Origin of the sequence: Vibrio barjaei, from assembly GCF_001639065.2 — a bacterium.
Taxonomy (GTDB): Bacteria; Pseudomonadota; Gammaproteobacteria; order Enterobacterales; family Vibrionaceae; genus Vibrio; species Vibrio barjaei.
Map to the genome: position 1 here is coordinate 1 of NZ_LQXO02000039.1, position 57,671 is coordinate 57,671.

Annotated in this window: 60 protein-coding genes and 1 tRNA gene (1 of these 61 running past the window's edge); 30 read left to right on the forward strand and 31 right to left on the reverse strand. The window is 44.0% G+C overall.

Annotated features, from left to right (window positions below; all coding sequences use genetic code 11):
- Positions 1-92: 92 nt before the first annotated feature.
- The 6 genes from AWH66_RS17920 to AWH66_RS17945 are packed head-to-tail and all read right to left on the reverse strand — an operon-like array spanning position 93 to position 5,357.
- Positions 93-839, reverse strand: a complete 747-nt coding sequence (locus AWH66_RS17920) for a phosphatase (RefSeq protein ID WP_063603867.1) — start codon at positions 837-839, stop codon at positions 93-95.
- 19 nt (positions 840-858) lie between these two features.
- Positions 859-1,590: a nucleoside/nucleotide kinase family protein gene (locus AWH66_RS17925; RefSeq protein WP_063603866.1), complete on the reverse strand. Its 732-nt coding sequence runs from the start codon at positions 1,588-1,590 to the stop codon at positions 859-861.
- A 9-nt stretch (positions 1,591-1,599) separates the two neighbouring features.
- Positions 1,600-2,118 (reverse strand): MltR family transcriptional regulator, encoded by a 519-nt coding sequence (locus AWH66_RS17930; RefSeq protein ID WP_006071819.1) that lies wholly within the window; start codon positions 2,116-2,118, stop codon positions 1,600-1,602.
- 58 nt (positions 2,119-2,176) lie between these two features.
- Positions 2,177-3,448 carry a zinc-binding dehydrogenase gene (locus tag AWH66_RS17935; protein WP_063603865.1) on the reverse strand — a complete coding sequence of 424 codons (1,272 nt, stop codon included), beginning with the start codon at positions 3,446-3,448 and terminating at the stop codon, positions 2,177-2,179.
- Positions 3,449-3,496: 48 nt separating this feature from the next.
- Positions 3,497-4,900, reverse strand: a complete 1,404-nt coding sequence (locus AWH66_RS17940; RefSeq protein WP_086027628.1) for a PTS mannitol transporter subunit IIBC — start codon at positions 4,898-4,900, stop codon at positions 3,497-3,499.
- Between the two features lie 13 nt (positions 4,901-4,913).
- A complete protein-coding gene (locus AWH66_RS17945; RefSeq protein WP_038222468.1) occupies positions 4,914-5,357 on the reverse strand; it encodes a PTS sugar transporter subunit IIA in 444 nt (147 codons plus the stop codon).
- 610 nt (positions 5,358-5,967) lie between these two features.
- Between AWH66_RS17945 and AWH66_RS17950 the strand changes: the two genes are divergently transcribed.
- Complete coding sequence (locus AWH66_RS17950) at positions 5,968-6,339, forward strand: c-type cytochrome (RefSeq protein WP_063603864.1); 372 nt, start codon at positions 5,968-5,970, stop codon at positions 6,337-6,339.
- A gap of 65 nt (positions 6,340-6,404) precedes the next feature.
- Here the strand turns inward: AWH66_RS17950 and cyoE are convergent, their stop codons facing one another.
- The 6 genes from cyoE to AWH66_RS17980 all read right to left on the reverse strand — a co-directional run bounded on the left by cyoE (position 6,405) and on the right by AWH66_RS17980 (position 12,442).
- Positions 6,405-7,271, reverse strand: coding sequence for a heme o synthase (gene cyoE, locus AWH66_RS17955; RefSeq protein WP_063603863.1), 867 nt, complete (start codon positions 7,269-7,271; stop codon positions 6,405-6,407).
- A 7-nt stretch (positions 7,272-7,278) separates the two neighbouring features.
- The gene (cyoD, locus tag AWH66_RS17960; protein WP_006071828.1) at positions 7,279-7,590 is read right to left on the reverse strand and encodes a cytochrome o ubiquinol oxidase subunit IV; all 312 of its coding nucleotides are present in this window, start codon (positions 7,588-7,590) and stop codon (positions 7,279-7,281) included.
- Complete coding sequence (gene cyoC, locus AWH66_RS17965; protein WP_063603862.1) at positions 7,587-8,186, reverse strand: cytochrome o ubiquinol oxidase subunit III; 600 nt, start codon at positions 8,184-8,186, stop codon at positions 7,587-7,589. The genes cyoD and cyoC overlap by 4 nt, the downstream gene beginning before the upstream one ends.
- Positions 8,176-10,212: a cytochrome o ubiquinol oxidase subunit I gene (gene cyoB / locus AWH66_RS17970; RefSeq protein WP_063603861.1), complete on the reverse strand. Its 2,037-nt coding sequence runs from the start codon at positions 10,210-10,212 to the stop codon at positions 8,176-8,178. The genes cyoC and cyoB overlap by 11 nt, the downstream gene beginning before the upstream one ends.
- Before the next feature lie 5 nt (positions 10,213-10,217).
- The gene (gene cyoA, locus AWH66_RS17975) at positions 10,218-11,099 is read right to left on the reverse strand and encodes a ubiquinol oxidase subunit II (RefSeq protein ID WP_063603860.1); all 882 of its coding nucleotides are present in this window, start codon (positions 11,097-11,099) and stop codon (positions 10,218-10,220) included.
- Positions 11,100-11,575: 476 nt separating this feature from the next.
- Positions 11,576-12,442 carry a LysR family transcriptional regulator gene (locus AWH66_RS17980; protein WP_006071838.1) on the reverse strand — a complete coding sequence of 289 codons (867 nt, stop codon included), beginning with the start codon at positions 12,440-12,442 and terminating at the stop codon, positions 11,576-11,578.
- A gap of 147 nt (positions 12,443-12,589) precedes the next feature.
- Here AWH66_RS17980 and AWH66_RS17985 point away from each other — a divergent pair, with 147 nt between their 5' ends.
- On the forward strand, positions 12,590-13,849 hold the full coding sequence (locus AWH66_RS17985) for an adenylosuccinate synthase (RefSeq protein ID WP_063603859.1): 1,260 nt from the start codon (positions 12,590-12,592) through the stop codon (positions 13,847-13,849).
- Positions 13,850-13,943: 94 nt separating this feature from the next.
- Here the strand turns inward: AWH66_RS17985 and AWH66_RS17990 are convergent, their stop codons facing one another.
- On the reverse strand, positions 13,944-15,014 hold the full coding sequence (locus AWH66_RS17990; RefSeq protein WP_063603858.1) for a class I SAM-dependent methyltransferase: 1,071 nt from the start codon (positions 15,012-15,014) through the stop codon (positions 13,944-13,946).
- 28 nt (positions 15,015-15,042) lie between these two features.
- Positions 15,043-15,435 carry a hypothetical protein gene (locus AWH66_RS17995; protein ID WP_063603857.1) on the reverse strand — a complete coding sequence of 131 codons (393 nt, stop codon included), beginning with the start codon at positions 15,433-15,435 and terminating at the stop codon, positions 15,043-15,045.
- 70 nt (positions 15,436-15,505) lie between these two features.
- On the opposite strand from AWH66_RS17995, the gene AWH66_RS18000 reads away from it, so the two are divergent.
- The 22 genes from AWH66_RS18000 to AWH66_RS18110 all read left to right on the forward strand — a co-directional run bounded on the left by AWH66_RS18000 (position 15,506) and on the right by AWH66_RS18110 (position 40,168).
- Complete coding sequence (locus AWH66_RS18000) at positions 15,506-16,174, forward strand: beta-ketoacyl synthase chain length factor (RefSeq protein WP_063603856.1); 669 nt, start codon at positions 15,506-15,508, stop codon at positions 16,172-16,174.
- Positions 16,175-16,189: 15 nt separating this feature from the next.
- Positions 16,190-16,978, forward strand: coding sequence for a lysophospholipid acyltransferase family protein (locus tag AWH66_RS18005; RefSeq protein ID WP_063603855.1), 789 nt, complete (start codon positions 16,190-16,192; stop codon positions 16,976-16,978).
- A 10-nt stretch (positions 16,979-16,988) separates the two neighbouring features.
- On the forward strand, positions 16,989-17,249 hold the full coding sequence (locus AWH66_RS18010; RefSeq protein WP_006071847.1) for a phosphopantetheine-binding protein: 261 nt from the start codon (positions 16,989-16,991) through the stop codon (positions 17,247-17,249).
- Positions 17,250-17,264: 15 nt separating this feature from the next.
- Positions 17,265-17,522: an acyl carrier protein gene (locus AWH66_RS18015; protein WP_063603854.1), complete on the forward strand. Its 258-nt coding sequence runs from the start codon at positions 17,265-17,267 to the stop codon at positions 17,520-17,522.
- Positions 17,522-18,079, forward strand: coding sequence for a COG4648 family protein (locus AWH66_RS18020; RefSeq protein ID WP_063603853.1), 558 nt, complete (start codon positions 17,522-17,524; stop codon positions 18,077-18,079). The genes AWH66_RS18015 and AWH66_RS18020 overlap by 1 nt, the downstream gene beginning before the upstream one ends.
- Before the next feature lie 24 nt (positions 18,080-18,103).
- Positions 18,104-19,483, forward strand: a complete 1,380-nt coding sequence (locus tag AWH66_RS18025) for an AMP-binding protein (protein ID WP_063603875.1) — start codon at positions 18,104-18,106, stop codon at positions 19,481-19,483.
- A 70-nt stretch (positions 19,484-19,553) separates the two neighbouring features.
- The gene (locus AWH66_RS18030; RefSeq protein WP_063603852.1) at positions 19,554-19,922 is read left to right on the forward strand and encodes an ApeI family dehydratase; all 369 of its coding nucleotides are present in this window, start codon (positions 19,554-19,556) and stop codon (positions 19,920-19,922) included.
- Positions 19,915-21,693, forward strand: coding sequence for a glycosyltransferase family 2 protein (locus AWH66_RS18035; RefSeq protein WP_063603851.1), 1,779 nt, complete (start codon positions 19,915-19,917; stop codon positions 21,691-21,693). The genes AWH66_RS18030 and AWH66_RS18035 overlap by 8 nt, the downstream gene beginning before the upstream one ends.
- Complete coding sequence (locus AWH66_RS18040) at positions 21,677-23,215, forward strand: HAL/PAL/TAL family ammonia-lyase (protein ID WP_063603850.1); 1,539 nt, start codon at positions 21,677-21,679, stop codon at positions 23,213-23,215. Before AWH66_RS18035 ends, AWH66_RS18040 begins: the two co-directional genes overlap by 17 nt.
- A gap of 85 nt (positions 23,216-23,300) precedes the next feature.
- On the forward strand, positions 23,301-23,753 hold the full coding sequence (locus AWH66_RS18045; RefSeq protein WP_038225683.1) for an acyl-CoA thioesterase: 453 nt from the start codon (positions 23,301-23,303) through the stop codon (positions 23,751-23,753).
- A 52-nt stretch (positions 23,754-23,805) separates the two neighbouring features.
- Positions 23,806-24,396, forward strand: a complete 591-nt coding sequence (locus AWH66_RS18050; RefSeq protein WP_063603873.1) for an outer membrane lipoprotein carrier protein LolA — start codon at positions 23,806-23,808, stop codon at positions 24,394-24,396.
- Positions 24,368-26,740 carry an MMPL family transporter gene (locus AWH66_RS18055; RefSeq protein WP_063603849.1) on the forward strand — a complete coding sequence of 791 codons (2,373 nt, stop codon included), beginning with the start codon at positions 24,368-24,370 and terminating at the stop codon, positions 26,738-26,740. Before AWH66_RS18050 ends, AWH66_RS18055 begins: the two co-directional genes overlap by 29 nt.
- Entirely contained in the window at positions 26,737-27,408 is a 672-nt protein-coding gene (locus AWH66_RS18060) for a DUF3261 domain-containing protein (RefSeq protein ID WP_143081533.1), read from the forward strand. The genes AWH66_RS18055 and AWH66_RS18060 overlap by 4 nt, the downstream gene beginning before the upstream one ends.
- A gap of 9 nt (positions 27,409-27,417) precedes the next feature.
- Positions 27,418-28,623 carry a beta-ketoacyl-[acyl-carrier-protein] synthase family protein gene (locus AWH66_RS18065; protein WP_063603848.1) on the forward strand — a complete coding sequence of 402 codons (1,206 nt, stop codon included), beginning with the start codon at positions 27,418-27,420 and terminating at the stop codon, positions 28,621-28,623.
- The gene (locus AWH66_RS18070) at positions 28,616-29,080 is read left to right on the forward strand and encodes a hotdog family protein (protein ID WP_063603847.1); all 465 of its coding nucleotides are present in this window, start codon (positions 28,616-28,618) and stop codon (positions 29,078-29,080) included. The genes AWH66_RS18065 and AWH66_RS18070 overlap by 8 nt, the downstream gene beginning before the upstream one ends.
- Positions 29,077-29,802: a 3-ketoacyl-ACP reductase FabG2 gene (locus tag AWH66_RS18075; RefSeq protein WP_063603846.1), complete on the forward strand. Its 726-nt coding sequence runs from the start codon at positions 29,077-29,079 to the stop codon at positions 29,800-29,802. The genes AWH66_RS18070 and AWH66_RS18075 overlap by 4 nt, the downstream gene beginning before the upstream one ends.
- Positions 29,799-31,025 carry a beta-ketoacyl-ACP synthase gene (locus AWH66_RS18080; RefSeq protein WP_063603845.1) on the forward strand — a complete coding sequence of 409 codons (1,227 nt, stop codon included), beginning with the start codon at positions 29,799-29,801 and terminating at the stop codon, positions 31,023-31,025. The genes AWH66_RS18075 and AWH66_RS18080 overlap by 4 nt, the downstream gene beginning before the upstream one ends.
- A gap of 215 nt (positions 31,026-31,240) precedes the next feature.
- Positions 31,241-33,277 carry an alkyl/aryl-sulfatase gene (locus AWH66_RS18090; RefSeq protein WP_420882869.1) on the forward strand — a complete coding sequence of 679 codons (2,037 nt, stop codon included), beginning with the start codon at positions 31,241-31,243 and terminating at the stop codon, positions 33,275-33,277.
- A gap of 236 nt (positions 33,278-33,513) precedes the next feature.
- Complete coding sequence (locus tag AWH66_RS18095) at positions 33,514-34,404, forward strand: LysR family transcriptional regulator (protein WP_063603842.1); 891 nt, start codon at positions 33,514-33,516, stop codon at positions 34,402-34,404.
- A gap of 87 nt (positions 34,405-34,491) precedes the next feature.
- Positions 34,492-35,574, forward strand: coding sequence for an efflux RND transporter periplasmic adaptor subunit (locus AWH66_RS18100; protein WP_063603841.1), 1,083 nt, complete (start codon positions 34,492-34,494; stop codon positions 35,572-35,574).
- Positions 35,575-35,584: 10 nt separating this feature from the next.
- Entirely contained in the window at positions 35,585-38,659 is a 3,075-nt protein-coding gene (locus AWH66_RS18105) for an efflux RND transporter permease subunit (RefSeq protein ID WP_063603840.1), read from the forward strand.
- Between the two features lie 3 nt (positions 38,660-38,662).
- The gene (locus tag AWH66_RS18110) at positions 38,663-40,168 is read left to right on the forward strand and encodes an efflux transporter outer membrane subunit (protein WP_063603839.1); all 1,506 of its coding nucleotides are present in this window, start codon (positions 38,663-38,665) and stop codon (positions 40,166-40,168) included.
- Positions 40,169-40,560: 392 nt separating this feature from the next.
- On the opposite strand, the gene AWH66_RS18115 is transcribed toward AWH66_RS18110, so the two are convergent.
- From AWH66_RS18115 to AWH66_RS18135, 6 genes are all read right to left on the reverse strand, one after another.
- Positions 40,561-40,944: a hypothetical protein gene (locus tag AWH66_RS18115; protein WP_006071882.1), complete on the reverse strand. Its 384-nt coding sequence runs from the start codon at positions 40,942-40,944 to the stop codon at positions 40,561-40,563.
- A complete protein-coding gene (locus tag AWH66_RS26305) occupies positions 40,941-41,114 on the reverse strand; it encodes an ANR family transcriptional regulator (RefSeq protein WP_006071884.1) in 174 nt (57 codons plus the stop codon). Before AWH66_RS26305 ends, AWH66_RS18115 begins: the two co-directional genes overlap by 4 nt.
- A gap of 14 nt (positions 41,115-41,128) precedes the next feature.
- On the reverse strand, positions 41,129-41,473 hold the full coding sequence (locus AWH66_RS25715) for a hypothetical protein (RefSeq protein ID WP_143081534.1): 345 nt from the start codon (positions 41,471-41,473) through the stop codon (positions 41,129-41,131).
- Positions 41,474-41,828: 355 nt separating this feature from the next.
- Entirely contained in the window at positions 41,829-42,197 is a 369-nt protein-coding gene (locus tag AWH66_RS26310; RefSeq protein ID WP_006071887.1) for a winged helix-turn-helix domain-containing protein, read from the reverse strand.
- A gap of 633 nt (positions 42,198-42,830) precedes the next feature.
- Positions 42,831-42,907 (reverse strand) — tRNA-Val (locus AWH66_RS18130).
- Positions 42,908-43,078: 171 nt separating this feature from the next.
- Positions 43,079-43,738 (reverse strand): DUF2726 domain-containing protein, encoded by a 660-nt coding sequence (locus tag AWH66_RS18135; protein WP_063603838.1) that lies wholly within the window; start codon positions 43,736-43,738, stop codon positions 43,079-43,081.
- A 147-nt stretch (positions 43,739-43,885) separates the two neighbouring features.
- Between AWH66_RS18135 and AWH66_RS18140 the strand changes: the two genes are divergently transcribed.
- Positions 43,886-44,425 (forward strand): lipocalin family protein, encoded by a 540-nt coding sequence (locus AWH66_RS18140; RefSeq protein WP_063603837.1) that lies wholly within the window; start codon positions 43,886-43,888, stop codon positions 44,423-44,425.
- On the opposite strand, the gene AWH66_RS18145 is transcribed toward AWH66_RS18140, so the two are convergent.
- Complete coding sequence (locus AWH66_RS18145; protein WP_063603836.1) at positions 44,422-45,183, reverse strand: MBL fold metallo-hydrolase; 762 nt, start codon at positions 45,181-45,183, stop codon at positions 44,422-44,424. The two genes, AWH66_RS18140 and AWH66_RS18145, sit on opposite strands and share 4 nt — an antisense overlap.
- 109 nt (positions 45,184-45,292) lie before the next feature.
- Here AWH66_RS18145 and AWH66_RS18150 point away from each other — a divergent pair, with 109 nt between their 5' ends.
- Positions 45,293-46,009: a glycerophosphodiester phosphodiesterase family protein gene (locus tag AWH66_RS18150; RefSeq protein WP_063603835.1), complete on the forward strand. Its 717-nt coding sequence runs from the start codon at positions 45,293-45,295 to the stop codon at positions 46,007-46,009.
- Here the strand turns inward: AWH66_RS18150 and AWH66_RS18155 are convergent.
- Positions 45,993-46,919: a LysR family transcriptional regulator gene (locus AWH66_RS18155; RefSeq protein WP_063603834.1), complete on the reverse strand. Its 927-nt coding sequence runs from the start codon at positions 46,917-46,919 to the stop codon at positions 45,993-45,995. The two genes, AWH66_RS18150 and AWH66_RS18155, sit on opposite strands and share 17 nt — an antisense overlap.
- A gap of 102 nt (positions 46,920-47,021) precedes the next feature.
- Between AWH66_RS18155 and AWH66_RS18160 the strand changes: the two genes are divergently transcribed.
- Positions 47,022-47,954, forward strand: a complete 933-nt coding sequence (locus AWH66_RS18160) for a DMT family transporter (protein WP_063603833.1) — start codon at positions 47,022-47,024, stop codon at positions 47,952-47,954.
- 110 nt (positions 47,955-48,064) lie between these two features.
- The gene (locus AWH66_RS18165) at positions 48,065-49,171 is read left to right on the forward strand and encodes a M20/M25/M40 family metallo-hydrolase (protein ID WP_063603832.1); all 1,107 of its coding nucleotides are present in this window, start codon (positions 48,065-48,067) and stop codon (positions 49,169-49,171) included.
- Positions 49,172-49,224: 53 nt separating this feature from the next.
- On the opposite strand, the gene AWH66_RS18170 is transcribed toward AWH66_RS18165, so the two are convergent.
- From AWH66_RS18170 to AWH66_RS18180, 3 genes are all read right to left on the reverse strand, one after another.
- A complete protein-coding gene (locus AWH66_RS18170) occupies positions 49,225-49,578 on the reverse strand; it encodes a ribosome recycling factor family protein (RefSeq protein WP_063603831.1) in 354 nt (117 codons plus the stop codon).
- Positions 49,557-49,994 (reverse strand): DUF3859 domain-containing protein, encoded by a 438-nt coding sequence (locus AWH66_RS18175; protein WP_063603830.1) that lies wholly within the window; start codon positions 49,992-49,994, stop codon positions 49,557-49,559. The genes AWH66_RS18170 and AWH66_RS18175 overlap by 22 nt, the downstream gene beginning before the upstream one ends.
- Positions 49,995-50,070: 76 nt before the next feature.
- Positions 50,071-50,439 carry an ATP-binding protein gene (locus tag AWH66_RS18180; protein ID WP_063603829.1) on the reverse strand — a complete coding sequence of 123 codons (369 nt, stop codon included), beginning with the start codon at positions 50,437-50,439 and terminating at the stop codon, positions 50,071-50,073.
- Between the two features lie 182 nt (positions 50,440-50,621).
- Here AWH66_RS18180 and metA point away from each other — a divergent pair, with 182 nt between their 5' ends.
- A complete protein-coding gene (gene metA / locus AWH66_RS18185) occupies positions 50,622-51,563 on the forward strand; it encodes a homoserine O-acetyltransferase MetA (protein WP_038225793.1) in 942 nt (313 codons plus the stop codon).
- Positions 51,564-51,656: 93 nt separating this feature from the next.
- On the opposite strand, the gene AWH66_RS18190 is transcribed toward metA, so the two are convergent.
- Positions 51,657-51,908 (reverse strand): DUF3081 domain-containing protein, encoded by a 252-nt coding sequence (locus AWH66_RS18190; protein ID WP_063603828.1) that lies wholly within the window; start codon positions 51,906-51,908, stop codon positions 51,657-51,659.
- Between the two features lie 94 nt (positions 51,909-52,002).
- Entirely contained in the window at positions 52,003-53,670 is a 1,668-nt protein-coding gene (locus AWH66_RS18195; protein WP_063603827.1) for an AMP-binding protein, read from the reverse strand.
- A gap of 249 nt (positions 53,671-53,919) precedes the next feature.
- Here AWH66_RS18195 and pilW point away from each other — a divergent pair, with 249 nt between their 5' ends.
- The gene (gene pilW / locus AWH66_RS18200) at positions 53,920-54,645 is read left to right on the forward strand and encodes a type IV pilus biogenesis/stability protein PilW (protein WP_063603826.1); all 726 of its coding nucleotides are present in this window, start codon (positions 53,920-53,922) and stop codon (positions 54,643-54,645) included.
- Here the strand turns inward: pilW and rlmF are convergent.
- The 4 genes from rlmF to AWH66_RS18220 form a co-directional block, all read right to left on the reverse strand.
- Positions 54,637-55,695, reverse strand: coding sequence for a 23S rRNA (adenine(1618)-N(6))-methyltransferase RlmF (rlmF, locus tag AWH66_RS18205; protein WP_063603825.1), 1,059 nt, complete (start codon positions 55,693-55,695; stop codon positions 54,637-54,639). The genes pilW and rlmF overlap by 9 nt on opposite strands.
- Entirely contained in the window at positions 55,679-56,188 is a 510-nt protein-coding gene (locus AWH66_RS18210; protein ID WP_063603824.1) for a M48 metallopeptidase family protein, read from the reverse strand. The genes rlmF and AWH66_RS18210 overlap by 17 nt, the downstream gene beginning before the upstream one ends.
- A 155-nt stretch (positions 56,189-56,343) precedes the next feature.
- Complete coding sequence (ribB, locus tag AWH66_RS18215; RefSeq protein WP_063603823.1) at positions 56,344-57,456, reverse strand: 3,4-dihydroxy-2-butanone-4-phosphate synthase; 1,113 nt, start codon at positions 57,454-57,456, stop codon at positions 56,344-56,346.
- A 13-nt stretch (positions 57,457-57,469) separates the two neighbouring features.
- A protein-coding gene (locus AWH66_RS18220) for a sugar phosphate isomerase/epimerase family protein (RefSeq protein ID WP_063603822.1) crosses the window boundary here: on the reverse strand, positions 57,470-57,671 show its final stretch. It continues 641 nt past the right edge of the window; only the last 202 of its 843 coding nucleotides appear in the window; the start codon falls outside the window, past its right edge; it ends in the stop codon at positions 57,470-57,472.

Here is a 57,671-nt window from a genome sequence, read left to right on the forward strand (position 1 = left end):
TTAGCTTGTTGAACACCATCCATGCTTAGCGCGCGGATTGCATTAGCGAGTTTTTTTCTGTTGTTTGTATCAGTCATTTTAACGCTCGAAAGTTAATATAAATGTTCAAATTCTTGGATGGTCGCTTTGCCACGTAGACGCAGGAAATTTAGGAAGCGGCTCGACGATGTCGACACAATTCGTTCTTCCGGCACTTGGTGTTTAGTTAGCAGGTCTATGGCTTTGTCGAGTTTTGAAATTTCCTCACAAAAGTGCGCGTCTGACCCCGTGGTGAAGTACACACCTATTTCATTTCCTAGACGGACAATTTCGTCACAACGCGTGTCACTGCCCTTTCGGCTTTTACCAGTTAGTGATGTGTTGTTCACTTCGACAACAATGTTTAAGTCTTTCGCGCACTGTAAGACTTTGCGCATATCAAATGGGTAGTTGGGGTTTCCTGTGTGTCCTAACACGTCAATTCGGCCACTTTTCATAGCGTTGAGCAGCGCTTCAGTGTGCGCTTCTTCCGTCGATGGTGGAAAGACAGGCTCGTGAAAACTGGCGATAACCCAGTCCAAATGTTGGTCACTGGAGTTAGGAAGATCAATCTCTCCCTGAGTGTTTAGAATGTTGGCTTCGACACCACGCAAGATGCCGACATCGTGGAGAAATCGGGGCAGAATCCTTTGATTGTTAAAATACCAGTAATGGGGGGCGCCTGGCATTTCAGGAGCATGATCCGTAATACAAAGAAGCTCCAGCCCCTTATTTTTTGCTGCTAACGCATTCTCTAAGACAGTACTGTAAGCATGGCCGCTAGCAATAGTATGAGTATGGGTATCAATGACTATTTTCATGACTCTCGTCCTCTATCGCTTAAATCTTGAAAGAACCATCTTGGTTTAGATACAGGTTCAAGTCTGCTTTTTGAGAGTTATTCAGCACGTTATCGACGTTGATAGCATCTGACTTGTAATAGAAGTCCAAGGCATCTTCCTCGGATGTGCCACCGCGAATCTTACGGTTCACCAAACGGTCTTGTAAGAACTGAGGGTCGGTATCAATGAACACAGTGAAATCAGCAAAATTCTTTAACCCATTCCAAACCGGTTGATCTAGCAATAGATAGTTTCCTTCGATAACTACAATGTTCTTATCGACAACCAATGCATCGTCCACTGGATCGTGAAGATTTCGGTCGTAATACGGCCATTTAGGCGAAGGGTCTTTTAACTGTCTTAGTTTTCTGACCAGCTCAGTCAGATTGAAGGTCTCATAAGCACCCTTTATCGAGCGAAGTAATACTTCTTCACCATTTCGAGTCGTGCTATTGCTGTCTAAGATTTCATTTGGAAAGTGAAAGCCATCAAACGGTAATACTTGCAAGGTTTCTAGGGCTTCGTCTTGCTCTGACAGATGTTCCCAAAATGCTGCAAGTGTGGATTTTCCACTGCCTGGAGGCGCAGCAAGAAAGATAATGACTCGGTCTTGTTTTTCTTTGTAGAGTTTGGAGAATTTTTCGACTAGGGGTTTATGGATTTGTTCAACGTCGCTATTGGGAAATTCAGCTTGGGTTTCAAAGCCGCTAACGTTTAAATTCACTTTCATAGTGACACCTTACTGATGGATCTCCTCTTCTATTTTTTGAATGAGCATTTCACAAGACAGTTTAAGGACTGTGATGATTAGAGATTCGTATCTCATCTGTGAAAACGTCTCAAATGAAGAGAACTTAAGTTGTTTTAGAGATTCAATATAAAAGCTATCTTGTTGCGAAGATAAAATGGCTTGGTTCTCGATAAAGTCATAAATCATGTCATCGCTAAACGACACTTTTTCTGGCCTAGACAAGGCGTACTCCAGCACTTGGTCGTAAAGGCCTATATCCGAATAGGTTTCTAGCGAAATCTTACCCATTGCGAATACTAACTTTGACACCACATCTGTGGTCACGAGAGGCCCATCTTCTTTCAGCAACGGGTCCACAGCATACTCCTTCACTAGTTCGTCTTGTACGAATACCGATGGAAGTATGGCTTTTAATTTGAGGTTTATAATTTTGTTTGAAACTTGAAGAAAGGCGGTGGCGTTATCGCACTCATCCAATTTCTCCAATAAATCTTCAATTCGTGACAAAGTTTCTAACCTTTTGATTATGTGGTAACCGTGAGGCTACCACATAAATAAGCTTCGACTAAACCGTCAAACTCACGTCATAAAACTCCAGTAACGCTTTTTCTGCTTCTGCATTCCAAACATAGTTGTTTTGCTGCAAAATCGCGTCCAATTCCCCAAAGAATGGGTCACTGTCTTCTAGAGTCTTAAACTGGTCGATTGCAGTTAAAGGCAAGTCGATGTGAGGGTAAATCAGCTTCTTACCTCCCGGAATATCAAGCTGGTTCAGAATCGTATCTGGTGCAGCTTGTAGACCACCTACATGGGTAATCATGAACGATGGGTTAATCTTCCCTTTTGCAGAGAGGTCTAGAGACTCAACCATGTCTCCGGTAGAGCCCCCTGACGTGCCGACAATATGTGTCGCTTCATAGTGCACGTTGTAGAAGTTAAACGGTACTTTGAATTTCTTATCTGTAGGGCCAGCAAAGAAGTTTAAACAGCCGTCGTTACCTAGCAGCTCATCCGCTTGCTCTAATACTTGTGATACAGCTGCGTAGACCATAACGTCATCGTAACCTAATCCACCGTTCAGTGATTTAAGGTACTCAACGGGATCTTCCACATTCGCAGTATTCACATAGTGAAGCTCAACGCCATTCTCTGCCGCTGTGCTCACTGGAATTAAACTCTCAGCACGCGCGAGACGTTCTGCATCAATGTCAGTAACAACCAGTAGTTTTGGTTTTACTGGACCATTGATCGCGTAGTCGATAGCACCGATACCCATTGGACCAGCACAAGCGAGAAGCGCCAGCGCTCCGCCCTCTTTGATACCCATATCATGTTCATACACGTAAGGAGTTGTGTGGTAGCTCGCGTGATAGGCGCCAATAATGCACGACATTGGTTCTGCTAGCGAAGCGTCAGCAAAGTAGTTCCCTTCATAAGGAAGTACGCAACCAAGGTCGATAGCGATTTTCGGGATAATTGAATAAGTAGCGTTACCACCAAATGTCTCGTAGCTGTAGCCGGCAGAATAACCAGATGGTAAGCCCATTGCTGGTTGGAGTACAAAAGAGTCACCTGGCTTGAACTTGTCTTTTAGGTTGTCACCAACTTCAACAATAATACCGGCATACTCGTGACCCGTGATAACTGGTGTTTCTGCAATATCTTCTGGTACACGCTTATGTTTACTACCTAGAAGCGCCGCTTTATACGTTGATAAACAAACGCTGTTAGAAATGTTTTTGACCAGTAGTTCATCCGCCGAAATAGCTGGTAGGTCAAAAGTGCGAAGTTGAATGTTCTTTTCTCCGCAGATGACAGCTGCCGTAGTTTCAACCATGTTCTCTCTCCTCATAGGGGCGCTGAGACGCCCCCGAAATAATAGTTATTAAGCTTGTTGTTCGATAGTCACCAGCAGCTCATCTAGCGCTGGGTCATTAATAAAGTTCTTGATAGTAATTACAGGCAACCCTGTTGCTTTCACTGCTCGACTTTCTAGACTCTCATGAGTCACAACTATATCTGCGTCACTAGGTACTTTTTCGATAGCGAAGTTCTTCACTTCGACATCGTAGCCTGCTTGTGTCAGTTTTCTCTTGAAGGTCGACGCTCCCATAGCACTTGAGCCCATACCAGCATCACAAGCAAATGCAACGAACTTGATGTTTTTGCCTTCAGCCGTAGCTTGAGTTGCAGCCGCTGTGTTGATAGCACCTTCCGCTTTCATGTCCTTCATATTGGTGACTGATTGCTCGAAGTCCTCTTCAGACTCTGTGCTCTTGGACATTTTCAGAATGGCACTCGCTACCAAGAAAGAAACGATTGTTGCTGTCGTCACACCAGCGATAGTCGCTAGGAAGCTTCCTTTCGGCGTTAGCGCCAAGTAAGAGAAGATAGAACCTGGACTTGGACCCGCTACTAGACCTGCATCAAGTAGATTGAAGGTTGCGATACCTGTCGCTGCACCAGCAATCATTGCTACGATCATGATTGGCTTCATCAACACATATGGGAAGTAAAGCTCGTGGATGCCTCCGAAGAAGTGAATGATGATGGCACTTGGCGCTGAACGCTTCGACAAACCTTCACCAAATTTCGCATACGCAAGTAGCATACCTAGACCAGGGCCTGGGTTAGACGCCACCATAAAGAAGATGGATTTACCAGTTTCAGCCGCAGCTTGAAGACCTAGAGGGTAATAAATGCCTTGGTCGATTGCATTGTTTAGGAACAATACTTTTGCTGGTTCATTGATAATCGCAAGTAGAGGTAAGAAACCTGTTGCTACCAAAGCTTCAATGCCTGATTTAACAAACAAGTTTGCAGCAGTCACAGCAGGACCAACAATCTCGTAAGCAAATAGGCACAGAAGCATACCTACAATACCCAGTGAGAAGTTGTTCACGACCATCTCAAAGCCAGACGGGATACGGTGTTGGATTCGCTTATCCATTTGCACCACAACCCATGCACTCAGTGGGCCCATAATCATTGCACCAACAAACATTGGAATGTCAGCACCTACGATGACACCCATCGTTGCGATAGCACCCGCAACAGCACCACGCTTGTCACCAACAAGTTGACCACCGGTATAACCGATTAACAACGGTAACAAGTAAGTGATCATTGGACCAACAATGCTGCCAAACGCTTCGTTCGGCATCCAGCCTGTTGGGATAAATAGTGCAGTGATAAAACCCCACGCAATAAATGCGCCTATATTGGGCAATACCATAGCGGTAAGATGTCCGCCAAATGATTGCACTTTCGCTCTCATATTTGTAGTCACGTTACATTCCTTATTAGCAGGTTTTTATAATATCCAATACTTCTGTTTTCGATTTTGCTGCTGCGAGCTTCTCTATATTTGTCTCGTCGACGAGCATTTCACTTAAAGATTGGATTACTTGAATGTGAGTATCTGAGTCCTTGGCAGCTAAGGTTAGCAGTACGTTAGCGGGGCCAAGATCTGAACCAAAGTCTACTGGTTCAGGGAATATGTGAATGCCTAAACCAGTTTTTAGTACACCGGCCTCAGGGCGAGCATGCGGCATCGCGATGCCCGGGCACAAAACGTAATAAGGACCATTGTCGATCGTAGACTGAATAATGGCGTCAGCGTAATTCGACGTCACATAGCCCTTCTCTTCAAGGTATTGTGTTGTCGTTCTTACAGCCTGTTCCCATGATGTGTTATCATGTTCTACAACGTCTACTAGGTCATGGTCGATTAAGTCATACAGCATTGTCTTGTCCCATAATGAATTTCGTTGAGTTCATTATGAGTTCTTTTCCCGAAGAGATGCAATTCCGCGCAAATTGTGACACAAATCACTAAAAAACACGTGTCAATAGGCAAGTAATGCTCAAGTTAACAAATCATGACTGAAAGTTTAGGTAAATCTTTTATTTTAATTACAAGTCAATAGAGGAAAGTTGATAGAAACATCATTTTTAAACATTTCTTGAATTGGATAAATCTAGAAATAGATCACATTATGCATATTGACGATCGATATTATGTGATATATGAATCATTAATTTTAAGCATTTCAAAACCTCTTCCAGTCACCAGTAGCACGTTTTTCGCCAAATTAACAAAAGCAACAGTAATTTGTTGCTCAATTTCAGGTAGCTTTACTCTTCATTCTTATTCTTCCACGATAGTGTTTGTTGATTTCTTTATTCTTGGTGGTAATAAGCCACGCCTTTTAAACCCTTCTGCTTTTTGATTGCGAGTCTACTCACTGAGAACATTCACGTAACTAACTGATGAATATAAATATAACTTTATGTTCACCCACTATTCATTCTTATGCCGCTAGGATTCGAGAAAACACATAGGAAGTCCACAATATGAAGACCAAATTGAAATTACTCATCGCAACATTATTAGGTGCAATGGCGCTTTTCATTGGCAGTTTCACTTTCGTTTCAGCAGCAAAGCCACCTATTGAAGGCAACATTGCTAATGGAAAACAAAGATACCTAGCGTTGTGTGTCTCTTGTCATGGTGCTAAGGGGCATGGTGATGGTATAGCGGCTAACGCACTGCAAAATCAACCAGCCAATATCGCTCGCAAGATCAACAAACCATTCAAAACACCAACCCAAATTGCTAATAAAGTGTTAGCGGGAAAGCTCGACGAAGGTATGCCTGCTTTTAAAGGAGTACTTACCGAGAAAGATGCTCTTGATATCTTGGCGTATGTGCAGTCTATTCAATAAACAATCTGAACAGTTTAGAGGATAATAGGTTCACGAATCGTCAATCACAACTGTGAACCTGTCGATTAAAAATGAAGGGGGAGTAGTTCTAGTCCTAGCACTCCGCTGAAACTTGTCACCACCAGCAACGAAACTTTGAATACCGCCTTAGACCAATCAATATAATTGCTGCTATTCATATCGCGGAATGTGACTCTAGCCCAGAACGCACTCATCGCTCCTACCACAATCAGATATTCGTAGTTCGCCTCACCAACAAAGAAAAGTGCGGCGGCAACCGCACAAAATGCCAACACATAGTGTCGAATATGTTGATTCGCTTTGTTCAGACCTTCCTTAACGGGTAAAACAGGAATGCCTGCTTGACGGTAATCTTCCATTCTAAAAATAGCAATGGCATAAGAGTGCGGCATTTGCCAAAGACAGAACAGCAGGAACAATAAGACAGATTCAACGCTCAAATAATTGGTGACCGCTAGGTAACCGACAAGTGGAGGTACTGCTCCTGAGATACTTCCGATCAAGGTTCCATACACTGAATGTCGCTTATACCACATGGTGTAAAAGAACACGTAGAAGACATAGCCGATGAGCACAACAACCGCAGATAGTGGATTGGTCAGCTGATATAACAACGCCGTACCAACAAGCAAGAGGAATAGCGCGTAGACAAACGCGACATCCATATTGACACAACCCTGAACTAAATCACGATGTTTAGTTCGCTCCATCTTCTGGTCAATATCTCTATCGAAAATATTGTTTACAACACAACCTGACGCTATGACTAGCCCCACACCAACAAGTGCTGCAAAGAACAAGGTAATATCGACATGCTCACTTTTAGCGGCAAGGAAAAACCCTGCCGCCGTTGAGACCATGTTGCCAAAAATAATACCTGGTTTTGTAATCGTCAGATAATTTTTGAGCATACTGCCTCTACATCATCATGTTCATATTCATGTTGTACATTATCCACAGCGACCCGGCGATGAGGATAAACACCACAACGATGGTGAACAGCAACGAAACCAAATTCCACTGCCCATCAGAGGTCTTCGCTTCCATATGTAGGAAGTATTTGAAGTGAACAAACACCTGAACAATCGCGCAAGCAAATAAAACAAAATACGTTGTACTCGCTGGCAGAGATTGTGCCCAAACCAAATAGAACGGTACTACGGTCAGTACCAAAGCCGCACAAAACCCTTTGATGTAGTCTGATGCAGCTATATCTGTATTACTGCTCATGACATGACTCCCAGTAAATAAACGATGGTAAATACACAGATCCAAACAATATCTAAGAAGTGCCAGAACAGGCTTAAACAACTAAAACGCATCGTCATGTTGCTGTTTAACCCTTTCTTCGACAGCTGGTGATAACACACCGCCATCCAGATCAAGCCAAATGTCACATGAAGGCCGTGAGTCCCAACTAAAGTAAAGAATGCTGACAAGAAAGCATTAGTTTGAGGTCCATACCCTTCCACTATCAGGTGATGAAACTCATAGACTTCCATGCCAATAAACCCTAGCCCGAGCAGAAAGGTTACTTTCATCCACAACTTGAGGCTGGTAATGTCCTGACGCTTCATCGCGATCATGCCAAAACCAAACGTGATACTACTCAGTAGCAGCAACATGGTTTCTACGAAGACAAACGGCAACTCAAACAGTTCTCTCGCTAATGACCCCGTCATAGGGTTACTGGCAAGTACCGCATAAGTAGCGAACAACGTTGCGAAAAGCACGCAGTCACTCATCAAGTAAATCCAGAAACCAAACAGCTTGTTATCACTATGATCGTGGCTATCATGAACTGGTGTACTTACACTACCCTGCATAATTCACCTCCATATCGTCCTTCTTGTTCCCGTCGGCATGAGTGTGTTGCTTGGCTAGTTCAAGCTGCTGTCGTCTGGCGTTTTCGATGGCTTCAATTTCCTCAACCTCGACGTAATAATCCACATCATCGTTGTAACTATGTTTGATACAACTTACGACAATGCCAACGAAACTAATGGCCGCTAACCACCACATGTACCAAATCATTCCAAAGCCAAAGGCCAGTGCCCAAGCTGAAATATAGATACCTGTCGGCGTATTTTTCGGCATATGAATGCGTTGATATTCCACCTTCTTCATTGGATCAAACTCACCGCTTTCTTTCTGATACCAAAATGCATCAATTTGGTCGCCTTTTGGTAAATGTGCAAAGTTATAGAACGGTGGAGGTGACGAGGTTGCCCATTCAAAGGTACGGCCGCCCCATGGGTCTCCAGTAAGATCGAGATGCGCTTTTCTATCACGAACACTGACATAGATTTGAATAAACTGGCACACAACGCCGAGTGCAATTACGGCGGTTCCCGCTGCGGCAACAGCAAGTAATGGGAAGTACTCAGGGTTGATATCTTGGCTAAGACGTCGCGTCATCCCCATAAAACCCAGCGCATACAAAGGTAAGAACGCCATCAAGAAGCCAATAATCCAGAGATAGAATGCTCGTTTGCCCCACGTCTCATTCATCATGAAACCTGTTGCTTTCGGGAACCAGTAAGTGATAGCAGCAAAACAACCAAACACCACACCACCAATAATTACATTATGGAAGTGCGCAACTAGGAAGACCGAGTTGTGCAGCACAAAATCAGCACCCGGTACCGCCATCAATACACCAGTCATCCCGCCGACCGAGAAGGTAATCAAGAAACCTAGTGTCCATAACATTGGCGTGGTAAAGCGTACTCGTCCCTTGTACATAGTGAACAACCAGTTAAAGATCTTCACCCCTGTAGGGATAGAGATAATCATGGTCGCAATGCCGAAGAATGCATTGACGTTTGCACCAGATCCCATGGTAAAGAAGTGATGTAACCAAACGACAAACGCCAAGATGGTGATCGCAATGGTCGCCCAAACTAGTGAGGTATAGCCAAACAGTTTTTTGCGTGAGAAAGTCGCTGTGACTTCCGAAAACACACCAAAAATCGGTAGTACTAGGATGTATACCTCTGGATGTCCCCATGCCCAAATCAAGTTGACGTACATCATCATGTTGCCGCCAAGTTCATTGGTGAAGAAATGCATTCCTAAGTAACGGTCTAAAGTCAGCAACGCAATGGTAACCGCCAAGATGGGGAATGAAATAATAATCAGAATATTGGCGCACAAAGATGCCCAAGTGAATACCGGCATTTTCATTAACGGCATGGATGGAGTTCGCATGCGCAATATGGTGGCAAAGAAGTTAACACCGGTTAAGGTTGTTCCGACACCAGATATTTGTAACGCCCATATCCAATAATCGACCCCGACCCCGGGGCTTGCATCAATCCCTGACAATGGTGGGTACGCCAACCAACCTGTGCGACCAAATTCACCGACACCAAGCGATAGGTTGGTGAGTATCACGCCAACAATAAACAACCAAAAACTGAGATTATTTAAGTAAGGAAAGGCGACATCTCGCGCTCCTATTTGCAAAGGAACGACGATATTCATAAGACCAATCACAAGTGGCATAGCAACGAAAAATATCATGATCACGCCGTGTGCAGTAAAAATCTGGTCATAGTGGTGAGGTGGCAAGTACCCAGCTTCACCAGCAGAAGACAGCAGTTGTTGGCTGCGCATCATCACCGCATCGGAAAAGCCACGAATCAACATCACCATTGCCACAGCGATGTACATGAATCCCAGTTTTTTATGGTCAACTGTGGTAAACCATTCATTCCAAAGATATTGCCACTTTTTAGCTTTAGTAATAGCCGCGACTAATGCTAATCCAGCAAGTGCAATCACGACTAAAGTGACGACAATAATCGGCTCATGATATGGAATCGAATTGAGCGATAATCTTCCAAACATAACGTTTATCCTTCGTGTTCGGGTAAACGGTTCATCGAACCTGGATACTGAGTTACAACATCATTAAACAGCGCGGGAGGGACACTCGAATAAAGACTGACAGGATCAGCCACACTCGGTTCTGCCAGCGCTCGATATTGCTGCCAGTTTTCGATCTGTTTTGGACTGTGTTTTACTTTGTCTACCCATTTGGAAAAGGCCTGTTTATTTTCCAAAGCGGCGGCAGTGAACTTCATTTCGGAGAACCCTTTACCGCTGTAGCTAGAAGCAAAGCCTTTGTAATCTCCTTGATGATTCGCAATCAGATTCAGTCGCGTCACCATGCCGGGCATCGCGTAGATCTGAGACCCGAGCCTCGGGATAAAGAACGCATTCATAATGTTGTCAGAAGTAATTTTGAATGTGACCGGAACATCCTTAGGAAAGGCTACATAGTTAACCGTTGCTATCCCTTGTTCTGGATAGATAAACAGCCACTTCCAATCGAGTGAAACCACTTCGATTGTTAAAGGTTTTTCTGGATGTGCGATGGGTTTAGATGGCTCTAAAGCGTGAGTAGAACGCCAAGTAATGACCGCCAAAATCGCGATAATAATAATCGGTATAGTCCAAACCACCACCTCAATTTTGGTCGAGTGAGCCCAGTCTGGAGCGTACTCTTCTTCGGTGTTAGTTGAACGATACCGATAAGCAAAATAAACCGTCATCAGAATCACGGGAATGACAACTATCAACATCAGCAAAAGAGCAGTGATAATCAGCTCTTTTTCTTGAACGCCAATTGCACCTTTGGGGTCAAGTAAAGCAGAACTGCATCCAGAAAGAGTAAGTATGGCAGTCGCCACACCTCCCCTAAGCAAGATGCTTTGATATCTTGAGGCTTTCATTAACTTTCTCGAGTATATTCGGGCTTGACTACATTGTCGGAACTCGTTGTCAAAACCCATTAGTTAGAATTATGTTTTTGTTGAGCGTGTGTAAGCAAAATCATCAAAGTGAAGCGTAAAACCCATGCTTCAAACATGGATTTATTGTTACACTTTGAAATATATTGTTACAGCAAGTGCATTATGCGTAGATAAAATGTGAAGCACATCTGTCGTATTTGAAATCTAAGCTTGCGTGAATCAAGTTAGACAACGGGATGTGATAGTAAGAGCTGAGGCGAGATAGTATTACTATCTAATTGATATTAAATAATTAAAAAGGTAATTGAATGTATATTTACGTTGTTATCAAATGCGTTCAATAACACGCCATTTGTTGCAATATTGTTATCACCACAACAATAGAAATGTGATTTTATTCATGAATTTAGGATTTCAAGTTAACATGTAAATTACACTGCAATTCACATAAACCCTTACTTCTGTAAAATAATCATCTCATCTCCGACCCATTGAAGTAATTGTTTAGTCGCTTTAGACAAGATTTGATTCTGACGAACAATGTAGCCGAGGTTCGTTGTCGGGAAATCAGATAACGGCGTAACATCTGTCTGAATATTTCTTTTCGTTGACAGCGCAAACTCAGGGATGATTGCCACCCCAAAACCAGCTTCAGCCCAATCAATTTGTGCATCGACGCTCCCTACTTCCATCACACGATAATTTGAAAGATTTAATCTAGGTAACGCGTCATCAATTAAATCCCGCGTTCGGGTGTCATGGCCAAGTAGAATCAAAGTAATTTCGCTTTGATTGGCGATGGCTTGTTGAAACCCTTCACCAAACGCCACCCATTTGACCTGTTGTAACTCTACAAAGTGCAACGGCTGAGATTGCTGTTGGGAAATAACAAATCCCACATCGGCCTCGGCCTTTTTAACTAAATCTGCTGCTTGAGATGACGTGGTATTTAAAAGCACGATATCCATTCCAGGGTAAGCATTTCTGAACAGTTTAAACGCACCAATAAGCAACATACGTGAAATAATATCGCTTGCTGCTACAGTGATGGTTCCCTTGTCTAACTCATTAAGTGCATTCAGATCGGATTGACACACCTGCAACTCTTCCAAAGTCTTGATACTGCTTTGTAGTAAACGCTCACCCGCTTGAGTGAGATGAAAAGGATTACGATCTAACAGCTTCACGCCTGTTGTTTGCTCTAGCTGTTTTAACTGTAAGCTCACGTTAGGCTGAGTCATGTGCAGCGCATTGGCCGCTTTACCAAAATGTTTGTATTCAGCCAGTGTTACAAACGTCTTTAACCAATGAATATCTAACATTTCTCTCCCCTCTTAATGCGTGAGTTTAGTCAATAGAATAGTCATAGTTCTGATATGAATTTCTTATTGACTTAATAATTATAATTAATTTTTCTTATTCGTACTACAAGGTTAAGCTGGCTCCCTAATCAATTAGGAGAACTTATTATGTCGTCTATCGTTGTTGTAGGTGCTAACTGGGGTGATGAAGGCAAAGGCCGCATCGTTGACTTTCTAGCTGCAGACGCGTCTGCAAGCATTCGCTTTCAAGGTGGAAACAATGCGGGTCACACTGTAGTCAATGACTTCGGTACCTTCAAACTACACCAACTTCCTAGTGGCATTTTTAATCCTAATTGTACCGCTGTGCTTGGCCCGGGTATGGTCATCAGCCCTGCCGCACTAAGTGAAGAAATTGCTGAAGTCGAATCAGCAGGCGTTAAAATTAATCTATGTATTTCAGACCGTGCGACATTATGTCTGCCTCTTCACGCTCTTGAGGATACTTTAGAAGAGCAACGTCTAGGCGATGCTGCTTACGGTTCAACTCGACAAGGTATCGCACCAGCTTACGGCGATCGTGTGATGAAAAAAGGTATTTTAGTCGGTTGGTTACAACAACCTGACGTCCTAGAGCAACGCCTTCAATTTATGCTCGATTGGAAAATGCCTCAGCTAAAAGCGCTTTATCCACAATGTGACTATTCACAAAGCGCAAAAGAAATCACTGAATGGCTACTAGAGGTGACTAAGTCTTGGCGTCCATTTATTTGTAATGTCACTGAGCCACTAAAAGCATTGCAAGCTAAAGATGCGAACTTGTTGTTTGAAGCGCAGTTAGGTGCGGGTCGCGACCTAGTATACGGTGAGTATCCTTGGACAACGTCATCTAACGTAACAGCCGCTTATGCAGGTATCGGCAGTGGTCTACCGGCACTCAGACCTGAACGCGTGATCGCGGTAGCTAAGGCATTTAGTTCATCCGTGGGGACAGGTACATTGGTCACTGCGATGGAAGAACAAGACAACTTCCGAGAAAGCGCTAACGAGTTCGGTGCAACAACGGGTCGCCCACGTGACATGGGTTTCTTTGATGCCGTAGCGACCAGAAATGGCGTTGAGCTACAAGCAGCTACTGAAATTGCACTGACGAAAATCGACTGTTTAACGGGTTTAAAAGACCTAAAAATCTGTGTCGCTTACGATGGCGAACATACTGAAAACCCTATTTGGCCTCAAACTGCTGCACTGGCACCGGTCTACGAGCAAATGGAAGGATGGGATGAAGACATCACCGGCTGTCGTAGTTTCGAGGAGTTGCCAAAAGCAGCGCAAGACTATGTGACACGTATCGAAAGCTTAATGGGTGTGCCTGTACGCATGGTATCCGTTGGTCCAGAGCGTGACCAGATGATCATTCGCGACTAACAGCAGCGAATTTCACAGATAAGAAAGCCCAGCTCGATAGCTGGGCTTGTTGCATTTTATAACTTTAAAAGTTAGTGCAAATGAATCACGTACTTTACGACTTTATTTTTAATTTCAGTAAAGTATGACCTAAACCAATATCGTCGGTACGCTCTACCACTTCTAATCCGGACTCTTCGACAATTTCTAAGAAGTCTTCACTGCGATAGAAACGACTATTACCGTTTGCTAGACAGGTGAAATACAGTGACGTCGCGTTCAAACTAAACGACGCCGCATCGTATTTCTGTGCATCCCAAAACAGCTCAAGAATATAGACAGTTGAATCGGGAGTCAGCTGAGAACGAACATTTCTTAAAATCGTTAGAATCTCCATTGGAGAGAAACAATCTAAGAACTGGCTCATCCACCAGACATCTGCTTTCTCAGGTAAGGCTTGAGACTTGTCCAGCATGTTAGCAGGGAAAGGATGAACACGCTGTGCAAAGCCATTGTCTGCTACATTCTTCATTGCCACATTAAGCTGTTGAGGCAAATCGACTATCGTTACTTCAACATCGCTATTGTAGCCGCAGCATTGCATCGCCCATTTACCAGTGTTACCACCAATGTCCACGATATGCTTCGGCTCTTGGCTAAACACTTCTTTCAATAAAATAGGAAACGATCTGTCCGAGTAGAAATGATCAAACTTGAACCAACTCTCTTTTGCTTTCTCTGGCAACTGAGACAAGCCTTGATATATCGTTTCCCATTCACCAAGTTCCTTTAAACCCGCTGGTTTGCCTTCTTTAATCGATTCCGTCAAATGCATCATAGCGGCGTAACAAACATCAGCTGTGAAATCCATATTCGCCTGAGTCATACCATCATGAAGCAAAAAGAAGCCCATATTAGCTAGCGAATAGTTGGGTTTGTTCCACAATACGATATGAGTACTGATTGCCATGTCGAGTAGCACTTTGACACCATACTCAGAGACACCAGTTGCTTGGGCAATTTCAGGAGCACTTAGCCCCTGTTCTCCCGCTTTATCGAGTTCAGCTAAAATACCTAGGTCTCGTAAAGTGCGAGCGGCTTGAAATACAATTGGGGCAAAAGACAGCTCTTGAGCCGCTGTCTTTGCTTCAAATGCATTGTATGGATCAATATTTTGTTTTGACACATCAATTCCTGGTGGTTGTTCTGTTCAATTATTTTGCTGCTGCGATAGCGGCAAGCTGCTTTCTTATATCAGTATTCAAATTGTTGATCCAGCGATTGTAATTTCTATGAATTTCGCCGTCTGCTGCTTTTAAGTTCTTAGAGCTTACATAAGTAATTGAATAGAATTTATTAGTGTAAGGTATTTTAGCTTCAGCTTTATGGCTACGAACCGAAATTGCTGCTTTTAAAACGCCTTCTTCAGGTTCAGTGATCACCCAACCGCGATTCGTCGCAGCTTCAGTGATCGCCAACTTGACTTGTGCTGCCGTTAAATCATATGTTACCGGCTCATTGTCAAAATTCAGTACAGGTTGGACTCTTCCACAACCTACTACGACCAATGCTACAGCAACTGCCATCGCGAACTTTAACGCTTTCATATTAATTCCTTACATTTTAGTTTATAAAACGATATAATTATCCAGTCGTATCTAAATAAATCAATACCTTATGTCAAATTCAACTCCATTAATCTCCTTTCACCTTGACGCATGGAGTGCAAAATCAAACGGTCTGCATACTATTTCTGATTGGCAAGATTGGTACCACACTGGCAACTGCCCTAGCGAAGGCACGTTAGAAGTGAACCGCATACCTGCCATGATGCGCCGTCGTATGAGTACATTAAGTAAGCTGGCTGTCCAATGTGCACTTGAGCTTATGGAAGAACAGCCTATTGATTATATTGTTTTTTCTAGTAGACATGGTGAGCTACGACGCAGTTCCGAATTAATTAAAACTATTGTCAGTGGTTACGATGCGTCTCCTATGGCTTTTTCTCAGTCTGTACACAATACGGCAGCCGGACTCACTACCATTGCGGCAAAGAAAGCCATTCCAGTCACTTCAATTGCAGCATCGGACAATACGTTTAATAGTGCATTAATTGAAGCGTGGAGTTACTTAGAAGAAAACCCTGAACATCATGTCTTGGTTGTAGACTTTGATGAGCCTTTACCTGAGATTTATCAGCAATTCAAAGATCAAGAGTTTTGCGGCTATAGCCTTGGTTTGGTATTGTCGCATGGAAATTCGATGCAAGTCCCTCCAATAACGGCGTCCAATCAACCGCAAGCTTTGGACTTTCTTCGACATCTTTTAGCCTCAACACAGTCATAACTTATTAATAATCGCATGATAGTGAAGTCTCTATATCTTAAAGTGAATCAGATCTGGCGTATTGCTGCGACAGGTTTTTGCTTTAGTGTGTTCGGCATTGGGGGATTAGCACTGAGTTTTGTGCTAATTCCGTTCATTATCCGAACTACATCTGAGACAGAACTAAGAGAACATCGCGTACAGGCATTGATTCAATCTTCTTTCCATGTATTTTGTCGGTTAATGAAATTTACTGGTGCTATCGATTACAAGATAACTGGCGCTGCTCTGTTACAAAACGACCGTAATTGCCTGATTGTGGCCAATCACCCGAGTCTAATTGATTACGTTTTGATTGCCTCGCAACTTAAGCAATGTGATTGCTTGGTGAAAAGTGCAATATGGCGTAACCCGTTTATGAAACACATCGTACAAGCGGCAGGCTATATTCCCAATGAAGCCCCAGATGATGTTATTACAATTTGCGAACAACGATTTGAGCAAGGCAATGTGTTACTCGTTTTCCCAGAAGGAACACGCACCACACCTGGTGTCGAATCAAAGCTACAAAGAGGTGCAGCTCAAATTGCCGTGCGTACTCAGCGTGATTTGCGGGTAGTTCACATTACTGTAATGCCCTCTTTTCTCACGAAACAAAAAAAGTGGTACCAAGTTCCAAAGACCAAGCCCTTTTTCCATGTCGAAATAAAGGGTAAGATTGAAATCGCGCCCTTTATTGAGCAAACTAATTCTCCGACTTTAGCGGCAAGAAAACTAAACCGTTATTTGGCCGAAGCGATTTTCCCCGAAAATGAACACCAATAAGTAGGACCCTGTGGAAGCACTACAAAACCAAATCAAACAACTGATTATTGACGCCCTAAACCTTGAAGATATTACTATTGACGATATCGAAACTGATGCACCACTGTTCGGTGATGGTCTAGGCCTAGATTCCATTGATGCTCTTGAACTCGGCTTAGCCATTAAGAAAACGTTCAATATCGTAATTGACGCAGACGACACTAATACACGTGAACACTTTGCATCTGTAGCAAACCTTGCAAAGTACATTTCGTCTCAAACTAGCAACTAATCGATAGATATCAGCATGACAGAATTAAACCAACAGCAAGTATTTGACCAAGTAAAAGATGCTCTCATGGAGCTGTTTGAAATTGACGAAGCGGATATTCAACCTGAAGCTCACCTTTATCAAGACCTTGATTTAGATAGCATTGATGCTGTTGATCTTGTAGTTCACTTGCAAAAGGTAACTGGCAAAAAGATCAAGCCTGAAGAGTTCAAAGCTGTACGCACCGTTAATGACGTTGTGGTCTCTGTGACTGAGCTATTGAAAGATAAATAATGCGAGTTTTGCTGACCATACTGTCTGCAATCGTCATTTTTGCCTATCCTTTTGCCGTCTATTTCGGTGCAGAGCGATTCGGTCTCCAAGCTATCAGTCTGATTCTTATCACAGTATTTGTGGTAAGAATCATTTCTAGTAAGCAGGCAAAATTCAAGGAACTCAAACAGCTTGCATGGATAAGTGGTCTCACTGGAATCACGCTTAGTGTATTAGGTGCTCTATTTAAACAGCACGGATGGCTAACCTTTTATCCCGTCGTCGTTAATCTTTGTATGCTGACTGTTTTCGCCGTCAGCTTAACGCAGCCACAATCCATCATCGAGCGCTTCGCTCGTCTTCAGGAACCGGACTTACCCGCAAGTGCCATTTCTTACACTCGAAATGTCACCAAAGTATGGTGTGCCTTTTTTATTATCAACGCGGGCATTGCTCTCTACACTTGTTTTCAAACACTAGAGGTTTGGACTTTGTACAACGGATTGATTAGCTATCTAGCAGCCGGAAGTCTTTTTGCAGGTGAATGGATAATCAGACAGTTTGTACGCAAGGATTAATTCAATATGGCAAATGTTGATCACATGAACCGCCCTCACAACACACACCAGACGCTTGCGCACCTACTCGGCACCTCTAAAATCGGTGAAGACATTGTCGCGTTCGATATGGAGAAACAGTGGACGTGGCAGCAATTCTTACACGACATTCGTGCCACGAGTGACATGCTCGAACACTCGACCTCACAGCGCGTTGCAGTGTGCACACTAGATAGCTATCAATTTGCCGTTGGGTTCTTAGCCTGCTGCCATGCAGGTAAAAGTGTGGTCCTTCCCGGTAACTACCAAAATGCGGCGTTGACTGAGCTTTCCTCCCAGTTCGATTTATTACTCCATGACGCTGGCGTAGAGCCCGTTTCGAGCAAGCCATGCGAAAGGGTCGCTATTGATTCTCACTTTGAAAACCTAAAACCTTTTCCTGTCCTCGATTTAAAGCAAGCTGAAATCATCTTATTTACTTCTGGTTCGAGTGGAACACCAAAAGCTATTGTTAAGACACTCGAGCACTTAGACACAGAAATTGCCATCCTAGAGTCTATTTGGGGCGATCTGCTAGGCAATGCCCTCGTCGAAAGCACGGTCTCTCATCAACATATCTACGGGTTGTTGTTTCGTGTACTTTGGCCACTATGCACTGGACGTGCATTTGCTTGCCGAAACCTAGAGTATCCTGAGCAAGTGATAAGTCATGCATCGGCCAATCGTGTGCTAGTGAGCAGCCCTGCACTACTCAAGCGATTATCGACCCAGACAGATTCTTCGGAGATACGCGCCTTGTTCTCGTCAGGAGGGCCGTTACCTTACGACGCTGCAAAACACGCTAACGGACTTTTTGGACAATTACCTATCGAGGTCTATGGAAGTACGGAAACTGGAGGCATTGCCTACAAGCAACAGTACAGTCTAAATGAATTTTGGCGGCTATTTCCCGGCATTGAAGCCGAGCTAAATCACGAACAATGTTTGAAGCTTAAGTCACCACATATTGATGCTGACAACTGGTACCAAACTGCGGATGCTTGTGTATTCCATGATGAACAACGCTTTGAATTAAAAGGACGAACTGACCGTATTGTCAAAATAGAAGAGAAGCGCATTTCGTTAGTTGAGGTTGAAAAACGTCTCGATCAGCTAGACTGGATTTACGAAAGTGCCGTATTCTGCTGTCACGATAAACAACGCTTGTCACTCAACGCCGCTATCGTACTCACACCCGCGGGTCTTGATAAGCTTGAATCCCTAGGGAAAGGCAAATTTTGGCTATTGCTGCGCGCAGAATTGAGGCAATGGATTGAGCCAATCGCGGTTCCACGACGTTTTCGAGTCGTTGCAGAAATACCATTGAACAGTCAAGGTAAAAGGCAAGTATCTGAACTCGAGAAGCTTTTTACCGACTTGCTGTAGTTCGTTTATCGTAAAGAACACTGCTTACATTTACACGACTTACATTTAAAAGACTAAGACCGACACGACCATGACAAAAAGAAAACCGACCGTACTAAATTCTGATGTACAATCAGCGTCTGCAACGCTCTGTATTCAAGCAGACGCCGACATTCTGGATTTTTGCGGTCACTTTAATCACTTCCCTTTACTTCCCGGTGTAACTCAAATTGATTGGGCACTCTATTACGCAGTTGAGCACCTTAACGTACCTTCTGCGTTTAAAGGAATGGAAGTGATTAAATTTCAAGAGCCTATTCTGCCTGATGCAATCATCACACTGACTCTGAATTGGAATGAAGAGACGCAAAAGTTAGCGTTTAAATATACGTCAATAGCTGGGGAAGACATCGTAGTGCATTCCTCCGGTAAAATGAAACTAGGTAGTTCAAGTGAGTAACAGCAAAGAGTGTGGACATGCAGAGAGCATCCAAAAACAAGGCAATCAGTATCTGCCTTGCTTTCTCATTCCATGCTTTAATCATGGTTCTACTGTCGAAGGCGTGGTGAAATCGTTAAAGCCATATGGCTTTGCAATCATTCTTATCGACGACGGCAGTGACCAGAGCACAAAAGCAGCGCTTAACGCCGTGGCCATCGCTCACGACGCACACCTTATTACCCTTGAACAAAACCAAGGGAAAGGTGGCGCCGTGATGGCAGGGATTCGTCATGCAAGTACGCTCGGGTTTACTCACGCCATACAAATTGACTCTGATGGTCAGCACGATCTAGACTCACTACCTGTCTTAATCGAAACATCACAGAACCAGCCTTATTCGCTTATCTCAGGCAAACCAGTTTATGACAGTAGCGTACCTAAATCCCGTTTGTATGGGCGCTATATCACTCATTTTTGGGTGTGGGTTGAAACGCTTTCGCTGTCAATAAAAGACAGCATGTGTGGCTTTAGAGCCTATCCAGTTGAGGCCACTATCAACGTTCTCAATCGATACAACATCGGCACTCGAATGGATTTTGATATCGAGATCTTGGTTCGTATGTACTGGGAAGGCTGTGACATTCAGTTTATTGATACCCGCGTTATGTACCCAGAGGGTGCTATCTCTCACTTTGATGCCTTGTGGGACAATGTAAAGATCAGCAAGATGCATACGAAGTTGTTCTTTGGCATGTTACCGCGCAGCCCAAAATTGATCGCCCGCCATTTTCACAACCAAAATGTGAACACACCTAATGACGCTTCGGACAAATCTGGTGCTCATTGGTCAACCCAAAAAGAACGTGGCACCGTTATCGGTATCAAAACCTTGCTTTGGGTATATCGTTTGCTGGGGCGTCGAGTTTTCAATCTCGTTTTACCCATAGTTATTGGTTACTACCATTTAACCAATGCCCGAGCACGTAATGCCTCGCAGCAATACCTCGACAATTTAAGGCGCTACACGGAACATCGCAACATTGCTCTGCCCGATGATTTAACCAGTCAGAAACACCTATTGTCATTCGGTCATACCATGCTCGACAAACTGGCAGCATGGCAAGGGGATTTCTCACTGGATAATTTAACAATTCATGGGCAAGAGCAGTTCCAGCCTTTGATTGATAGCCAACGGGGTGTTTTATTACTGGGCTCTCACCTTGGTAATATTGAGTTGTGCCGTGCTCTCAGCCAGCGCTATTCCCATATCAAAATTAATGCCTTAGTTTTCACAGAACATGCCGAGCAATTTAACTCAGTAATGAGAGCCATTAATCCAAACTCTGACCTTAACCTGATTCAGGTCAGTCAGATGGGCCCAGATACTGCGATCATGCTGCAACAAAAAATCGAGCAAGGCGAATGGGTCGTTATCGTTGGCGATCGAACATCGACAAGCAAAGAACAACGCTGCGTCTGGGCCGACTTCTTAGATAAACCTGCTCCTTTTCCTCAAGGTCCGTTTATGTTGGCGTCGGTGCTCAAAGCTCCGGTCTACCTAATTTTTGGTTTCCGAGACGATAGCCATAAAGAACCACATTTTAATGTCTATTTTGAGCATTTTAGTGACAAAATAGCCTTACCACGTAACAATCGACAAAACGCTTTGGAACACGTTGTCCAGCGGTATGCGAACCGCTTAGAGCACTATGCAGTAAAGTCGCCACTACAGTGGTACAACTTTTTCAACTTTTGGACGCTAAGTAAGCACAATGACCAAGAAAAATAACATCACCTTCGGCGCAGAGCGCCTTTCTATCGAAGACGTCGTCGCCATTTCTGCTGGCGCAGCGGCTAGTATGAATAGTGCTCCTGATTATGTTGCCAAAATTGACCGCAGCGTGGCCTTTTTAGAACGTCTTCTTAAAGAAGAAGGTGTTATTTACGGGGTAACCACAGGGTATGGCGACTCATGTACTGTTGCTATTCCACCAAACCTTGTCGATGAGCTACCACTTCATTTAACTCGTTTTCACGGCTGTGGCTTGGGCGACATACTCACTCACGAACAATCTCGCGCTGTGCTTGCGACCCGTTTATGCTCACTAGCGCAAGGTATGTCAGGCGTTTCTCACGATCTACTCAACCAAATTACAACACTGATCAATCACGATATAGCACCAAGAATTCCTCAAGAAGGTTCTGTCGGTGCCAGTGGTGACCTAACACCGCTGTCTTACCTTGCCGCGGCCCTCATCGGTGAACGAGATGTACTGTATAAAGGCGAGATTCGTGAAACTAAAGACGTCTTTGACGAACTGAACATCAAGCCTATCACGCTGCGACCAAAAGAAGGCTTGGCACTCATGAACGGCACCTCTGTGATGACTGCTCTCGCTTGTTTAGCGTATAAACGTGCAGAATATCTTGCACAACTGTGCACCAAGATCACTGCGATGGTTTCAGTGGGTATTCACGGCAATGACTTCCACTTTGATGAAGCCCTATTTGCTGTAAAACCGCACCCAGGTCAGCAGCAAATTGCAGCGTGGCTACGTGATGATCTTCAGGCTGAGCGACCGCCTCGTAACAGTGACCGTCTGCAAGACCGCTATTCATTGCGCTGCGCACCACATGTCATTGGTGTTGTACAAGACTCACTGCCTTGGTTACGACAGCTGATTGAAAACGAGCTTAACAGCGCCAACGATAACCCGATCATTGACGGTGATAACGAACGCGTACTGCACGGAGGTCATTTCTATGGCGGGCATATAGCTATGGCAATGGACACACTCAAGACGGGTGTTGCCAACCTCGCCGACCTACTTGATCGTCAAATGGCACAGTTAATGGATTACAAGTTCAACAATGGCTTACCGTATAACCTAACGGGCGCTGAAGGTGAACGTAAGCCTATTAACCACGGCTTTAAAGCGGTACAAATCGGTATCTCGGCTTGGACAGCTGAAGCTCTAAAACACACGATGCCAGCGAGTGTTTTCTCTCGCTCTACCGAGTGTCACAACCAAGATAAAGTCAGCATGGGTACCATTGCTGCTCGTGATTGTTTACGCGTGTTAGAGCTCACTGAGCAAGTTGCCGCGGCTTCTTTGTTAGCTGGTATTCAAGCCATAGAACTCAGAAAACGCCAAAATGAGTTAGATGAACATCATATGAGCGAAAATCTGAAGGCAATTCGAGACTCCATATTAAGTGAGTTTGAAATGGTCATTGAAGATCGTCCTTTAGAAGCGGAATTGCGCCATTTCATGCAGCGCATACAACAGCGCCACTGGTCTCTTTATTAAGCTAAATTTACCGTTACAACGTAAATCATTCTCTGGTTAAATTGTTTAGTTAACCCCATGGGTTTATACAGTATTAGGAATCGTTATGACTGATATTCAACATCCGCTTACAGCTGAGGTCAACATCATTACCTCTTTTCAAGATGCGGATCCTATGGGCGTCATCTATCACGGGAATTTCTTTCGATTTTTCGAAGAAGCCCGCCGAGTTTTGATGAGTAAAATCAGCTACGATTATCGTGCCATGCAAGCCTCTGGCTATGCGTGGCCGATCATTGATACCCGAGTGAAGTACGTTAAAGCCATTCCCTTCAATCATGAGATCCGAGTAACGGCTGAGTTAACTGAGTGGGAAAACCGTCTGAGAGTCGACTACGTAATTTACGATGCACAAACTGGTGCTCGTATGTGTAAAGCGCACACCACACAGGTGGCGGTAGCAATTGAAACTGAAGAGATGTGTTTCGTCTCTCCAACTATTTTCACCGATAAAGTTGAGCAATGGCATAAACAAGGACATTTCAATAATGAAAATTAGACAAAATATCCACGTTAGACGCTATTGTTCAGCCTTAAGAACTATAGCAACAATGATGCTGCTAATTGCTTCTCCTTTTGCGTTGGCCCAGGTCAACACAATGGAAGAGTTGCAACAACAACTCGCTCAACATCCTATCGTACGTGGCGATTTTGAACAGAAGCGAACGCTCGCAATGTTTGACCAACCTTTAACTTCAACGGGTCAATTTACACTCGATAAAACGCACGGTTTATTATGGCGGCAAGATGTGCCCTTTACGGTGCAGTTAGTGTTAACAAAAGACAAGTTACGCCAGACTTTCGCGGACCAACCTGCACAAGTTATCACAGCAAAGGATAATCCTATGGCATTTTACTTTAGCCATATATTCCTAGCCGTGTTTCATGGTGATACCGAACAGCTAAAGCAGCAATTTGATATGACGTTTAAAGCCGACAATGGTCAATGGACCTTAGTTTTAACGCCTAAAGCCGCACCACTCAATGCCGTTTTTGATACCATCACACTAGGTGGAAAAAGCGACCTTGAGCGCTTAACACTGCAAGAGATCCGTGGCGATAAAACCGACATCCTTTTCAGCAACCAAAGCTACCAACCTGAAAGCTTAACGGATGCCGAACAAGCTCAATTCAAGTTCTAACATTATGCGCCGCCTACAGTTCACTCAAACACGTTGTTATCAACTGGCCACATTGTGGGCTGGCATCGTTGTATTTGCTATTTTCTTACTGATCAAGCAATGGGGATTCTCAGCGACCTCACCAATTGAGACTGACATCCTAAAGCTACTCCCCATCAACCAGCAAAACCCTATCGCGGAAAGTGCATTTAATAAAGTAACAGCAAGCATGAGTGACAAAGTGGTGTTTGTGCTATCGACTAACGATAACTCAAAAGAGCACTCGACTCTCTTCAACGCTGCAAACACTTTTGCTAATCAACTGAAAGACAGTCCCTACTTTGCTTCGGTCACTGCAAAAATATCACAAGACCAACAAAAGCAATGGGCTCAATATTACTTTCAACACCGCTGGCAGCAACTGACCAAAGATCAAAGGGAACGGCTAATCACCAACCCTAGCGCCCAAACACAACGTGTGATTCAAGCGATTTATAACCCATTTTCTGGCGTTACAGGTAGCGAATTGGAGAATGACCCTTTTCTACTGTTTCGCGATTATTTAAGTCAAGTAAGTCACTCTTCTTCAGCGTTCCAATTACTGAACGGTTTCTTAACCACAGAGTATCAAGGCAAAACCTATTTACTGGTGACGGCTGAACTCAATGACTCGCCTTATAGTATGAAGGCGCAGCAAGCCGTGCCTGACATCGAACACTGGCAGCAGCAACTCAAGCATAAGTTTGACGTTGATGTTGCACATACTGGTGTACTTTTTTATGCCGATTTCGGTACTCGCAGTGCTAAGTCCGAAATCAGTACAATTGGCGTATTTTCGCTCGTTGGCGTGGTTCTTTTAATTGTTCTCATTTTTCGAAGTGTCGTGCCTCTTGCTCTAGCACTTCTCTCCGTCTCCATGGGTTTGATGGTTGCTCTGGCAGTGACAACAGCGATATTTGGACAGGTCCATCTATTTAGCTTAGTGTTTGGTGCTAGCTTGATTGGTGTGTCTATTGATTATGCCTTTCACTTTCTTACTGACCGTTTAGCAGCGGGTAATAAGTGGAACAGCGTTAAAGGGTTGCAACATATTTTTGTAGCGATCACTTTTGGGCTACTCACTAGTTTAATTGGTTACTTAGGTTTATTAATTGCCCCTTTCCCTGGCTTACAACAGTTAGCCTTGTTCTCGGCAATTGGACTGATCTCGGCCTACGTCACTGTAATCGCGTGGTACCCAATTTTAGCAAAAACACCAAGTCAGCCACGTGCTCTACCGGGTCAGAAGTTGAGTCAGCTGTGGCTTGGCTGTTGGCAGCAGCAAAGTGTCTGGTTGGGCCTACCTCTGGTTGTTTTGCTGTTAAGCGCTATCGCTGTCACCAAAGTACACTATAACGATGACATCCATCAGTTGCAGGCGATGCCAGCAGACTTGAAACAGCAAGAATCTACTATTTCTGGTTTAACCGGAATGCAATCCTCTCAGCAAATGTTAGTGGTTACCGCTCAAAACAACGAAGCGCTAATGCAAACTTTAGAATCGCTAGAGCCGCAATTGGACTCATGGCAAGACAATCACGTGATTACCGGTTACCAAAGTCTAAGCCGCTACCTTCCTTCGCAGCAAAGACAGGCGGAAGATTTTAAGTTGATTCAGAATTTATACGCAGATCAAGCCGAACCATTAAAAGCGGCGCTGCAAATAAGTCAGTTACCGTCGATGGCGAAACAGCCTCAATTGATCACGTTAACTGACTACCTTAAACAGGCGGTATCAGAGCCAGTTCGTTTCTTATATCTCGGCGATATCGAAGGTAAAGTCGCCTCAGTGATTTTACTAAAAGATGTGTCTAGCGCTGAAAGTATTAAACAGCTAGCCCACCAGCATAACAACATCACCTACCTGAACAAGGCAGAAGAAGTGTCTGATCTTTTTGCTCAATACCGAGTCAAGATTATGGAGTTGTTGGGTTTTGCCATTGCAGCTATCGCCGCCGTTTTAGTGTGGCGCTATGGTCTGGCTCACAGCATACGAATCCTTCTACCCTCACTCATCGCATGTGTTGCAGGATTGGCCGTGACAGTGTTGTCTGGTGGAGAATTAAACCTGTTTAACCTACTGGCACTGATTCTAATCATTGGTATTGGCATCGATTACACCTTGTTTTTTGCTGAACAACAGCGATGCCAAAGCACCTTGCTAGCGATCACGCTTTCTGCTATCACGACATTATTGTCATTCGGTTTGCTGTCTTTGAGTCAAACACACGCTATTCACAGCTTCGGAATTACCGTATTAGTCGGTATTTTCGTGGCTTGGCTGCTCTCGCCTTTAGCCATTGTTGATAATAAGGAAATGAGATGACCTTAACCTTTTCTCCTACTCTGGCTCACACACCAATAAAGATTATTAATAGGCTAAAGCAACGTATCGGTACGTTGATCGCAACGCTCTTCCTCCTAGTGACGACAGGCTGTGCTTTACAACCACAAGATGCTTCTACACAAGTGCAACTAAACTCAAATACATCGGTTGAACTGCCAACTCCAGCTCAACTAGGGTATCAGCTCAACGCCAGTCAACTGATCAGTGCGACCTGGCAAACTCCAAAGGGACCAGAGTCCTCACAACTGCCAGTGCAGTTGCAAGTGGATAAAGACAAACTTGTACTCGCTGGGTTCTCTTCATGGGGAACACGCATTATGTCTCTGAGTTATCAGAATAACGATATCGAGGCGAATGTACTAAACGGTTTGGAGAATACACTTCCTGAGCCGGAGCAAATTTTGTTTAATCTCATGATGACGCTCTGGCCAAAGAGCGCTTGGGAAGCTCCACTTAGCGCAATAGGTTGGCGAATCAAAGATTCCACGCAACAACGTCAGCTCATCGATGAGACTGGGGCTACGGTAATCACAATCCGTTACAGCAACCCAGATCCACTTCGTGGTAAAATTTACTTTGAGCACCAACAATTGGGGTACTCAATTGTAATCCAAACGCTCAACTTTCAACTCAACGGCAGTAAATAATAGATAGGTATGAAGCAAAGCATTCCCCCAATACCCATTTTCATCCAAGATTGCGGGTTCCACTCAGCTCTAGGACATACACCTGAAGGTGTAAGACGGAGTTTGTCTCAAGGTTATTGCAACCATATGGAACACGACCATGGATTGTTGAATTCGGGAAAAGAGACTGTCGTAGGACGCGTTAAAGAAGCACTACCTGAGCTTCCCGCCGAGCTTAGCCACTACGATTCAAGAAACAATCGATTGGCGCTTTCTGCATTGCAACAAATAGAAGACAATGTGCGAGCCGCCATTAATCGTTATGGTTCAGAGCGCGTCGCCGTCATTGTAGGGACCAGCACATCTGGGATTTCCGACGGTGAAGTGGCTTACACTGAAATACTGGCTACAGGCCAATTTCCAAAAGAATATCATTACACCAAACAAGAGTTGGGTAACTGTAGTGACTTTATTGCTAAGTACTTTGGCATCAAAGGTCCTTGTTATGCGATTTCAACAGCCTGCTCTTCCAGTGGGCGTGTATTTATCACAGCGAAACGGCTACTCAAGTCAGGGCTGGTAGATGCGGTTATTGTAGGCGGTGCAGATACGCTATGTGCACTAACACTGAACGGATTCAATAGCTTAGAAGCGCTATCCAATACGCTTTGTCGTCCATTCGATGCAGCTCGAGATGGAATCAATATTGGTGAGTCCGCCGCCTTTATGCTGCTTGGTCATCAACCATTAGACACCGATAACAAGCCAATCGCTTTGCTAGGGGCTGGTGACAGTTCTGACGCCCATCATATCTCAGCGCCTCACCCGGAAGGTCGTGGTGCGGAAGAAGCAATGCAAAAAGCCCTAGCAGATGCTCAACTAAGCCCAACAGATATTGGCTATATTAATGCCCATGGAACCGCGACACCATTAAACGATAGTATGGAAAGCAAAGCCATTGCTCGTGTTTTCGGTTCTAACGTGCCAGTTAGCTCCACCAAACCATTTACTGGCCATACACTTGGCGCAGCCAGCGCAACAGAAGCGGCTATTGCTTACCACATACTCAAATCGGATTTGTCTTTGCCTAAGCAATCCTGCAAAAACAAAGCACCCGACATCGACATTAGCCTTGTGGAGACTGACCTCAAACTCAATGGAAAAGCAATATTGAGTAACTCATTTGCCTTTGGCGGCAACAACATCAGTCTTATTTTTGGAGAATGGAATGACTAATTTTCCAGACATCGCCGAACTGCTTCCTCATGATGCACCGATGATTTTGGTGGACCGTTTGATTGATGTACAAGAAGAGTCTGTGCACTGCCAAGTGGATATTGGCGAGCACCAATTGTTTTTTGATAACGAATCTAAGACCACTCCCGCATACGTCGGTATCGAGTTCATGGCACAATCTATTGCCGCTTGGTCAGGGTTTCATGCGAAACAAAAAGGTGAGACACCACCCATCGGTTTTCTATTAGGTAGCCGACGTTACCAGGTTGATTGTGACCGTTTTGAGCAGGGACAAACTCTCGATATCTATGCTGAGAAAGTAATTGAAGATAGTGGAATGGCGGTATTTTCTGCCCGAATTGAGCTTGATGGAGTACAACTTGCTTCATGCCAACTCAATGTTTACGTACCATCTGAACAAAAATTAGAAGAAATGAAAAATAGGAACTCCCAATGAGCCGACAAGTTTTAGTCACTGGTGCCAGTAAAGGTATTGGTAAAGCCATTGCTATACAACTCGCTAATGATGGTTTTACCGTCGCCGTGCATTACATGGGCGATAAACAAGGCGCGCAAGCTACGTTGTCAGCCATCGAAGCGAATGGCGGTAATGGCCGCTTGATTCAGTTTGATATCAGTAATCGTGCCCAATGTCGTGAGCAAATTGAGGCGGATATTACTGAGCATGGTGCGTACTACGGCGTGGTCAACAACGCGGGGATTACTAGAGATACCGCTTTTCCGGCGATGACGGAGCAAGAGTGGGATGGGGTTATTCATACTAACCTAGACAGTTTTTATAACGTACTTCATCCTTGTGTAATGCCAATGGTTCAAAAACGAAAAGGCGGCAGAATCGTCACTCTTGCATCTGTGTCAGGCATCATGGGTAATCGCGGGCAAACGAACTATAGCGCTGCAAAAGCTGGCGTCATTGGTGCGACAAAATCGCTCGCTCTAGAACTGGCTAAGCGCAAGATCACAGTGAACTGCGTAGCACCTGGTTTGATTGATACAGGAATGGTGGATGAGCATGTGAAAGAGCACGCGATGCCACAAATTCCACTACGAAGAATGGGTGAGCCTGAAGAAGTGGCTGGTCTGGTAAGCTATCTGATGTCTGATATAGCCTCTTATGTCACCCGCCAAGTTATCTCTGTTAACGGAGGCTTAGTATGAGTCGCCGTGTTGTAGTGACAGGAATGTCCGGCGTTACCGCTTTTGGCAACGACTGGACGACAGTTGAGCCGAAGCTTCGCGCCTGTGAAAACGCCACTCAATATATGCCAAGTTACGAGCAATATGACGGGTTAAATACAAAATTAGCTGCACCAATTGATCAATTCGAATTGCCTAAGCATTATAAACGTAAACAAGTTCGCGGTATGGGGCGTGTTTCTAAGCTCGCTACTGTTGCTACTGAAAATGCATTACTGCAATCAGGGCTTATAGGTAATGACGTTCTTACCAACGGGCAAACTGGTATTGCTTACGGCTCTTCTACCGGAAGTACCGATGCCATTGGTGCGTTTGGTGTGATGCTCAATGAAAAAAGCACTAAAGCTATCACCGCAACCACATATGTTCAGATGATGCCCCACACTACCGCGGTTAATGTGGGCCTCTTCTTCGGCCTTAAAGGTCGCGTCATTCCTACCAGTAGCGCTTGTACATCAGGAAGTCAGGCGATTGGCTATGCTTTTGAAGCTGTCAAACATGGCTATCAAACGGTGATGGTTGCAGGCGGTGGCGAAGAGCTCTGCCCAACGGAATCGGCCGTCTTCGACACGCTATTTGCCACCAGCTTAAAAAACGATGATCCAAAGTCCACGCCGAGTCCTTACGACTCAGGCAGAGACGGCTTAGTCATTGGCGAAGGCGCTGGCACATTGATCCTTGAAGACTACGAACACGCCGTTGCTAGAGGTGCCACTATTTACGCTGAGATCATCGGTTTTGCCAGTAATTGCGATGCTGCACATGTAACACAGCCTCAAATGGAAACCATGCAAATCTGTATGGAAATGGCGTTACGAGATGCCGGTATCACCGCCGATAAAATCGGCTACGTTTCTGCCCATGGAACCGCTACAGAGCGCGGTGATATCGCAGAAAGTAACGCAACAGCCAATGTCTTTGGCAACATTCCTATCAGTTCTCTTAAGAGTTATTTTGGTCATACCTTAGGGGCTTGTGGCGCTATTGAAGCTTGGCTTAGCTTAGAGATGATGAACTCTGGCTGGTTTAGCCCAACGTTAAACCTAAACAACCTCGATAAAGAGTGTGGTGCATTAGATTACATCACTGGCGAAGGACGCAATATCGACGCTGCATACATCATGAGCAATAACTTTGCTTTTGGTGGTATCAATACGTCGATTATTTTTAAGAAATACAACTAGACTTCCTACGCGTCATACATACAGTTATGTCGCTCTTTTCCTCCGTTCATTTCATTGAGCGGAGGTCTGTTATTTTGTCCTCATACCCTCTCCCACTAAAGTTATATGCCTCACCTGACATCATTTTTCTGTCACAAATAGACATACTGATATTTATCCTTGTGATATCAGCTATCGCCCTCGCTGCGTTGTTGGTCTTTATCTCGCTATCTACAATGCGCCTCAGATACTTAAAGCCCACAATTTATGAGGCCATTATGAAAAAATCCATTCTAGCTGTTTCCGTATTATCTATTGTTTCTGCACATGCATTTGCAGATTACGAGTCAGTAGAGACTTACCAAGGTAAACCAGCAACTTCACACACTATCGAAGCCAACAATGCGCTCGCAAAAACACTTCCATGGAAAGATACCACCGCGTTTGATCGTTCCAAGCGAGGCCTAATAGCCGAGTTTGGTGACCATCGTGCAGGAGAGCTAAAAAACCGCATGGCTCACTTAGATAATGATGAAATTCCAGCCTCGGTTAACCCTTCGATTTGGCGACAAGCACAGATGAACTTTACGTCAGGCGGTCTGTATCAAGTCACTGAAGGTGTGTATCAGATTCGTGGTGCTGACCTTTCAAACATGACTATCTACAAAGCAAAAACAGGCTACATTATTCACGACCCTATGGTAACGGCTGAAACCGCACTAGCAGGTTGGGAGTTTGCGAAAAAGCATCTTCCGAAAATCAACGGCAAGCATAACATCGTAGGTATGATTTACTCGCATACGCACGTTGACCACTTCGGCGGCTCGCGTGGTATCTACGAGTCAGGTGACTTTGTAGAAGGTGCTCCTATTATCGCACCGGTAGATTTCATCCGTGAAATGGCGGACGAAAATGTATTAGCGGGCAACGCAATGGGACGTCGTTCAGCTTATCAATACGGCTCAGAACTGGGTAACGATGTCACTGGTATTGTTGATAATGCACTGGGCATGGGCTTATCAAAAGGTAATGTTACGCTTGTAGCGCCAACGCAATACATTGAAGAAAGAGAAGAGACCGTTGATATTGGTGGGCTAGAGTTCCACTTTATCAATATGCCAGGAGCAGAGGCACCCGCAGAGATTGTTCATTACATCCCTGAATACCGCACACTGCATACTGCAGAACTGACCTACGACGGCCAACACAATATCTATACCTTCCGCGGTGCTAAAGTCCGTGACTCGTTAATCTGGACTAAGTACCTGACAGAGCTGAAAATGCGATTTGTAGACTCTGGATTAGTCGACAGTATTCACGCTGCTCACTCTGCTCCGATGTGGAATGATAAAGGGAACGAAATTTCCGACTACATTACCCTTCAGCGCGATAACTATGGATTTGTCCATAACCAGTCGCTGCGCCTTGCTAACCATGGTGTCACCATTAATGATGTTGGGCGTGAAATCGACAAGATCATTCCGAAAACGCAGCAAAACAACTGGGCTTCAAGAGGTTACCACGGCTCCTACTCGCATAATGCACGTGCTGTTGTGAACATGTATTTGGGTTATTACGACATGAATCCAGTTAACACCAATCCACTGACTACAGTTGATAAGTCATGTACCTATGTTAACGCTGCTGGTATCGATACCTTCATGAAAGTCGGCCAAGAACATTTTGCGGTGGGCGAGTATCAACAAGCCTCTCAACTGCTCAATGATGTTGTCATGTGTAATCCCGATAACAAACAAGCACGCGAGTTGTTAGCTGACAGCTTTGAGCAGCAAGGCTATCAGTCAGAAACTATGGCGTGGCGTAATAGCTACTTACAAGCTGCGGTTGAGCTTCGTACCAACCAAATCGGTGAAGGAACTAAAGTAGCATCGGCGGATGTTATCGCCAACACACCAACTTCGAGTTTCCTAGATTTCATCGCCGTGCGCCTCAATGCTCCTAAAGCGGAAACACTAGGTTTAGAATTCAATATGAATGTGGTTCATCCTGACGTTCAAGAAACCTATTACGTTGAAGTGTCTAACGCCAATATGGCAAGCCTTGAAGTCGATGAAATAGTGAAAGATACCGATACCACCCTACGCATCAACAAATCCGATTTGACCAAGGTGGTGTTAGGTCAAACTACGCTTGATGAGTTGATTAAGTCCAACGAAGCTCAAGTTGAAGGTGATGCGAACACGCTCAAAGATTTGGCTAGTTCGCTAGATAGCTTTAAGCAAGGTTTCGAAATTATGCCTCTGGCTAAATAACTCTCTCGTCTAGAAAGTATTATCTAAAACAACAAAGGTAGTATGCAGCTGGCAAACTCGAACGATACAGTCAATGCATACTACCAACCCACCCTTCCTCTTCAATATTCCATACCAATCTATTCATATCACGCTAGCTAATGAGGCAATCAGTCCTTTTCAGACCATGCTGTTCATCTTTTTAATTACTATCATACGCTCGAAAATTCCGTCTTTTTAGCACCTACGATTCTGATATGAAAATTGCAGACCTAAAACTGTTCACAAAAGTAGTAGAACTAGGCAGTTTTACTGCCGCGGCCAATGCCCTTGACCTGCCTAGAGCCAATGTCAGTCGGCGAATCAATGAACTCGAAAAGGCAGTAGGGTCGCAATTATTTCACCGGACAACCCGCAACCTATCGCTGACAAACAGTGGTAGCACCTATTTTGACGAAATTACCCAAGCCATAGAGTTATTCGACCGTGCTCAACAATCACTGTCCAGTTCTAGAGATATGCTTACTGGGAAAATTAAGCTCGGAGTCCTACCCGAGACTTATGACCTTCTGCAGCCTATCTTGTTCGAATTTCATGACAAATACCCTGAGATTCAACTCGACATCCGCAGTATCAGTAACGGATTCAATGAGATTTTTCAGCAGGGTTTAGATATCGCTATTCACGGCGGAACCATATTCGACTCTGATATTGTTGCCCGAAAAGTGATTCAATATCGCCGAGCATTAGTCGCTTCGCCTGAGTATGTTGAAGAGTTTGGAGCTCTAGAGTCGTTAGACGAACTTGACCAACATAAGTGTATTTGTTTTCGCTGGCCTAGTGGTGATATCGACAGCCAGTGGCACTTTGATTCAGGTACCGCTTCTGTCAAAGCAAGTTTAATCGCCAACAGTGTCGGCTTTATTAAAGGCGCGACCATAAGGGGTCGAGGTATTAGTTTCTTACCGACAATGATGATACAACGAGAGCTAAAACAAGGAACGCTCGTGCCTTTGCTACCTCAAGAAACAGCCATAAAAGAAGATGGTTGGCTACTCTACCCTCAGCCAAAAACATTGAATAAAGCCAGTAAAGTGCTCATCGAGCACCTCTCTTCAGAAATACCGCGCCTCAATCAATTGTCATAATTTTTATGACAGTAAGTCTCATCAGAGACGGCTTATTTGAACACTGTTCAATATTAAGATAGCTCCATTATTACGGAGCTATCTATTATGAAAACAATAAACACAATCACACTCTGCATCGCAACGTCCATCGCGTTGCTTGGATGCAATCAAGCCAAGGTGCTAGAGCAACCTGAACCAAAACAAACCACTTTACAGGTCATCAGACTCAATAGCTTAGAAGATAATTCAACCAAGCATTTTAGTGGTGTAGTCCGTGCTCATGATAGCGCTAACTTGGCATTTCGAGTTCCCGGTACGCTGAGCGAAGTTCACGTACAAGCAGGCGATAGTGTTAGAAAGGGTGACGTAATTGCTCGCTTAGATCCTCATGACTATCAAGTAGCACTCGAAGAACTAGAAGCAAAGATGCTTGAAGCAAAATCAGCTCACAAACTAGCAAAAGCCGAGTTAAAACGGGTTAAACAAGCAATCGCTGACAATGCGATTGCCAGTGTAAATTTGGACCGTGCCACGAGTGGTTATGAACGTAGCCTTTCAGCAGTGAAAGTCGTCAATAAAAACATCCAGAGAGCCAAAGACACATTAGGCTATACACAGTTGGTCGCACCTTTTGACGGTATTATCGCCAGCGTAGAATTTGATGCCCATGAGCAGGTTCTACCCGGTATTGCCGTAGCAACCATGCAAGATAACTCCGCATTGGACGTTAAGATTGATGTGCCAGAAAATATGATCGACCAGTTTAGTATCAACGATTCAGGCTCTATTACCTGGTATCAATCAGACACTCCTATCAACGGGTATGTCACCGAGATAGCTCCACTTCCTCACCTGATCAAACAGACCTATACCGTTACCTACACATTGGACAATGCAAACCAACATCTCTTCTCGGGCAAGTCCGTTACGGTGTCATCAAAAACAACGGTGGCTAAAGATTCATTCTGTATTCCCTACTCGGCGCTAGTGGGAGAGAAAGAGGAACTACATATCAATGTGGTACGCAATAACGAGGTGGTCTCGACACCCGTTGAACTGAGATCTTTAGATGCTTATCAAGCTTGTATCTCTGGAAATGTGAAAGGCGACGACTACGTAGTAGTGAGCGGATCTTTCTATTTAAAAGATGGTGATGTAGCAGACAAACTTGTACTTAGGGATCTATAGGACATAGAACATGATTAAACTCGCCGAATTCGCCATTCGACAAAAAACATTTCTGTTGTTTTTTATCACGCTTAGTATCATCGCTGGCATCTATTCTTATTTTGATCTTGGTAAGCTAGAAGACCCAAGCTTTACCGTAAAAACCGCGGTTGTCGTTACCTTATATCCAGGAGCATCGGCTGAACAGGTCGAGAAACAGGTGACCGATACGGTCGAAACCAAGCTGCAAGAAATGGGGGAACTAAATCGGTTACGATCACTGTCTCGCCCAGGCATGTCCATGGTATTCGTAGACCTTAAAGAAAGTCTGAACTCCCAAGACTTGCCTCAGCAATGGGACATACTTCGCAGTAAGGTACAAGATGTAAAACTGCAGCTCCCTGCTACAGCGCAAATCAGCCTAGTGCAAGATGAGTTTTCCGAAGTCTATGGCATGTTGTTTGCCATTCATAGCAACGATGCTCAGCCGGAAGAACTTCGACGTTATTCAGAAGAACTCCAACGTCGTTTAAAAACCATAAAAGGCATTAAGAAAATTGAATTACACGGTGTCCAACCACGTGTGGTCTATATCGACCTTCCCGATGAACGCCTTGCTCAGTATGGCTTGTCTGTAGCTCAAGTTTGGAATCAACTTAATAGTACCAATACCACCTTCGAAACGGGTAAATTCGATGCTGGTTCAGAACGTATTCGAATTCACCAAGGTAGTGAATTTCAATCTCTAGCCGATATTCGCAATCTCGTAATTAAAGGCGGGGTCAGTGAGTTTGGCACTGGGCTTATTCGACTCGGTGACGTTGCAGATGTCACCATGGGCTATCAAACACCAGCACTTACAGAAAACCGCTACAACGGACAAGCTTCGGTCACATTGGCAGTAAGTCCAGTCCCGGGGATTAATGTCGTGTCGTTAGGCGATACGATCCAAGATATTATCAATGACTACCAAGCGAGCTTGCCTCTTGGGGTTGATATCTCGACTATTGCATTTCAACCTGACGAAGTACAAAAAGCTATCGACAACTTTGTCGGCAACCTGTTAGAAAGTGTGGCGATCGTCTTTGTGGTGCTACTGATCTTCATGGGTTTTAAGAGTGCAACAATTGTTGGCGGCAGTCTTCTTCTGACGATACTGTTAACGCTTATCTATATGAACATCAACGATATAGATTTACACCGAGTATCCCTAGGTACGTTTATCTTAGCACTTGGGATGCTAGTAGATAACGCCATCGTTATCACTGACATGATGATCGCAAAGTTAAATAAAGGTGTTGAGCGAACACAAGCGGCGTTAGACTCTGTTAAGGAAACTGGTGTTCCTTTATTGGGTGCGACTATCATCGCCATCATGGGAGCAAGTCCAGTTCTATTCTCGAAAACGGACGCAGCCGAATTCGCAGGCTCAGTATTTTATATCATAGCGTCTTCACTCTTACTCTCTTGGCTTGTTGCTATGACATTCACCACTCTCATGTGTTGGCTGTTCATCAAACCTAATTCAGAAAGCAGCGAAGACAAAATGGCTCGCTACAAACAATGCGTAAACTGGACAGTCGATAATCCAAAAAAAGCGCTAGCAGCATTGATTCCATTAATTGCGGTTACCGCAATGGCTGTTCCGTACATTGCTATTAACTTTATCCCACAATCAGATCGCCCAATTGTATTCTTCGACTATTGGCTACCTAATGGAGCCAAAGTAGAACAAACCTCAATAGACATGAGGAAAATGGAATCCTGGCTGTTACAGCAACCAGAAGTGGAGAGCATCGCCACAGCAATTGGTAGTAGCGTTCCTCGATTCTCTGTGACGGTTGAACCAGAACCGTTTGACCCAGCTTACGGTCAAATACTAATTAACACCAAAGATTACCAATCAATATCTGCACTTGTTGCACGTGGTGATGCTTGGGTAGAGGAGCAGTTTCCTAATGCGGAGCCTCGATTCCGAGCCTTGAAGCTTGCCACCGCTGATAAATACGCGGTCGAAGCTCGCTTCTCTGGTCCAGATGAAGCTGTACTACACCAACTCGCTAATCAAGCTAAAGCCATTATGGCCCAGCACCCTGAAGCGAAGTACGTACGAGACGATTGGCGCCAACAAAGTAAGGTACTGACTCCAATTATTAACCAAGACAAAGCGCGCCGTGCAGGCATCAATCGAACCGATATCGCCTTTGCCATGAAGCGCGCCTCGGATGGCATGCCACTTGGTCAAATGAACCTCAATGATGAGTTAATTACCATTCAGCTTCGTGGTTCTGAACAAACCATGGCATCACTAGAGACATTACCCGTTAAGTCCATTCTTGGATTGCACAGTGTTCCACTAGGGCAAGTTGTGGATGGCTTCGAGTTAAAAGCCGAAGAGAGCATGATTTGGCGTCGTGACCGCGTGAAAACCATCACAGCTCAGGCGGGGGTTGAACGTACCAGCACTCCTGCGAGAGTTCGAAATGCCATTAAAGACCAGATTGAAGCAATTGAGTTGCCACCTGGCTACACAATGACGTGGGGTGGCGAGTATTACGACGAACACAAAGCAGTGTCAGACATTTTGAAGCAGCTGCCTAAAGCACTGCTCATCATGGTGATTATCCTCGTCGCGATGTTTAATGGCTTTAAACAGCCTGTGATTATTCTTTCTACGATTCCATTAGCAGCAACAGGTGCCACCTTTGCCCTACTTGCTTTTGATAAGCCATTTGGTTTCATGGCGCTCATCGGTGCCGTAACGCTCATGGGTATGATTATTAAAAATGGCATCGTGCTCATGGATCAAATTGAACTAGAAAGGCAGAACGGTTTGGGACTTTCCGAAGCCATTAAGTCAGCGACGATTAATCGTACGATGGCTATATCTATGGGCGCATTGACCACGGCCTTGGGGATGATCCCACTGCTCAGTGACCTGTTATTTGATCAAATGGCCGCAACCATTATTGGTGGACTGGCAGCCGCAACGGTGTTGTCACTATTTGTTATGCCAGCTCTTTATCGCTTGGCCTACAAAGAGACACCAACAACAGCAAAATCATCGACACACGGCACTATCGTCGCGTCAGAACAAAAGGCATAAAACATGAAAACGCATCACTCACGTAAATGCCTACTTAAGGCGATAAAACTTGCTCCTTTGACTCTCGCGATAACATTAGCGGGCTGTGCTGTTGGGCCTGATTACACAGAACCAACGATGACTCTATCAAACACTTACTTATATGGTAGTAACAAGCAACAAGCTGAGAACGATTACTGGTGGACAAGCTTTAACGACGACTCACTAAATCAAATGGTACAAGATGTGCAGCGTCAAAATATCCCGCTTAAAATGGCAGCCGAGCGGATAAAAATGGCCAACAGTTATCAATCTGTAGTGAGCTCTTTTAAAGTCCCTACTGTTAACATTGGGGCGGGCTACTTTAACTATCAGTTGAGTAAGAATGATTCCCTATTAGGTCCAGCATTAAACCCTATCGGAGACTCGCTGCCAACTGGCACACCTTTAGACTCCACAACCTTGCTAAATAATCAGCATGATGGCGTGTTTGCTGGCGTTAGCATAGGTTGGGAAATGGATCTGTTTGGGCGTATCGACAGACAGTCGAACGCCGCCAAGATTCGTGTTGAACAAGCAGAAATCTACCGCAGTGGGCTCAATACCCTAATTACCGCAGACTTGGTGCACAACTACCTACAGTATCGTGGCGCTCAAGAGAGAATGGCGTTGATTGACGCAAACTTGGCCGACCAAACTAAGACATTAGAGCTAGTAAAGAAACTGGTAAAAAGTGGCTATGGCTCTGAACTCGACTTAGCACAAGCTCAAACTATGCTGGCTGCAACTGAGTCGGTTATTCCACAACTGGAAATCGCCCAACAAGTTCATAAACAACGGATGGCAACTCTATTAGGTGAACCTCTTACTCAAGTCGATATTCGCCTTGCTAGCAGTGCTGGTCTGCCAAGTCTAGAAGGTGTTATCCCCGTTGGCCTGCCATCTGATCTTCTAAAACGTCGCCCAGATATACGCATTGCTGAACGTGAAATGGCCGCGTTAAACGAAGAAGTCGCAGCTAGCATTGCCAATCGTTACCCCAAGTTTTTCCTAACTGGAACTCCGGGAGTATCGGCAAGCAGCTTTGATGATTTATTTGATTCTGACTCTGTTGGGTGGGCTGGTGCGGTTGGCGTGAGCTGGAACGTGTTTGATGGAGGAAGAGGCGAAGCACTGGTTGAGTTGAACGAAGCACGCTTTGACGCAGCAGTACTTGGCTACGAACACTCGGTCAACACTGCAATCACCGAGGTCGACTCTATGCTGTTTGCGTATGGGCGAAGCCAGCAAAATGAGCAACGTATTCAAGAAGCACTAAACGCCTCTGACAACGCATTAAGTAAAGCACAATCATTGTACAAAGCAGGCCTTATCAACCATCTTGCATTGCTCGATGCACAACGCCAGCAGCGTATTATGGAAGATAGATTACTAGCGGCAAGGTTGCAGACTGCACAAGTGACAGTAGGAGTCTTTAAATCACTAGGCGGAGATTGGCAGCTTCCTAATTTAGTACCAGAAGACGCTTAACATATTGCATTATGAAAGAACGCGGATGACTGAATCGCCGCGTTCTTTCATTTCGTAAAGTACAACAGTTCATTACTGACAGGCTATCGTGAAAGAATGACACTTAGCTACTAGTCAGTTGAGGTCACTACATCAAAGCACTCTTGCTTAGCCCGAGAGCGTAAAATCTTCTAGATAATATTTCTCGAATGTTCAGTATTTTCAGAACGATTATTTCGAATTAAAGGAATGGAGTAATGTTATTTCAACGTTAAGTTTTAACCGACTGTAACCATAAATTCGATACCAAGATGAAATATACGGATAGAGTTAATTTCATTTACTTCTGAAAAATATAATGTAGCAAAACTCGTAAAGCAATTTACGCCTCACGAGCTTTCAAAACTCTAAGGTTAACCTATTTGGTTTTGTTCTTTTAACCTCTTTAGTTGGTTAATAGCACTGAACTTAGCACGCGTCTGTACATACTTCGCCAAGGCTCTCTCTTGGATATGAGCCACCCTGATGGCACCAAGTACATTTACCTCCAATGGCGCATCAATCGAAAAAACCATCGTTGGAATATCTGATACAAGGTTGTGATAGCCATTGTTAGCTAGGATATCGCACTCGTAACTCTTACTTATCAAGTTGCAAGATATACAGATATTTACATATTTAAGCTTTCCTATAATAAAGAAGTTAGAGTCATCACTCCCACGCTGAACTTCAGTGAACCCAAACTCCTGCAAAGAAGCAGTAATCGTTTCAGTATGCTGTTCAACGAAAGAACTCATAATTTTTCCCTTTGCTTGGCACAAAATCGGTACCTTATCTGATACCACGCTTTATCCTGACGGGCAGTGGCTTGCTCTACGGCCTTCTTCCAGTAAATAGATGCTTCATTAAATTGACGCTGTCTCTCTAACTTTGAAGCGGTCTCTGCATACTTCTCGATATCAGTCAAAATTAAACCCTCAGCTAAATATAGATTGGGGTACCTTTGTCAAAGCAGTAGCCTTGATATCCCCAAAAGAATCGATTTAAGCCAACTAACATTTTGAATATCGACGTAGACTCAACATGTTCCATGATTATTTTTTCCGGCCTTACCTGTGCGAAGGTTTCAAGCATATCCACTTCTCTTGCCGAACTGGGAGATTGAATTTTGATGAACTCGTATAAGTTCATATCCAATTCATTAGCACGAAAGTCCGACTTGTAAATATCGTAATCATCCGCTGCCGTCACTACGCCATTCTGTTTTAGCAGAGTAAGCCCCTCTATGATTCGTACGCAGCTGCCACACACGTTTCGTTCAGTCATTTCCACAACTAGCCCAATTTGTTTTTCTAATAGATAGCTATTTAACTCAATAAGTCTCGCTAACAAGGTAATATCACATAGATTGCTTCGCTCTATGTTGAGAAAGATATACTTCCCAGACCAATCACATTCAAACCTACCATTCTCAACGGCGACTTTTATTCGTTCTAGCAAATAATTAGCTGATGATGAAAACGTTAAGTCACTATGAACATTGGGGCCAAGCAAAGTTTCTCGACTTCTTATTTGGTCAATTAGAACCTCATACCCTATACATTGCTCACTTGCACTATATATACCTTGCATTTTGTACTGGTAATTTGCGCTGCTATGCTTGATTCCTTTAATAAATCTGTCAATTTGCACACACATAAATGGCGTTCTCCCCTTCTACGAGTGCGTAGCCTACGCCCCGTATGCTTATAATCCTTATATTTTTATCTGCCAGATTCCTTCTCGTGCAGTACACCAATTGGAGCAAACTACTTTCGCTTATTGGTTCTCCGTCCCAAACAAAATCAACAATCTCATTTTTCGATAGAACCACACCTTGAGGTGTTTGGTTTAAGCAGCAAAGCATTCTTAAACATGTCTCACTCCATACTCGATTGCTTTTTCGGTCTATTACTTTGTTCTTTCTCTTCTCTAATTGAAGATCAAACCGGTACTCAATATTCTTAATTCGAATACAGTTAAAACATTCAAGACTTTTAAGACATTCCATTAGTTACTCCCCCGTAAGCGAAAATGCTAACAAACAGACCAACTGACATGACGTTTAATGATTATTATTATTTAGAGCAAGAATTCTATTTTAGGGCGGAATTAAAGTGCGAACCAATAACCAATACAGATCACATAAAACAATCACACTAATAACAGCAAGGTCAATAATAACCTAAATTTCAATAATTATAAGATGTAGAGTAATGAAGTGTCGGAATGCGTAATATTTCGTAGGAACAACACCCTATATCCGTACGAGATCCGGATTAATTATATGTAGTAATTCTATCAAGGTGGAATAGGTAATATTATCGGTTGAGTAGCATCTTTATAAGTTGAGTTATTATATAAAACAACACTAGCTTATTAACCGCATATCATTAGATATAAATAGCTCACTTTCTTCATCACAATGGGATTACTATTGATGCCCGATATCTACATTGCATGAATTATCTAATCAAGATGACTTTTCCTGAGTGAATAGAACTCAACAAATGAAATTACGTCAACGAGCCAATACCTGCACTCGCTTACTTTTTGTTGAATACACTAATTATAATTCCGAAAGTGAATGTAATTTTTGCATATACGAAAAAGCCCGCTTCAGAGAAGCGGGCTTTCTAAAATTTGGTGGGTCCGGGCGAACTCGAATCGCCGACCCCTACCATGTCAAGGTAGTACTCTAACCAACTGAGCTACGGACCCATCGTCTTTGGAACGAGATGGATATTAACGAGAGATACCAAGCTGTGCAAGTAGATTTTTGTGTTTTTGGTATCGTTTGGCTTAGAAGCCATCAATTCGACTCTTTTTTATGCTTTTAACCAGTAAAAATGTGAATTACATCAGTTTGTTGAAGCTAGTGGTACTACGTATCTATTCCTCATCATCGAAAACGACGTTGTAGTTTTCGGTGTATTGGCATAATGGTTGACGACTACAAGTAAAGAAACGTCGTCCTTTGAAATCGCCCTGAGTTGCCGTCTTTATCGTCATAGGGCTACCACAACGTTTACAGAAACGGACTTCTTTTTCGGGTTCAATAAGATCAATATGTGCAGCAAGCAAACGTCTTATCTTGCTGACTTGGTAGCTCAACTTAACAGATGCACCTATTAGTGGGATATTTGCAGATTTACACACTTGCATAATCAGCTTTTGACGTTCAACTTTGCCTTTATCCAACTTTTGACCGTTGTCGTACTCGATTACGACTCTGGGCTGCATCGTTCTCGGATCGCAAATAACAAAATCGAAGTAACTTTTGGCAATCACATTGTTAGCTATGAACCATTGCTTCTTATTACTCGTTTTCTGAGGAGTCACTACATTAGCCATGTTAACCTTAGTTAAGATGACACCATGCTCCCCTACGGCTTCTTTTAGTGCGTTATAGAAAGCCGTTTGTGCCGAAGAGAGAATTGGTCCCTTCACTTTGTAGTGATACGATCTTGTGTCTTCCTGCTTTACAAAGTACTTCTGAGCAACAAGGAACAACCCCACCAGTAACGCTAATACAATGAATATCTCAAACATTGACGCAGTAATACCTAGAATTAATGAACATGTTCGTTTCCAGAGTATTCGCAATAGGATATAGATGCAATCATTGTAAGCTGAACTCTGATTTTTGTCGTATATTCTATTTAGAAAGAGTCAGTTAGGTAATAAAAGGAGTCTACCTTGATAAAAACAATTCTTCGCTATTTTGTGGTTAGCTTGCCACTGTTGTTACTCGGTTGTACTGGCATCCCCGACAAAGTACAGCCCGTTACTGGTTTCGATCTCGACCACTATCTTGGTAAATGGTATGAGGTGGCTCGACTGGACCATAGTTTCGAACGAGGTCTAGATAATGTGACCGCTACCTATTCAATGAATGATGATGGCTCTGTAAAAGTACTGAATCGTGGTTGGGACACAAAAGATCAGGAATGGTCGGAAGCGGAAGGCAAAGCAAAATTTGTTTCGTCAACTGATATAGCGCACCTTAAAGTGTCTTTCTTCGGACCTTTCTACGGTAGCTATGTAGTCTATTACTTAGAACCAGATTATTCTGCTGCGCTAATCAGTGGCTACAATTCCGATTACTTTTGGATTTTATCGAGAACACCGACCGTTCAGGAAGCAAAGCTAGACCAATATTTGAAAGTCGCTTTTGAAGCCGGGTTCGACACATCAGCACTTATCTTCCCTAAACACGATAAGTCTGAGCAAAATTAACGCGCAGTCAGTACAGACCTAAACACTCCTTTAAGTTTAATTTTCGTTACCCGCCAATGAGTCACTGGTCTCATTGGCGCGGTGTCAAGAATATGCTCTTTTGCACGCTCATCAAAAACCACAGGGCCTCGGTGCGCCAGCAGAATCTGCTCGGCGTTTAAGTTATACACTTTCTCCACTGAGCTTCGATATTGATTGGGATGAAATATAGGAAATGGTGCAATGAGATGCTGCTTCACTTGCACCATTAAGTCCGCAACATAAACAATCGACTCATTGGGGTTATAGACCGAGATATCTCGGTCTGTGTGACCCGGCGTGTCAAGTATTTGCCAATCATCAAATAACGGTACGGTATCGCCATCAATCAATTGGTAATCCGCATTTAACGCCTTGTTGTACCAGAGGTTCTTTCTAGGTTGCCCTAAGCGCTTCGCCATATACCAAGCCAAAACTAAGTCTGTAACATGCATCAGAAAGCCATCGATCCCAGAATACCAATCTCGCTCTTTGGCTGCAGAGACAATTTTAGCCCCTGTAATGGCTTTAAGCCGATGGGCAGCTCCAGCGTGGTCTGGATGCATATGGGTCACGACGATAACTTTTAAATCAGAAACTTGCCTCTGTAAATCATCGGTGATAAAACGCAGTATAGTGCCCACGTCAGCTCGGCTTGCACCGTCTAACAAGAGCAATTTATCTGGATACTCAACCAAATATATTTGTTGTATATATCCTTTAATATGATGAATCTTCATCTTTCACCAACTGGTCTGATGTCTTTTCACCAAGATAGCCTTCGGATAACATTTTTGCAACATAAACATCATTCATCTATGTTGAATTGATAAGGGTCTAGGAATATTTATGAGTACATTAATTGCAGGTCATCGCGGTGTTGCTGGAACCCATCCAGAAAATACCTTAGCGAGTGTTCAAGCCGCAAAAAGAGCGGGCCTCTCCTGGGTTGAAGTGGATATTCAACCAACTAAAGATGACATACTAGTGGTTTGTCACGACCACACTATTAACCGATGCAGTAATGGCACTGGCAGAATAGATGAATTAACATTCGAGCAACTTAGTCAGTTCGACTTTGGGTCATGGAAAGCGCCACAGTTTGCTGGTGAGCGACTAATGACCTTCGATGAATTACTCAATTACTGCCTGACTAACCAACTGAGCATCAATATTGAGGTCAAGGTTGATAAACATGATGCAGAGCACGTCGTTGCTCTACTTGCAGAGCGGCTCAATGCTAGTGAGATAGACCGAGAACAGTTGCTTATCTCAAGTTTTAGTGGTGAGGTTATGCTTGCACTGCATCAAGCAAAACTTGGCGTGCGCCTGGGCGTGTTGGGTAACAGACTTAATAACCGTCTTTTAAAAACTATTGATGAGGTCGAGGCATTCAGCTGCCATCTCAACTATCGTTGGCTTACCCAAAAGCACATTAGAACGTTGCGAGAGCGCGGCCTGCAGATCTGGTGCTATACCGTCAATAACCCGAAATCTTTTAAGCATTTACAGCAAGTTGATGCAATCTTCAGTGATTATCCGCAGCGATTTATGAACTTAGTTTAGGGGGCTTCATTGACGCAACCATATAATCAATAAATGCTCGTCTTCGAGCGGGCATGAACTTTGACTGGGGAAATTGCATCACTATTTCCCCTTGATACCGAGAGTTAATATGCCACTCTGGTAGCACCTGTAAGACCTCGCCTGCTCTCAAAGCTTTTTCCACCACAAACTCCGGGAAGATACCAATACCAACTCCACTTTTCACTGCATTTAATCGCATCTCGGAGTGGTTAACAGAGTAGCGACCGTCAACTTGAACTTTGACGTTTTCTCCATCCTTGTTGAAAAGCCATACGTTATCGTTTGGTTGCTCATTGAGAAATAAACAATTGTGATTCAAAAAGTTATTTGGATGGAACGGAATACCATGCTCTTGAAGATACGATTTGCTTGCACACAGCACAGCTTTGATTTCACCAAGCGTTTTTGCCACCAAGTTTTCTCTTGGGAAATGTGTCAGCTCGAAAACGATATCTAAGTTGTGACCAAAAGGATCGACGAACTCATCACTAACCAGTAAGCGAAGTTTTACCTTGGGATACAAATCGAGAAACGGCAGCATTAATGGTTCTAAAATATGGCGGCTGAAGGCTTTGGGTGCCGATATTCTCAGTTCTCCTAAGGCTTCTCCACCTTCCTGACTGGCAATATTAGCGATATCAGAAGCAGACTCCATGATTTTCTTACTGAACTCGTACACTACCTTGCCAGTGTCCGTTGTTACCTGTTTTCTCGTTGTTCGTTCAAGCAGATCGGCATTAAGCGCAGCCTCAAGTCGACTGATTTGGCGGCTTACTCCTGATGGCGTCATACCTAGCCGCTGAGAGGCGGCGGTGAAGCTCCCAGCTTCAACAACTGTCACAAACGCAGCAATGTCCGGCAGAAGTGCCATGAGTTTATTTGTGTCCATCAGTCATAAGTCCTATGCATTTCGGAAGTATTATCACTTTGTTATTCATAAGTTAGCATATCGATAGAATTATTCACAAAAAATATTTAAGAGCAATTACAGATGGATAGGAATTACGCACAAAGTTTCACAGTAAATTGGGCTATTATAGGGCTACTCGCAGTATCAATCGTCTGGGGAACTAGTTACGGAACGTCAAAGCAGGTTCTTCAAACACTTACTGTCCCACAATTATTGTTCGCTCGTTTCGCTTTAAGCTCTGCCGTACTAGTCGTAATCCTATATAAGAAAAAACTCTTCATTGAATTTACTAACAACGCAATTGGCTATCTAACGGTAGGCTTACTTACCGGCGCTATCTTGAGCTGCATATTCATTACCGAAACGTGGGCTGTCATGCTCGCTCAAGCAGGACAAGTCGCTGTCCTCATCAGTCTCTGTATCCTATTCACTCCATTCTTGGAAAAGGCATGGCTTAAAGTTTCATTACCTAAAGGACTGGTGGCATACTGTTTTATAGGGGTGATTGGTGTCGCTTTGCTTTCCAACGTGACTCAACAAGACTTTACTTTCAATTGGGGAATCGCATTAGTTCTAATTGCAGCCGTACTCAGAGCCATCATGGTTGTTACCTGCCGAAAAGCCTTCACAGGACGTGAGTTTAATACCGAACTGATTACTTTTATTCAACTCTCGGTTGTAACTGTCGTAAGCTTGTTATTAATGTTTAAAGAAGGGTCAGCTACCCACTTTACAACAACCATGATGCAAATTGATTGGTTCACCTTGAGTTGCCTAATTTACCTTGCTTTAGGTTGTACTCTTATGGCGTTTTTTCTGCAGAACTATGCCGTCAAATTTCTTCACGCAAGCCAAGCATCACTTTTGATGGGGACAGAGCCATTATTCGGGTTGATTTTCGCGGCAGTTTTCTTGCAGGAGCAACTTACAAACCTTCAATGGTTGGGTAGTTTTCTTATCATTTCCACCACTGTTGCAGCTTGTTACCAATTTTCTAAGCACAAACAGCCTTGATATCAGTCGATTTACCTAAAATGCGGCGCTTTTTTTGATTTACCTCAGGTCTAGCACGTAAACATAGGGTGTAAAGTGAGTGTCCCTGTTTCATAACGTGAAGTAATCCTATGACACTAGTAAATACCGACCGCCTTGTTAACCACTTCTTTGATCTTGTTAAAATCGACAGCGAATCTGGCAATGAAAAAGCCATTGCTGAAGCTATCGCTGAACAGTTGGGTGAGCTAGGTTTCGCCGTAAGCAAACTTCCTGTACCAGAACAGTATACTAACGGGTTTAATGTATATGGTCGCCTTGAAGGCACGCTTGAAGGTAGCATTGTATTCAGTGCTCACATGGACACAGTAACTCCAGGTATTGGCATTGAGCCAATCATTGAAGACGGCATTATTCGCTCAAAGGGCGATACGATTCTTGGTGGAGACGACAAGTCTGGTATTGCAGCGGTAATGGAAGCAGTACGTTGCCTTAAAGAGCAAAACCGCGAACATAAAACTATCGAAGTCGCTTTCACCGTTCACGAAGAAGGTGGACTGTTCGGTTCGGAACACTTTGATATGTCCTACATCCAATCAAGCAACGCGATCGTACTTGATACTGGTGGCCCAATCGGAACCATCGTAACGGGTGCTCCGGGTCAACAAAAGATCGTTGCTAAAATCAAAGGTCGTCCAGCTCACGCAGGTCTGGCTCCCGAAGAAGGCATCAGCGCAGCAATGGTTGCTGCAGATGCTATCGCAAACATGAAGCTGCTTCGCATCGATTCGGAAACCACAGCAAACATTGGTTCTGTTAACGGTGGTCAAGCAACCAATATCGTAATGCCAGAACTAACTGTAGTTGCCGAAGCACGTTCACTAAACAGCGACAAGTTAACCGCTCAAGTTAACCATATGGTTGAAACTTTCCAAGCGTCAGCTGAGAAATTCGGTGCGGAAGTTGAAATCGAATCAACACGTGCCTACGATGCATTTGTTATCGCAGAAGACGACGCACATGTTCTGAAGATTAAGCAAGTCTTTGAAGCAAACGGCGTCGAAGCCAACACCAAACATACTGGTGGTGGTAGTGACGCGAACAACTTCAACGGTAAAGGCCTAACAACTGTGAACCTTTCTACTGGTATGGCAAAAGTTCATACTACAGAAGAGTACATCGCTATTGACGATATGGTGAAAATCACTGACTTCGTTATTGGCTACGTAACGGCTTAAATCTAGCACTAGAACTTAGCGCTGCTTTTCACATATGTGGAATGCAGCGTTTTTTATAGCCCTTCGTATTCATCAATGGCGGCACGAGCTTCCACTAGCGTACAACCCGACTCATGCATCAGTTCTGCAATGGTTACTTCAGGGTTTCGCTCTAATACTTGTTGAATAGGTGACTTATACTCCGATAACACTTTCTCTATCGCGACCGATATCCAACCTATACCAGCATCTAATGCGAACGATGCCAGTTGCTCTTTACGACCAATAACGAGCCAATTGCGAGAGCGGCGGATACGTTTGAGCGTACATCCAGATTGGGAAGCGCTTGCGATAACTTGTGCTTTATCCTCAACTCGATGGACGAAGCTATTGAGACGAACTGATATTAAAAGCCGCGATGTTTCCAAAACTGACCTTCATCTCTTGCTGTAACTTTGAACTTCTTCTCCGCAATCACACGTCCTTGCATTTCAAGCACCATGCGCCACTCACCTAGGTTGCTTTCGAGGCCATCGATAGAGTGCAGCAGCTGAATGGTGTCACCCAGATAGAAATCCCAATCATTACTGCCGATATGCTCTTCACCATCAAAAGGTTCCAACACCTGTCCTTTCTTGCCAACGATGCCAGGATGGTAAATGCAGTATCGAACGCGCTCCCCTTTGGCCTTTTTGATATTAACAATAAAGCCAAATTCAATGTGCTCATCAGCTGGCACTATGGTGGTGAAATCTTGAATTTTAGGCAGCTCTTTAGAGCCTGAATCCCAAGTAGAATAGATACCATAAGACGTCATCTCGATGACGGGTGAACGTTTAGCCATTGTCCCATTGAGCCTTTTATTTGATGAGCATTATTTGATACGTCATTAGCGTGACACAGCGCTATATTTAGTGCGTTCAGTCTTGCCAGCGAGCACGCATTTTAGCAATGACAGCATCACTAACTCCATGGATATTTTGGTATTTACCGATACAAACGATAATTTCCAAATCCGCATTGAATTGCTGCGCTAGCGTTTTGTACGTCTTCATTTCCCAATGTCGCACGAAGGTATTTGCCACTACTACATCCTCACCTTTGGCAAGAGCCTGCTTGACCTGCTTCTGGCACCATAAATGTGCTTGTTCAATCAGGCTAGGGTCATAGCAGTAGTCTCCGTGATCATTAACAAAATACATGTCTGCTTCGAAATGTTGTGCATCATACGTCTTTGCTAACGTTGTTTTTCCCGAGCCAGGTAAGCCCCGGATAAGCGTCAATTTCAATTGTTGATACCTTCAAACGTATAGAGCCATGCATTGTACCCAATTTCAGGCTCAGTACACGGTTTGATTCGTTGGTCATACTCGAATTGAACTAAAATTAACTATCGACAAGCAAAAACGTTTGCGTTAACTTTAGATGTATAGACGTCCAGATGACCAAACATTAGCTTAGGGAGAAAGCTGTGCCAATTAAGATTCCCGATCAACTGCCTGCATCCAACGTATTGAGAAACGAAAATATCTTCGTGATGTCGGAGACCCGTGCTGCCACGCAGGAAATTCGACCACTCAAAGTACTGATCCTCAATTTGATGCCAAAGAAAATTGAAACGGAAACCCAGTTCCTAAGATTGCTTTCTAATAGTCCACTACAAGTTGATGTCGAGCTGCTGCGCATTGATGACAGACCAAGCAAGAACACACCAACGGAACACCTAGATACCTTCTACCGTCAGTTTGAAACGATCAAAGATCGTAACTTCGATGGACTTATTATTACCGGGGCACCACTCGGTTTAGTTCAATTTGAAGACGTGATTTACTGGGAACATCTGCAAACCATTATGAATTGGGCTAATAAGCACGTAACCTCTACTCTGTATGTGTGCTGGGCGGCTCAAGCGGGACTGAAGCTGTTATTCGATTTGCCGAAAAGAACTCGCAAAGAGAAACTGTCTGGTGTTTACCACCATACTATTCAGCATCAATACCACCCGCTACTTCGTGGTTTTGATGATTCTTTCCTTGCACCCCATTCGCGCTACGCAGATTTCTCGCCCGAGTATCTGGAGTCACATACGGATCTAGATATTCTAGCGACGTCAGATGTAGCTGGTGTCTACCTTGCAGCAACCAAGGACAAACGAAATGTATTTGTGACAGGTCACCCTGAGTACGACTCACACACTTTACATGGCGAGTATGTCCGTGACCTTGGTGAAGGTATGGAGCCCGCAATTCCGGTCAATTATTATCCGAACAACAATCCTGATAATAAACCTATCGCGAGCTGGCGCAGTCATGGCCACTTGTTGTTTGCCAACTGGCTCAACTACTGCGTATACCAGCAAACGCCTTACGATTTGGAACACTTCAGTGCAGATGCGTTTACCACAGACGAGTAAAACTGTCTTGCGACCTATTTTCTAAATCCTGTCACGGCAACATCTACCCATCTCCCCTGCTATAGGGGAGATATCATCTGTATTCCTACGATTCTACTTCGCTAACAACGCTACTTTTTTCAAAAAGCTATCACGTAAGTGTTCTTGGTCGTATTCCAAATGATAGGTATTGTGAAAGCCCACTTTCAGCTCTACACCATTACCTCTCATATACACGTTATAACCATCATAATCTGAGAACGCTTCAACACCGCCATAGATCTTGCCAAACTCTGTATCAGTGCCATGTTCCATTATGTTGTCGTAGGCTTGAAGTACTTTTCCGGGGTCCAGTTCGTTTTTCATCGCTGCCTCCTAATAAACAAAGCCACACTAAAAGTGTGGCTTATGAATATGCAGAGCGCCAATTTTATCCGGCTATTGCGTGAGCTGTTCGATCTTATTCATCACGTAGAACTCGACGTAATATTTTACCCACGTTGGTTTTTGGCAGCTCATCTCTAAACTCAATCACTTTAGGGATCTTGTATCCTGTAAGATGCTGACGACAGTGTTTCTTAATGTCATCAACGGTAACTGGACCACTAGTCACTACGACTAACTTGACGCGTTCCCCTGCTACATCATCAAGCACGCCTACCGCTGCAGCCTCAACAATTTTAGGGTGTAACGTCGCTACCTCTTCAATTTCGGTTGGGAACACATTAAATCCAGAAACCAAAATCATATCTTTCTTACGGTCTTCGATATAGAAGATGCCGTCTTCGTCCATACGACCAATATCGCCCGAATACAACCAGCCATCTTTGGTTAATATAGCGCTGGTTTCCGCTTCTTGCTTCCAATAGCCTTTCATTACTTGGTCACCACGGATTTGAATCTCTCCGACTTCGTTTACACCCAGTGGTTGACCGTTTTCATCTACGATACGCAGTTCAGTACTTGGCAGGGGAACTCCTACCGCAGGCACGTAGGATTGCTGTGTATGAACACCACCTGCAACTACAGGCGAGCATTCCGTCAAACCGTAGCCTTCAATGATTGGCATCCCTGTAATCTTTTGCCATTCGTCTGCGATGTGTTTTTGAGTTGCCATGCCACCAGCAATGGTGAACTCAGCATTGGAGAAATCCAACTCTCTAAATTTGGCGTGATTGTTCAATGCCGCAAATAACGTATTAAGCCCAAATATCATCGTGAACGGATATTTACTTAAGTCACTGACAAAACTATTCAAATCACGAGGGTTCGTAATCAAGAGGTTGCTACCACCCATGTACATCATTAACATCATACTGACTGAATTGGCAAAGATGTGGTAAAGCGGTAAAGGAGTCACCGCACGCTCTTTGTCTTTAGAAGTTCTAGGACCGAAATGGCCATAGACTTGCAGCACGTTCGCAATGATGTTTCTATGAGTTAGCATTGCCCCTTTCGCAAGACCTGTGGTGCCGCCAGTGTACTGAAGATAAGCAAGGTCACCGCTTTCAATCAAAGGTGGGTTAAAGTCCATACGTTTACCGTCAGTAAGTGCACGTCTTAATGAAATCGCCCCAGGCAAATGGTACTTAGGCACCATTTTTTTCACGTACTTAACCACAAAGTTCACTAACGTTCGTTTATGTGGTGCGAGTTCATCACCAATGCTCGTCAAGATGACATGCTTAATGCTGGTCTTAGCAATGACCTGTTGTAAGCTGTTACCAAAGTTAGTCACCGCCACAATGATCGTCGCACCCGAGTCACGCAGCTGATGCTCCAGCTCTCTTGGCGTGTATAGCGGGTTGACATTAACCACAACAAGTCCTGCCTTCAACGCACCAAGAATGGTGATTGGATATTGCAGTAAGTTCGGCATCATCAGCGCAATTCTATCGCCCTTTTTCGCCTTAAGTTCGTTCTGAAGATAGGCAGCAAAAGCATCACTTTTCTCGTTTAAGTCGCGATACGTGAGTGAATGTCCCATGTTGACAAACGCCGTGTTGTCCGCGAATTGCTCGAACGGCTTAACGAACATCTCATTGATGTTGGTGTATTGGTCGATATCGACAAACTCAGGAACATCATCGGGATACGTCTTTAACCAAGGTTTGTTATTTGTGCTCATTGCTATTACACCTATTTATTTTATCTCGAGTACTCTAACGAAGTTCACACAATAGATATAGATTAGAGTCATTATTCTATCTTAAATGACTACTTTATAAGCAAAATGACTTGCTCGAACTTCACAACCATCGTTAAGTTTTGACGATTCGCTCGCACGGTTACCCCGATTTCCTACGTTCGATACGACATCGACTTATGATGAACAGACGAAATCGCGGTTTGACATTAAGGAATTTGAAACAGAACTATGAAAAGCCATGCTCACATCGTAATGCTCGCCTCGATGACATTGAGTGGCTGTGTTACCGTTCAGGAGGATAATACCAATACTCAACACACACCAATAAATATGGCTGATACACGTATTGCTTTGGGTCTTAGCTACATCAAACTTGAACAATATTCCAAAGCACGTCAAAGCTTAGAAAAAGCCATGAAATATGCACCCCACTACTACAAAAGCAGTTTGTCTTTAGCGTACTATTTCGATGTAGTCGGAGAAGTTGATAAAGCGGCAGAGCTATACAAGAAAGCGCTTAAAGAACACCCAAACAACGGCAATGTTTACAATAACTATGGTACTTTTCTGTGTAAGCAAGGAGAGTTTCAAAGAGCTGATGCCTTATTTAATCAAGCGCTCAACAAACCTAGCTACTATGCTGTCGCTGAGACCTATGAAAATGCTGGTTTATGCGCTCTAAAAGCGCAAAAAAGTCATCAAGCCAAATACTATTTCAACAAATCAGTTGAACACCAACCACTACGTCCCGTCTCCAGTTTGCAATTAGCGGCGTTAGAAATAGAACAGGACCAATTGCCTCAAGCTCGATTGAGATTGCTCGACTTTAGTCAACGCTATGGTTATCAGCGAAACAACCTTGAGTTATTAATCGAGCTTGAGCGGAAATCAGAGAACTGGATTTTAGTCAACAAGTACCAAGCCTTGCTTGAGCAAGTTAACGTATCAAAGTAGTGCTTTGACCTTATCTTTTCTTTCTTCTGCTGACATAAACGTCCATGCCAAGAAACGACTTTTCTTCTGCCCTTGTGCCATTTCTTGAATCACAATTTCAGAGACACCTAGTTTTTCTAGACGCTTTCTAAGTGGGCGAATATTGTCTTTTTTGGATAGTAAGGTGCTAAACCAAATCACTTGTGATGAAAACTCTTTACTTTCCTGAGCCATATTAAGTACAAACGCTTCCTCTCCTCCGGGACACCACAGCTCTGCATTTTGCCCACCAAAATTGAGCTTCCCATCCAACTTGGCTGCACCGTATTGACCACGCGACTTTTGATTTTTCGAGAGATTGTTGTTTTTCCGCTCTGTGCCTTTTTGCGCGTCTTCCATCGACTTATGGAAAGGAGGATTGCAAGTGGTAGCGACGAAAAAATCATCAGAAGCAATCACACCAGCAAACATATGATTGCTGTTTTGCTGATGTCGAATCTCAATTTTCCGCGCCAGTTTGTCGTTGTTATTGACGATCTCTTTGGCACAGTTCACCGAGATAGGGTCAATGTCAGATCCTACCCAATTCCAGTGATGACGTGTCGCACCAACAATCGGATAGATGCAGTTTGCGCCAGTACCAATATCAAGCGCTTTAACCTTAAGACGAGCTTTCTCAGACTGCTCTCGCATTAAGTCATATTGCAGCCACTCATTAAGGCGATGAACATAATCCGCTCTGCCGGGAATAGGAGGACACAAATAACTCTCAGGAATGTCCCAAAAGTTTATACCATAGTAGGCCTTGAGCAGTGCGCGATTGAGCAGCTTAACCGAAGCAGGGTCGGAGAACATGATCGTCGCCTCCCCTTTAGGATTGCTGATAACAGAGTCCTTCAGTTCAGGGAGTGCTTGCGTGAGCTTTACAAAATCGTAGCGGCCCTGGTGAAAGTTGTCTTTGTGAAGACCCTCTGCATGACGCTTAACTAGCTTAGTATCTGAGCTCACCATCTTGTTCTTCTTAGTGTGACCCGATTTGCTGTTGGCGCGTTTATTATTTTCGGTCTTCATGCTTAAGCTCCTGATAGATCATAAATAGGCGCGCATCGAACTCTAGCTGATGATAATCAGGCTCCATATGACAGCATAATTGGTAAAACGATTTATCGTGCTCTTTTTCTTTGATATGAGCAAGTTCGTGCACCACTAGCATCCGCAATAATGGCTCCGGCGCATGTTTAAACACGCTAGCAATGCGAATTTCGTTCTTAGATTTTAGCTTGCCACCATGGGAGCGGGACACGTAAGTGTGCAAACCAAGCGCGTTGTTTATCAAATGAATTTTATTGTCCCAAATGACTTTTGAAATCGGCGCTGTTTTTTTCATGTAGCGCTGTTTGATATCCATGGTGTAATCGAACAACGCTTTTTCACTCTGGATTTGATGACGCTCTGGATAACGCTTTTCAAACCACGCAACAAAACGCCCGCTTTCAATTAGTGAAGATACTTGTTCAATAAGGTTTTGCGGATACCCCGCAATGTATTTGAGACTACTATTCATCCGCTTTTAGCGCATCCTAGGTTAAGTTTGTCGCCATTCTATAGAAGTCCCTTTTTGAAAGCCATAAGATGGTTCTGCCAATCTAACTGCTCTAAACCAACAAGCAAAAAAGCAGCCCGAAAGCTGCTTTTTGATTATTAGTGTCTGGTTAACTATTAACTGGGTTCAACATAATCCACAACCTCCAAACCAAAGCCAGACAACGAGTGGTATTTTTTGTCTGCCGAAGACAGGAGATTCATCTTGGAGACGCCGAGGTCAGCAAGTATCTGTGAACCAACGCCCACCTTTCGTGAGGTGCTGGTTTTCTTATTTTGTGGGTAGTTTTCCCCTTGGTCTAGTGCCTGATAACGTTTTACTTTTGCTATCTGCGACTCAGAACTATCCTGCCCTTCGAGGATCACCAATATCCCTCCTCGATCAGCAATGGTGGCCATGGCTTTGTTTAGTGTCCATGACGATTGCGATTCGCGAGTAGAAAACAGCACATCTTGGAAAGTGTCTTTCACATGGACTCGAACGTTAGTCGGCTGCTCATCAATACTCCCCTTCACCATGGCATGGTGAATTTGGTTATCCACAGTGTCTTTGTAAGTCACCATCGAGAACTCACCAAATTCTGTTGGGATCTGACAGCTTGCAACGCGCTCAATGGTCGTTTCTGTCGCGTTTCGGTATTCGATAAGATCGGCAATCGTCCCTAATTTAATACCGTGCTTTTCAGCAAACATTTCCAATTGCGGACGTCGAGCCATGGTGCCGTCGTCATTGAGGATCTCAACGATAACTGATGCTGGTTCGTGACCGGCTAATCTTGCTAAATCGCAGCCTGCCTCTGTATGCCCAGCGCGAACCAACACCCCGCCATCTTTGGCCGCCAACGGGAAAATATGCCCCGGTTGCACTAAGTCTTGAGGTTGCGCACCTTTGGCAACAGCAGCCTGTACAGTCACTGCTCGGTCCTCAGCAGAAATGCCAGTGGTAACGCCTTGTGCTGCTTCAATCGATACGGTAAAAGCCGTTGCCCAAGGCTCAGTAGGATTTTGAACCATAGGAAACAAATTTAACTCTTGGCAACGCTGCTGCGTTAATGTGAGACAAATTAGCCCTCGACCATGAGTTGCCATAAAGTTGATATCTTGGGCTGAGATGCACTCAGCCGCCATCATAATATCACCTTCATTTTCACGATCTTCATCATCCATTAGGATGACCATTTTTCCTTGTTTGTAGTCTTCAAGTACATCTTTGATACAGCTAATTGGCATAAGAAAACCTTTGTTATTGTTCGGCAAGTTGTTGAATGTAGGACACACTAGATTTCAGTGCCGCTACAATGTTTTCCATACTTTCTGGGGAGCGCCCACGAATTGGGAAGGTGTCTTTGCGTCGATACATACGCAGTGGCTTTTCAATACTGAATGGTAATTGACGGTTAGCCAGCGTCTGAATAATGGGTTCAAAGTTAATTACCCCCTGCCCA

Bases quoted from the DNA above. Each gene is read 5' to 3' on its own strand.
- AWH66_RS18060 (WP_143081533.1), top strand. From the start codon at position 26,737: ATGACCTTAACCTTTTCTCCTACTCTGGCTCACACACCAATAAAGATT.
- AWH66_RS17950 (WP_063603864.1), top strand. From the start codon at position 5,968: ATGAAGACCAAATTGAAATTACTCATCGCAACATTATTAGGTGCAATG.
- AWH66_RS18065 (WP_063603848.1), top strand. From the start codon at position 27,418: ATGAAGCAAAGCATTCCCCCAATACCCATTTTCATCCAAGATTGCGGG.
- cyoC (WP_063603862.1), bottom strand. From the start codon at position 8,186: ATGCAGGGTAGTGTAAGTACACCAGTTCATGATAGCCACGATCATAGT.
- AWH66_RS18210 (WP_063603824.1), bottom strand. From the start codon at position 56,188: ATGAATAGTAGTCTCAAATACATTGCGGGGTATCCGCAAAACCTTATT.
- AWH66_RS18175 (WP_063603830.1), bottom strand. From the start codon at position 49,994: ATGGCTAAACGTTCACCCGTCATCGAGATGACGTCTTATGGTATCTAT.
- AWH66_RS25715 (WP_143081534.1), bottom strand. From the start codon at position 41,473: ATGACTGAACGAAACGTGTGTGGCAGCTGCGTACGAATCATAGAGGGG.
- AWH66_RS17935 (WP_063603865.1), bottom strand. From the start codon at position 3,448: ATGGTTGAAACTACGGCAGCTGTCATCTGCGGAGAAAAGAACATTCAA.
- AWH66_RS18025 (WP_063603875.1), top strand. From the start codon at position 18,104: ATGAACCGCCCTCACAACACACACCAGACGCTTGCGCACCTACTCGGC.
- AWH66_RS18030 (WP_063603852.1), top strand. From the start codon at position 19,554: ATGACAAAAAGAAAACCGACCGTACTAAATTCTGATGTACAATCAGCG.
- AWH66_RS18135 (WP_063603838.1), bottom strand. From the start codon at position 43,738: ATGTTTGAGATATTCATTGTATTAGCGTTACTGGTGGGGTTGTTCCTT.
- AWH66_RS17995 (WP_063603857.1), bottom strand. From the start codon at position 15,435: ATGAAAGCGTTAAAGTTCGCGATGGCAGTTGCTGTAGCATTGGTCGTA.
- AWH66_RS18040 (WP_063603850.1), top strand. From the start codon at position 21,677: ATGACCAAGAAAAATAACATCACCTTCGGCGCAGAGCGCCTTTCTATC.
- AWH66_RS18100 (WP_063603841.1), top strand. From the start codon at position 34,492: ATGAAAACAATAAACACAATCACACTCTGCATCGCAACGTCCATCGCG.
- AWH66_RS18110 (WP_063603839.1), top strand. From the start codon at position 38,663: ATGAAAACGCATCACTCACGTAAATGCCTACTTAAGGCGATAAAACTT.
- AWH66_RS18195 (WP_063603827.1), bottom strand. From the start codon at position 53,670: ATGAGCACAAATAACAAACCTTGGTTAAAGACGTATCCCGATGATGTT.
- cyoA (WP_063603860.1), bottom strand. From the start codon at position 11,099: ATGAAAGCCTCAAGATATCAAAGCATCTTGCTTAGGGGAGGTGTGGCG.
- AWH66_RS18080 (WP_063603845.1), top strand. From the start codon at position 29,799: ATGAGTCGCCGTGTTGTAGTGACAGGAATGTCCGGCGTTACCGCTTTT.
- AWH66_RS18165 (WP_063603832.1), top strand. From the start codon at position 48,065: ATGACACTAGTAAATACCGACCGCCTTGTTAACCACTTCTTTGATCTT.
- AWH66_RS18160 (WP_063603833.1), top strand. From the start codon at position 47,022: ATGGATAGGAATTACGCACAAAGTTTCACAGTAAATTGGGCTATTATA.
- AWH66_RS26310 (WP_006071887.1), bottom strand. From the start codon at position 42,197: ATGGAATGTCTTAAAAGTCTTGAATGTTTTAACTGTATTCGAATTAAG.
- AWH66_RS17985 (WP_063603859.1), top strand. From the start codon at position 12,590: ATGTCGTCTATCGTTGTTGTAGGTGCTAACTGGGGTGATGAAGGCAAA.
- AWH66_RS18050 (WP_063603873.1), top strand. From the start codon at position 23,806: ATGATGCTGCTAATTGCTTCTCCTTTTGCGTTGGCCCAGGTCAACACA.
- AWH66_RS18000 (WP_063603856.1), top strand. From the start codon at position 15,506: ATGTCAAATTCAACTCCATTAATCTCCTTTCACCTTGACGCATGGAGT.
- AWH66_RS18070 (WP_063603847.1), top strand. From the start codon at position 28,616: ATGACTAATTTTCCAGACATCGCCGAACTGCTTCCTCATGATGCACCG.
- rlmF (WP_063603825.1), bottom strand. From the start codon at position 55,695: ATGAAGACCGAAAATAATAAACGCGCCAACAGCAAATCGGGTCACACT.
- AWH66_RS18075 (WP_063603846.1), top strand. From the start codon at position 29,077: ATGAGCCGACAAGTTTTAGTCACTGGTGCCAGTAAAGGTATTGGTAAA.
- AWH66_RS18155 (WP_063603834.1), bottom strand. From the start codon at position 46,919: ATGGACACAAATAAACTCATGGCACTTCTGCCGGACATTGCTGCGTTT.
- AWH66_RS18115 (WP_006071882.1), bottom strand. From the start codon at position 40,944: ATGAGTTCTTTCGTTGAACAGCATACTGAAACGATTACTGCTTCTTTG.
- cyoB (WP_063603861.1), bottom strand. From the start codon at position 10,212: ATGTTTGGAAGATTATCGCTCAATTCGATTCCATATCATGAGCCGATT.
- AWH66_RS17920 (WP_063603867.1), bottom strand. From the start codon at position 839: ATGAAAATAGTCATTGATACCCATACTCATACTATTGCTAGCGGCCAT.
- AWH66_RS18145 (WP_063603836.1), bottom strand. From the start codon at position 45,183: ATGAAGATTCATCATATTAAAGGATATATACAACAAATATATTTGGTT.
- cyoE (WP_063603863.1), bottom strand. From the start codon at position 7,271: ATGCTCAAAAATTATCTGACGATTACAAAACCAGGTATTATTTTTGGC.
- AWH66_RS17980 (WP_006071838.1), bottom strand. From the start codon at position 12,442: ATGTTAGATATTCATTGGTTAAAGACGTTTGTAACACTGGCTGAATAC.
- AWH66_RS17925 (WP_063603866.1), bottom strand. From the start codon at position 1,590: ATGAAAGTGAATTTAAACGTTAGCGGCTTTGAAACCCAAGCTGAATTT.
- cyoD (WP_006071828.1), bottom strand. From the start codon at position 7,590: ATGAGCAGTAATACAGATATAGCTGCATCAGACTACATCAAAGGGTTT.
- ribB (WP_063603823.1), bottom strand. From the start codon at position 57,456: ATGCCAATTAGCTGTATCAAAGATGTACTTGAAGACTACAAACAAGGA.
- AWH66_RS18045 (WP_038225683.1), top strand. From the start codon at position 23,301: ATGACTGATATTCAACATCCGCTTACAGCTGAGGTCAACATCATTACC.
- pilW (WP_063603826.1), top strand. From the start codon at position 53,920: ATGAAAAGCCATGCTCACATCGTAATGCTCGCCTCGATGACATTGAGT.
- AWH66_RS18190 (WP_063603828.1), bottom strand. From the start codon at position 51,908: ATGAAAAACGAACTGGACCCCGGAAAAGTACTTCAAGCCTACGACAAC.
- AWH66_RS18095 (WP_063603842.1), top strand. From the start codon at position 33,514: ATGAAAATTGCAGACCTAAAACTGTTCACAAAAGTAGTAGAACTAGGC.
- AWH66_RS18015 (WP_063603854.1), top strand. From the start codon at position 17,265: ATGACAGAATTAAACCAACAGCAAGTATTTGACCAAGTAAAAGATGCT.
- AWH66_RS18020 (WP_063603853.1), top strand. From the start codon at position 17,522: ATGCGAGTTTTGCTGACCATACTGTCTGCAATCGTCATTTTTGCCTAT.
- AWH66_RS18090 (WP_420882869.1), top strand. From the start codon at position 31,241: ATGCGCCTCAGATACTTAAAGCCCACAATTTATGAGGCCATTATGAAA.
- AWH66_RS18005 (WP_063603855.1), top strand. From the start codon at position 16,190: ATGATAGTGAAGTCTCTATATCTTAAAGTGAATCAGATCTGGCGTATT.
- AWH66_RS18150 (WP_063603835.1), top strand. From the start codon at position 45,293: ATGAGTACATTAATTGCAGGTCATCGCGGTGTTGCTGGAACCCATCCA.
- AWH66_RS18105 (WP_063603840.1), top strand. From the start codon at position 35,585: ATGATTAAACTCGCCGAATTCGCCATTCGACAAAAAACATTTCTGTTG.
- AWH66_RS17945 (WP_038222468.1), bottom strand. From the start codon at position 5,357: ATGCTGTATGACTTAATCGACCATGACCTAGTAGACGTTGTAGAACAT.
- AWH66_RS18055 (WP_063603849.1), top strand. From the start codon at position 24,368: ATGCCGAACAAGCTCAATTCAAGTTCTAACATTATGCGCCGCCTACAG.